Annotated in this window: 52 protein-coding genes and 1 tRNA gene; 18 read left to right on the forward strand and 35 right to left on the reverse strand. The window is 64.2% G+C overall.

Annotated elements, in window-relative coordinates:
• Nucleotides 1–247: 247 nt before the first annotated feature.
• From Q368_RS0120715 to Q368_RS0120765, 11 genes are all read right to left on the reverse strand, one after another.
• A complete protein-coding gene (locus tag Q368_RS0120715) occupies nt 248–1,315 on the reverse strand; it encodes an NAD-dependent epimerase/dehydratase family protein (RefSeq protein WP_029460951.1) in 1,068 nt (355 codons plus the stop codon).
• A gap of 46 nt (nt 1,316–1,361) precedes the next feature.
• Nucleotides 1,362–2,306: a glycosyltransferase family 2 protein gene (locus Q368_RS0120720; protein ID WP_029460952.1), complete on the reverse strand. Its 945-nt coding sequence runs from the start codon at nt 2,304–2,306 to the stop codon at nt 1,362–1,364.
• Nucleotides 2,307–2,395: 89 nt separating this feature from the next.
• On the reverse strand, nt 2,396–3,871 hold the full coding sequence (locus Q368_RS0120725; protein ID WP_029460953.1) for a B12-binding domain-containing radical SAM protein: 1,476 nt from the start codon (nt 3,869–3,871) through the stop codon (nt 2,396–2,398).
• 1 nt (nt 3,872) lies between these two features.
• Nucleotides 3,873–4,892, reverse strand: a complete 1,020-nt coding sequence (locus Q368_RS0120730) for a glycosyltransferase family 2 protein (protein ID WP_029460954.1) — start codon at nt 4,890–4,892, stop codon at nt 3,873–3,875.
• Nucleotides 4,892–5,881 (reverse strand): glycosyltransferase family 2 protein, encoded by a 990-nt coding sequence (locus Q368_RS0120735; protein ID WP_245611423.1) that lies wholly within the window; start codon nt 5,879–5,881, stop codon nt 4,892–4,894. The genes Q368_RS0120730 and Q368_RS0120735 overlap by 1 nt, the downstream gene beginning before the upstream one ends.
• Nucleotides 5,882–5,899: 18 nt before the next feature.
• Nucleotides 5,900–6,853 carry a UDP-glucuronic acid decarboxylase family protein gene (locus Q368_RS0120740; protein WP_029460956.1) on the reverse strand — a complete coding sequence of 318 codons (954 nt, stop codon included), beginning with the start codon at nt 6,851–6,853 and terminating at the stop codon, nt 5,900–5,902.
• Nucleotides 6,854–6,937: 84 nt separating this feature from the next.
• Nucleotides 6,938–7,816: a 50S ribosomal protein L11 methyltransferase gene (locus Q368_RS0120745; RefSeq protein WP_029460957.1), complete on the reverse strand. Its 879-nt coding sequence runs from the start codon at nt 7,814–7,816 to the stop codon at nt 6,938–6,940.
• A 188-nt stretch (nt 7,817–8,004) separates the two neighbouring features.
• Entirely contained in the window at nt 8,005–8,310 is a 306-nt protein-coding gene (locus Q368_RS0120750; RefSeq protein ID WP_029460958.1) for a hypothetical protein, read from the reverse strand.
• 166 nt (nt 8,311–8,476) lie between these two features.
• The gene (locus Q368_RS0120755; RefSeq protein WP_029460959.1) at nt 8,477–8,689 is read right to left on the reverse strand and encodes a hypothetical protein; all 213 of its coding nucleotides are present in this window, start codon (nt 8,687–8,689) and stop codon (nt 8,477–8,479) included.
• 109 nt (nt 8,690–8,798) lie between these two features.
• Complete coding sequence (locus Q368_RS0120760; protein ID WP_029460960.1) at nt 8,799–11,078, reverse strand: DUF459 domain-containing protein; 2,280 nt, start codon at nt 11,076–11,078, stop codon at nt 8,799–8,801.
• A gap of 319 nt (nt 11,079–11,397) precedes the next feature.
• Entirely contained in the window at nt 11,398–12,852 is a 1,455-nt protein-coding gene (locus tag Q368_RS0120765; protein ID WP_029460961.1) for an MBOAT family O-acyltransferase, read from the reverse strand.
• A 231-nt stretch (nt 12,853–13,083) separates the two neighbouring features.
• Between Q368_RS0120765 and Q368_RS0120770 the strand changes: the two genes are divergently transcribed.
• Nucleotides 13,084–14,259 carry an SGNH/GDSL hydrolase family protein gene (locus Q368_RS0120770; RefSeq protein ID WP_029460962.1) on the forward strand — a complete coding sequence of 392 codons (1,176 nt, stop codon included), beginning with the start codon at nt 13,084–13,086 and terminating at the stop codon, nt 14,257–14,259.
• A 38-nt stretch (nt 14,260–14,297) separates the two neighbouring features.
• Complete coding sequence (locus Q368_RS0120775; RefSeq protein ID WP_029460963.1) at nt 14,298–14,747, forward strand: hypothetical protein; 450 nt, start codon at nt 14,298–14,300, stop codon at nt 14,745–14,747.
• 506 nt (nt 14,748–15,253) lie between these two features.
• Here the strand turns inward: Q368_RS0120775 and Q368_RS0120780 are convergent.
• Together Q368_RS0120780 and Q368_RS0120785 are read right to left on the reverse strand one after the other, a co-directional pair.
• On the reverse strand, nt 15,254–16,432 hold the full coding sequence (locus tag Q368_RS0120780) for a DNA polymerase IV (protein WP_029460964.1): 1,179 nt from the start codon (nt 16,430–16,432) through the stop codon (nt 15,254–15,256).
• A 98-nt stretch (nt 16,433–16,530) separates the two neighbouring features.
• Nucleotides 16,531–16,734, reverse strand: a complete 204-nt coding sequence (locus Q368_RS0120785; RefSeq protein ID WP_029460965.1) for a hypothetical protein — start codon at nt 16,732–16,734, stop codon at nt 16,531–16,533.
• 149 nt (nt 16,735–16,883) lie between these two features.
• On the opposite strand from Q368_RS0120785, the gene Q368_RS0120790 reads away from it, so the two are divergent.
• Nucleotides 16,884–19,349, forward strand: a complete 2,466-nt coding sequence (locus tag Q368_RS0120790) for a glycogen/starch/alpha-glucan phosphorylase (protein WP_029460966.1) — start codon at nt 16,884–16,886, stop codon at nt 19,347–19,349.
• A gap of 432 nt (nt 19,350–19,781) precedes the next feature.
• Here Q368_RS0120790 and Q368_RS0120795 read toward each other — a convergent pair whose 3' ends face one another.
• A complete protein-coding gene (locus tag Q368_RS0120795; RefSeq protein WP_029460967.1) occupies nt 19,782–20,618 on the reverse strand; it encodes a ribonuclease H-like domain-containing protein in 837 nt (278 codons plus the stop codon).
• 141 nt (nt 20,619–20,759) lie between these two features.
• Here Q368_RS0120795 and Q368_RS0120800 point away from each other — a divergent pair, with 141 nt between their 5' ends.
• Nucleotides 20,760–21,746 (forward strand): hypothetical protein, encoded by a 987-nt coding sequence (locus Q368_RS0120800; protein WP_029460968.1) that lies wholly within the window; start codon nt 20,760–20,762, stop codon nt 21,744–21,746.
• Between the two features lie 97 nt (nt 21,747–21,843).
• Here Q368_RS0120800 and argB read toward each other — a convergent pair whose 3' ends face one another.
• From argB to Q368_RS0120835, 7 genes are all read right to left on the reverse strand, one after another.
• Nucleotides 21,844–22,737, reverse strand: coding sequence for an acetylglutamate kinase (gene argB, locus Q368_RS0120805; RefSeq protein ID WP_029460969.1), 894 nt, complete (start codon nt 22,735–22,737; stop codon nt 21,844–21,846).
• A 23-nt stretch (nt 22,738–22,760) separates the two neighbouring features.
• Nucleotides 22,761–24,137: an ATP-dependent protease ATPase subunit HslU gene (gene hslU, locus Q368_RS0120810; protein ID WP_029460970.1), complete on the reverse strand. Its 1,377-nt coding sequence runs from the start codon at nt 24,135–24,137 to the stop codon at nt 22,761–22,763.
• Between the two features lie 31 nt (nt 24,138–24,168).
• The gene (gene hslV, locus Q368_RS0120815; RefSeq protein ID WP_029460971.1) at nt 24,169–24,711 is read right to left on the reverse strand and encodes an ATP-dependent protease subunit HslV; all 543 of its coding nucleotides are present in this window, start codon (nt 24,709–24,711) and stop codon (nt 24,169–24,171) included.
• A 174-nt stretch (nt 24,712–24,885) separates the two neighbouring features.
• Complete coding sequence (locus Q368_RS0120820) at nt 24,886–25,662, reverse strand: methyltransferase domain-containing protein (RefSeq protein ID WP_029460972.1); 777 nt, start codon at nt 25,660–25,662, stop codon at nt 24,886–24,888.
• Nucleotides 25,663–25,785: 123 nt separating this feature from the next.
• Nucleotides 25,786–26,352 carry a macro domain-containing protein gene (locus Q368_RS0120825; protein WP_029460973.1) on the reverse strand — a complete coding sequence of 189 codons (567 nt, stop codon included), beginning with the start codon at nt 26,350–26,352 and terminating at the stop codon, nt 25,786–25,788.
• 35 nt (nt 26,353–26,387) lie between these two features.
• The gene (locus tag Q368_RS0120830; protein WP_029460974.1) at nt 26,388–27,644 is read right to left on the reverse strand and encodes a M16 family metallopeptidase; all 1,257 of its coding nucleotides are present in this window, start codon (nt 27,642–27,644) and stop codon (nt 26,388–26,390) included.
• A gap of 9 nt (nt 27,645–27,653) precedes the next feature.
• Entirely contained in the window at nt 27,654–28,712 is a 1,059-nt protein-coding gene (locus Q368_RS0120835; RefSeq protein WP_029460975.1) for a sigma-54-dependent Fis family transcriptional regulator, read from the reverse strand.
• A 169-nt stretch (nt 28,713–28,881) separates the two neighbouring features.
• Here Q368_RS0120835 and pspA point away from each other — a divergent pair, with 169 nt between their 5' ends.
• The 5 genes from pspA to pspC all read left to right on the forward strand — a co-directional run bounded on the left by pspA (nt 28,882) and on the right by pspC (nt 31,047).
• Nucleotides 28,882–29,565, forward strand: a complete 684-nt coding sequence (gene pspA / locus Q368_RS0120840) for a phage shock protein PspA (protein WP_029460976.1) — start codon at nt 28,882–28,884, stop codon at nt 29,563–29,565.
• Nucleotides 29,566–29,721: 156 nt separating this feature from the next.
• Nucleotides 29,722–29,976, forward strand: coding sequence for a hypothetical protein (locus Q368_RS0120845; RefSeq protein ID WP_245611425.1), 255 nt, complete (start codon nt 29,722–29,724; stop codon nt 29,974–29,976).
• The gene (locus Q368_RS0120850; protein ID WP_029460978.1) at nt 29,973–30,401 is read left to right on the forward strand and encodes a hypothetical protein; all 429 of its coding nucleotides are present in this window, start codon (nt 29,973–29,975) and stop codon (nt 30,399–30,401) included. Before Q368_RS0120845 ends, Q368_RS0120850 begins: the two co-directional genes overlap by 4 nt.
• On the forward strand, nt 30,398–30,664 hold the full coding sequence (locus tag Q368_RS0120855) for a hypothetical protein (protein ID WP_029460979.1): 267 nt from the start codon (nt 30,398–30,400) through the stop codon (nt 30,662–30,664). Before Q368_RS0120850 ends, Q368_RS0120855 begins: the two co-directional genes overlap by 4 nt.
• Entirely contained in the window at nt 30,661–31,047 is a 387-nt protein-coding gene (gene pspC, locus Q368_RS0120860) for an envelope stress response membrane protein PspC (RefSeq protein WP_029460980.1), read from the forward strand. Before Q368_RS0120855 ends, pspC begins: the two co-directional genes overlap by 4 nt.
• 46 nt (nt 31,048–31,093) lie before the next feature.
• Here the strand turns inward: pspC and Q368_RS0120865 are convergent, their stop codons facing one another.
• Both Q368_RS0120865 and pyrR read right to left on the reverse strand, forming a co-directional pair.
• The gene (locus Q368_RS0120865; protein WP_029460981.1) at nt 31,094–31,750 is read right to left on the reverse strand and encodes a flavodoxin family protein; all 657 of its coding nucleotides are present in this window, start codon (nt 31,748–31,750) and stop codon (nt 31,094–31,096) included.
• A gap of 191 nt (nt 31,751–31,941) precedes the next feature.
• A complete protein-coding gene (gene pyrR / locus Q368_RS0120870) occupies nt 31,942–32,484 on the reverse strand; it encodes a bifunctional pyr operon transcriptional regulator/uracil phosphoribosyltransferase PyrR (protein ID WP_029460982.1) in 543 nt (180 codons plus the stop codon).
• A gap of 136 nt (nt 32,485–32,620) precedes the next feature.
• On the opposite strand from pyrR, the gene Q368_RS27150 reads away from it, so the two are divergent.
• The 5 genes from Q368_RS27150 (at nt 32,621) to Q368_RS0120895 (ending at nt 36,272) form a co-directional block, all read left to right on the forward strand.
• Nucleotides 32,621–32,947, forward strand: a complete 327-nt coding sequence (locus Q368_RS27150) for an IscA/HesB family protein (RefSeq protein WP_245611426.1) — start codon at nt 32,621–32,623, stop codon at nt 32,945–32,947.
• A gap of 118 nt (nt 32,948–33,065) precedes the next feature.
• Entirely contained in the window at nt 33,066–33,395 is a 330-nt protein-coding gene (locus Q368_RS0120880) for an IscA/HesB family protein (protein WP_029460983.1), read from the forward strand.
• 92 nt (nt 33,396–33,487) lie between these two features.
• A complete protein-coding gene (locus Q368_RS0120885; RefSeq protein ID WP_029460984.1) occupies nt 33,488–33,817 on the forward strand; it encodes a hypothetical protein in 330 nt (109 codons plus the stop codon).
• A gap of 344 nt (nt 33,818–34,161) precedes the next feature.
• Nucleotides 34,162–34,548, forward strand: coding sequence for a response regulator transcription factor (locus Q368_RS0120890; protein WP_029460985.1), 387 nt, complete (start codon nt 34,162–34,164; stop codon nt 34,546–34,548).
• A 20-nt stretch (nt 34,549–34,568) separates the two neighbouring features.
• Nucleotides 34,569–36,272: an HD domain-containing phosphohydrolase gene (locus Q368_RS0120895; RefSeq protein WP_029460986.1), complete on the forward strand. Its 1,704-nt coding sequence runs from the start codon at nt 34,569–34,571 to the stop codon at nt 36,270–36,272.
• Nucleotides 36,273–36,301: 29 nt separating this feature from the next.
• On the opposite strand, the gene fabZ is transcribed toward Q368_RS0120895, so the two are convergent.
• The 6 genes from fabZ to lysS all read right to left on the reverse strand — a co-directional run bounded on the left by fabZ (nt 36,302) and on the right by lysS (nt 43,704).
• The gene (fabZ, locus tag Q368_RS0120900) at nt 36,302–36,775 is read right to left on the reverse strand and encodes a 3-hydroxyacyl-ACP dehydratase FabZ (RefSeq protein WP_029460987.1); all 474 of its coding nucleotides are present in this window, start codon (nt 36,773–36,775) and stop codon (nt 36,302–36,304) included.
• 128 nt (nt 36,776–36,903) lie between these two features.
• Nucleotides 36,904–37,410, reverse strand: coding sequence for an OmpH/Skp family outer membrane protein (locus tag Q368_RS0120905; protein WP_029460988.1), 507 nt, complete (start codon nt 37,408–37,410; stop codon nt 36,904–36,906).
• A gap of 164 nt (nt 37,411–37,574) precedes the next feature.
• Entirely contained in the window at nt 37,575–40,223 is a 2,649-nt protein-coding gene (gene bamA / locus Q368_RS0120910) for an outer membrane protein assembly factor BamA (RefSeq protein WP_029460989.1), read from the reverse strand.
• On the reverse strand, nt 40,195–40,893 hold the full coding sequence (locus Q368_RS0120915; protein WP_029460990.1) for an ABC transporter ATP-binding protein: 699 nt from the start codon (nt 40,891–40,893) through the stop codon (nt 40,195–40,197). Before Q368_RS0120915 ends, bamA begins: the two co-directional genes overlap by 29 nt.
• Nucleotides 40,886–42,115 (reverse strand): lipoprotein-releasing ABC transporter permease subunit, encoded by a 1,230-nt coding sequence (locus Q368_RS0120920; RefSeq protein WP_029460991.1) that lies wholly within the window; start codon nt 42,113–42,115, stop codon nt 40,886–40,888. The genes Q368_RS0120915 and Q368_RS0120920 overlap by 8 nt, the downstream gene beginning before the upstream one ends.
• The gene (gene lysS, locus Q368_RS0120925; RefSeq protein ID WP_029460992.1) at nt 42,112–43,704 is read right to left on the reverse strand and encodes a lysine--tRNA ligase; all 1,593 of its coding nucleotides are present in this window, start codon (nt 43,702–43,704) and stop codon (nt 42,112–42,114) included. Before lysS ends, Q368_RS0120920 begins: the two co-directional genes overlap by 4 nt.
• Nucleotides 43,705–43,888: 184 nt before the next feature.
• Here lysS and Q368_RS0120930 point away from each other — a divergent pair.
• Nucleotides 43,889–43,964, forward strand: a tRNA-Asn gene (locus Q368_RS0120930).
• A 415-nt stretch (nt 43,965–44,379) separates the two neighbouring features.
• Here Q368_RS0120930 and Q368_RS25955 read toward each other — a convergent pair.
• From Q368_RS25955 to Q368_RS0120945, 5 genes are all read right to left on the reverse strand, one after another.
• The gene (locus tag Q368_RS25955; protein ID WP_156955801.1) at nt 44,380–44,841 is read right to left on the reverse strand and encodes a hypothetical protein; all 462 of its coding nucleotides are present in this window, start codon (nt 44,839–44,841) and stop codon (nt 44,380–44,382) included.
• 6 nt (nt 44,842–44,847) lie between these two features.
• Nucleotides 44,848–45,279, reverse strand: a complete 432-nt coding sequence (locus Q368_RS24990) for a Panacea domain-containing protein (RefSeq protein WP_084158919.1) — start codon at nt 45,277–45,279, stop codon at nt 44,848–44,850.
• 227 nt (nt 45,280–45,506) lie between these two features.
• Nucleotides 45,507–45,914, reverse strand: coding sequence for a hypothetical protein (locus Q368_RS0120935; RefSeq protein ID WP_029460993.1), 408 nt, complete (start codon nt 45,912–45,914; stop codon nt 45,507–45,509).
• Nucleotides 45,907–46,239 carry a hypothetical protein gene (locus Q368_RS0120940; RefSeq protein WP_029460994.1) on the reverse strand — a complete coding sequence of 111 codons (333 nt, stop codon included), beginning with the start codon at nt 46,237–46,239 and terminating at the stop codon, nt 45,907–45,909. The genes Q368_RS0120935 and Q368_RS0120940 overlap by 8 nt, the downstream gene beginning before the upstream one ends.
• Nucleotides 46,232–46,438 (reverse strand): hypothetical protein, encoded by a 207-nt coding sequence (locus tag Q368_RS0120945; protein WP_029460995.1) that lies wholly within the window; start codon nt 46,436–46,438, stop codon nt 46,232–46,234. Before Q368_RS0120945 ends, Q368_RS0120940 begins: the two co-directional genes overlap by 8 nt.
• A gap of 162 nt (nt 46,439–46,600) precedes the next feature.
• On the opposite strand from Q368_RS0120945, the gene Q368_RS0120950 reads away from it, so the two are divergent.
• The 3 genes from Q368_RS0120950 (at nt 46,601) to Q368_RS25965 (ending at nt 48,104) form a co-directional block, all read left to right on the forward strand.
• Nucleotides 46,601–46,792 (forward strand): helix-turn-helix domain-containing protein, encoded by a 192-nt coding sequence (locus Q368_RS0120950; protein ID WP_281174652.1) that lies wholly within the window; start codon nt 46,601–46,603, stop codon nt 46,790–46,792.
• Nucleotides 46,793–47,022: 230 nt separating this feature from the next.
• Nucleotides 47,023–47,586 (forward strand): hypothetical protein, encoded by a 564-nt coding sequence (locus tag Q368_RS25960; protein ID WP_156955802.1) that lies wholly within the window; start codon nt 47,023–47,025, stop codon nt 47,584–47,586.
• Nucleotides 47,587–47,609: 23 nt separating this feature from the next.
• Nucleotides 47,610–48,104 carry a hypothetical protein gene (locus Q368_RS25965; RefSeq protein ID WP_156955803.1) on the forward strand — a complete coding sequence of 165 codons (495 nt, stop codon included), beginning with the start codon at nt 47,610–47,612 and terminating at the stop codon, nt 48,102–48,104.
• 109 nt (nt 48,105–48,213) lie between these two features.
• Here Q368_RS25965 and Q368_RS0120965 read toward each other — a convergent pair.
• Nucleotides 48,214–48,641 (reverse strand): hypothetical protein (locus Q368_RS0120965; protein ID WP_211249797.1); only part of this gene is annotated, 428 nt, incomplete at its 5' end.

Genomic DNA, 48,641 nt, shown 5'->3' on the forward strand with positions numbered 1-48,641 from the left:
CCCCGGACCCCCACCCTCCCCAAAAACTTTTAATGGGGGGATAAGGTGGCTCATTTCACCTTGATCGCCGCGAGCCGATGGCGAGTGTGCGTGATTTGCCCAAGCCCCGTCAACCGACTGTGGGGGTGCGGCCCGGGTTTGCGCGTGCGTCGCATAGCGGCGTGCGTGCAAACCCGGGCCGCACCCCCACCATCGGGGGGGACCGGGGGGCGTTACGCCCCCCGGCCGCCGGAGGCATCTTTAATTACTACGCCGTCTCGACGACGTCTTTCTGCGTCTCGTAGATTTCCTTGAGGATGGTGGGCACGTTGTACTCCATCTTCCAGTCCGGGTAGTGCTGCTCGAACTTCTTGAGCCCGCTGATCCACCAGATGTGGTCGCCGATGCGGTTGGTGTCCTGGTACTCGTAGTTGAGCTTCTTGCCCGAAATTTCCTCGCACATGGTGATGGCTTCCAGCATGGAGCAATTGGAGTAGCGGCCGCCGCCCATGTTGTAGACCTCGCCGACGCGGGGTTTCTCGAAGAAGTGCCACAGGCTGTTGACCAGGTCGTGGGAGTGGATGTTGTCGCGGACCTGTTTGCCCTTGTAGCCGTAGATGAAGTACTTTTTGCCGGAGATGCAGCAGCGCATGAGGTAGGACAGAAAGCCGTGCAGGCGCGTGCCGGAGTGGGCCGGGCCGGTAAGGCAGCCGCCGCGGAACACGCCGGTGTGGAAGCCGAAATAGCGGCCGTATTCCTGCACCAGCACATCGGCCGCCACCTTGGACGCGCCGAAAAGGCTGTGCTTGGTGTGGTCGATGGACATGGTTTCGTCGATGCCGTCGTTGTAGGGGTGGGACGGATCGATTTCCCAGCGCGTTTCCTTTTCGATCAGCGGCAGGGAGTTGGGCGTGTCGCCGTAGACCTTGTTGGTGGAGGTGAAGATGAACACGCTTTCCGGGCAATGCTTGCGGAAGTTTTCGAGCATGACCAGCGTGCCGTTGGCGTTGACGGTGAAGTCCATGTAGGGATCGGAGGCGGCCCAGTCGTGGGAGGGCTGGGCGGCGCAGTGGATGACGGCCTTCACGTCCTTGCCGTAGCGGCCGTAGATCTTGGAGACGGCCTCATGGTCGCGGATGTCGGCGTCGTAGTGGGTGTAGTTCTTGAGGGTCTCTTCCAGGCGCTTGCGGTTCCACGAGGTGTCGGCATCCTCGCCGAAAAAGGTCTTGCGCAGGTTGTTGTCGATGCCGACGACGTCGAAGCCCTTGGCGCTGAAAAACTTCACGGTTTCGGAACCGATGAGGCCGGCCGAGCCGGTAACGATGGCGACTGCCACGAGGTTGTCTCCTTTTGGCGGATTGGCGGGTTTCCCGGGGGGGCGTTTACGACGCCCCGGCCTGGCGTGTCCTTTTTGCCAGGTACGTCACGCCCACGAGAAAGCGCAGGAAATACATGCCGCAGGCCTTGGCGGGGTGGGCCAGGAGCCTGCGGTAGCGGCCTTGTTCGACGAAGACGCCAAAAAACCGGTAGAACGCGCCGTACTGGCGGCGGATATCCGGATCGTCCGGATTCTTCCGGGTCCATTTGGCGATGTAGGCCTCGGCGCTGCCCGTGTAATACGTCTTCTTCTTCAGGTAGCGGCCAAGGTCGAAAGCGGCTTCGTTGTGGAAAAGAAGCGGCGTGTCAAGGCCCGAACGCTCCTCGAAGGCAATCAGCGCCTCGGGGATGGCGTCGTGCGCAAGGCGCGACACGTAGGCGTCCACCGCGTCGAAATCGTAGCGCGACAGGAGGCCTATGGAGCCTATGCACTTGAGTTTCTTGTCCAGGTCCCAGTCCTCGGGGCCGGTCAGGGAGGCGTCGAAGCCGCCGACGGCGGCGAAAACGTCCTTTTTGATGCAGCGGGCGCCGTCGATGACGGTGCCGTCGTAGAAGCTGCGCTCGAAACGGCGCACGGAGGGAAAATAGTCCGCGCCGAGCACGATTTCCGGGATGTGCAGGGCGACGTGCTCGCCCGCGGCCATGGTCTCCACGCAACGGCGCACCACGGTGCGCGAGAGGATCATGTCCGCGTCGAGAAACATGACGTACGCGCCCGTGGCGACTTCGAGCATGCCGAAATTGCGCTGGGCCGAGCGTTCCGGCCCCTTGTCGCAGACGTGGTCGGCATAGGCGCGCGCGATGGCCTTGGTGTCGTCGCTGCTGCCGTTGTCCACGACAATGATCTCGAGCGCCTCCCGGGGATAGTCCTGGGCGGCGACGGAGGCCAGGCAAGCGCCGATGTTTTTGGCTTCGTTTTTGGTGGTGACCACCACCGAGACTCGGTCCAAGCCTAGCGCTCCCTGGTCTTCGATCCCGCCGGACGCAGATTCCCGGCGTGCGGCATGTTGCGCGGCATCATGACGCCGCCCTCCGCCCGCTACTTGCAGCCGCAGTTCTTGCCGCGGCTCTTGTTGAGCAGATGCCCGAAGAGCTTGCCGGCGGCGCGAAACAGGAACTTCACGTCGTCCACGTCGCGGATGCCCATGATTTTGCGCGCGATGAAAGCCGGCGTCAAGGCGGCCTTATACAACTCGTCCTTGAATTGCAACACGTCCTCGTTGGAGATCGGGCTTTTCCAGACCGAGGCGCGCATGTCGTAGTCGTCCCAGTTCTCCGTGGTCAGCCAGCCGTTGGCTTTGGCCTCGTCGAAAAGCGGCGTGCCGGGATAGGGCACGACGATGGTCGCCTGGAGCGTGTTGAGCAGGCCGCGCGAAAAGAGCGACTTGGCGAAGTCGATGGTGCGCCGGGCGTCCTCGCGCGTTTCCCAGGGATAGCCGACCATGGTGGTGATGTGCGGCTCGAGCCCGGCCTTCTTGGCCATGGCCACGGTCTGCTCGATCTGGGAGACCTGGATGCCCTTTTTAAGCCTGTTGAGCGTGGCCTGGGACATGGATTCGAGCCCGATGAGGATGAAGCGGAAATTGGCTTTTTTGAGCAGATGCCACTGGTCCTGGGTCAGTTCGCCCACGCGCATGTTGCAGCCCATGACGACCTTCTTGTGCAGGCCCTTGTCGATGAGCCGGCCGCAGAATTCCTCGAGCCACGCACCGCGCGGGAAGCAGCCCGAATCGTCGAAGATCTCGCGCACGCCGCGTTCGGCGACGAGCCGCTCGATCTCGGCCACGTGGCGCTCGGGCGAAACCGTGCGGTAGGTCGCGCCGGGAAAGAGCGTGGTCCAGGAGCAGAACGTGCAGCGGCCCCACCAGCAGTCGCGCCCGGCCATGACGTAGGTGCCGGGGGTGTACTTGAAGTTTCCGTTTTTGTAGGCGTAGCGCTGCCATTTGGTCAGGTCGCGGTCGATGTAGGGCAGTTCGTCCAGGTTGTGCGCAAGGCTGCCCATGCCGCCGTCCACGATTTCCCCGTTCTCTCGCCGCCACACGCCTTCGGGCATGGCCACGGGCTTGCCCGCGAGGTGGTCGGCCAGGTCGGCCAGGATGAAGTCGAAATCCCCGCCGGCGATGACATAGTCGGCCGGGGAGTTTGCCATGGATTCGCGCGGCAGCGCCGTGACGTGGTCGCCCATGAGCACCACGGCCGTGTGCGGCAGTTTCGCCTTGATGTCCGCCGCGATCTTCCAGTGCCGGCTCACGACCGGAGTTTTGGTCTCCATGGCCACGAGTTCCGGCGCCCGCCGGACCAGATCGGCCATGAACGCGTCGTAGGTCATCTCGTCGGCGATGCCGTCGTCGAAGGAAACGTCGTGGCCGCGGGAGGCTAAAAGGCTCGCGGCGTAGGACGGCACCATGGGATAGATGTAGGTGGGGTTGGTGAACCACTGGAACTGCCGGTTCTGGGACAGAAGCGGCGTCCCCTTCTCCGAGGAAAGCGGCGGATAGGCCACGGAAATCTTCATGTTACCTGCCGAGGCTGCTGATCAGTTTCTTTTTGGTCAGGCCCAGCAAAAAGCGCAGGCCGTACCAGGCATGGGTAAGCGCGACGAACGGCATGGCGGCCAGGGCCACGGGCAAGGGTTCGAAGCGCAGGAGGTCGCACAGGATGAGGACCAGGAAAAGGGCGTACGCGCCGAAGCCCAGGCCGATCAGCGCCCCGCCGCAGCTCCAGACCGGCAGGCCCGCCAGCGTGGCCAGACCGTGGAGCACGGCGGCGACGAGGAAGACCACCCAGGCCGCGGGCAGAAAGTAGCGCACGCGCCGCGACGTCTCGGGATGCACCCGCACGAAATGGCCGCGGTGCAGGCCGTAGTTGCCCACCTGGCGCAGGTGCTTTTTGAGACCCGGCCGGCGGTGGTGCCAGACGAAGAGTTCGGGCAGGTAGCGGATGACGCCGCCCATTTTATAAACGAGGTCCAGGCAGAACTTGGTGTCCTCGCCGGGCCAGCAGGCGGTGTCGAAGCCGCCCACGGCGAAAAAGGCGTCGCGCCGCACGATCAGATTGACCGTGGGCCAGTCGTCCACGTCGCGGCTGGGCGGGGTCGGCCGGTAGCGCTCGGGAAAGCCGGTGAGACGGCTTAAAAAGACCGCGCCCGACGCCCGGGCCCAGAAAGGGTCGTCGGCGGGCGTCACGGCCGGGCCGCCCACGGCGGCGAGCTGCGGCTGGTCCTCGAAGGCGATGCGCGCCACGGTGAGCCAGGCCGGGTCGGGATAGGCGTCGTCGTCGATAAAGGCCAGGTATTCCCCGAGCGACAACTCGGCCCCGCGGTCGCGCTTGAGCGCGGGCGAGACCGCGCCCGTGGCCACGGCGCGCACGCGCGGGTCGTCCGTCCAGGCGGCCACGTCCATGGGCGCGTCGGGCAAAAGGATGACCTCGAAGCGCGGTTCGAGCAGGGCGAGCAGGTGCGGCAGGCTCTCGGCGAGGTAGGGACCGGGAGCCTTGAAGGGAATGATGATGGAAAAAAGCGGCGCGTCAGGCAGCATCAGGCGTTGCCGTCCCAGGTTCCGGCGCGGCAGCGCACGATGTAAAGCGGCCTGTTGACGACCTCGGTGTGGATGTGGCCGATGTAGAGCGACATCATGCCCAGGGCGCACAGGACGATGCCGATTAAAAGCGTATTGAAGACCGTGAAAAAGGCGATGGCCGTGATGTTGGCCCCGATGAACCAGTTGGCCAGGACCATGACGCACAGCAGCGGCAGGGTCACGGCCATGATGCCGAGCCCGAGGTAGCCGGCCAGGCGCAGCGGCACCAGCGAGAAGGAGGTGAAGCTGTTGATGGCCAGGTTGAAGAGCTTCTTGACGGAATAGGCAGGCTCGCCCTGGCTGCGGGCCGGGGCGCAGAAAGAGATGTAGGTCTTCTTGTAGCCCATCCAGTCGATGATGCCGCGGAACATGCGCGAGCCTTCGGTGAACTGCGCGAGCGTCTCCACGACCTTGCTGTCGAGCAGGCGGAAGTCCGTGGAATTGGGCGGCAGGTCGAGGTCGGTGAAGCGGCGCATGAACCAGTAGAAGGCTTTGGAGCCGATCTTCTTGACCAGGGAGTAGTCCGCAACCTTTTCGCGGATGGTGGCCACGATGTCGTAGCCCTCCTCCCACTTGGCCACGAGGTCGGGAATGATCTCGGGCGGGTGCTGGAGATCGGCGTCGAGGCAGATCACGGCGCCCGCGCCCACGGCGGCTTCGACGCCGGCGGTGAGCGCCATCTCCTTGCCGAAGTTGCGCGAGAACATGAGGCCCTTGAAGCGCGGATCAACGGCGGAAATGGACTCGATGACGGCCCAGGAGTCGTCGCGGCTGCCGTCGTCGACCAGGATGCAGTCCCACTCGTAGGGGAGCGCGTCCATCACGGCGACAAGGGCGTCGCGCAGGGCGGCAAGTCCCTTGCTCTCGTTGTAGACGGGCACCACAAGGGAAATTTTGCCGCCCCGCCGGCAGGCGGGGCGGCTTACGGCGTCGTGCGTCATCGGCATGGGGGACAACGCGCTCCGCTAGGCCTGCTTGCGCAGGAATGCGTCAAAGTACGCGATGGTTTTCTTGAGGCCCTCGGTGAGCGGAACCTTGGGCTCCCAACCGAGTTTGGCCTTGGCCAGGGTGATGTCGGGACGGCGCTGCTTGGGATCGTCCTGGGGCAGGGGCCGGTAGTCGATGACCGACTTGGAGCCGGTGTACTCGATGACGAGCTTGGCGAGCTCAAGGATGGTGAATTCGCCCGGGTTGCCGGTGTTGACCGGGCCGGTGAAGTCGTCGGGCGTCTCCATGAGGCGCAGGAAGGCCTCGATGAGGTCGTCGACGTAGCAAAAGGAACGGGTCTGCTGGCCCTGGCCGTAGACGGTGAGCGGTTCGCCGCGCAGGGCCTGGATGATGAAGTTGGAGACCACGCGGCCGTCGTTGGGGTGCATGCGCGGGCCGTAGGTGTTGAAGATGCGGGCCACCTTGATGCGCAGGTTGTGCTGGCGGCGGTAGTCGAAAAAGAGGGTCTCGGCGCAGCGCTTGCCTTCGTCGTAGCAGGAGCGGAAGCCGATGGGGTTGACGTTGCCCCAGTAGGACTCGGGCTGGGGATGCACGGACGGGTCGCCGTAGACCTCGGAGGTGGAGGCCTGCATGATCTTGGCCCGCAGGCGCTTGGCCAGGCCCAGCATGTTGATGGCCCCGTGCACGCTCGTCTTGGTGGTCTGCACCGGGTCGTGCTGGTAGTGGATGGGCGAGGCCGGGCAGGCCAAGTTGTAGATCTCGTCGACTTCCACGTAGAGCGGGAAGGTCACGTCGTGGCGCAAGAGCTCGAAATGCGGGTTGTCGAGCAGATGCATGACATTTTGTTTGGCCCCGGTAAAATAGTTGTCCAGGCAGATAACGTCGCAGCCCCGTTCAATGAGGCGTTCGCACAGATGCGAGCCGAGAAAGCCGGCGCCGCCGGTGACGAGAACACGTTTTTTCAGGTGCATGGCTGAAGCCTTAGCGCGGTTTGGATTATTATGGGTTCAAGAGGAGCAAAACGAAGCCTTAATCCCGTTTTTCGGGAAAGTAAATCACTCCCAGACAAGCCCGGCCCATTCGCCGGATTCCCGGACCACGGGCGCGGGCAGGCCGGCGGTCTGGTAGGCGGCGGCCACGTCCGCGGCCTGGGTCGTCAGCACCCCGGAGAGCGCGAGCAGCCCGCCCGGGGCCACGTGGCGCACGAGGCGACGCGCCATGGCAATGAGCGGCGCGGCCAGGATATTGGCCACGACCACGTCGAACGTCGCGTCCGGGGCGAGGCTTCCCACGCCCCCCACGGCCAGGGACATGGCGTCCGCCACGCCGTTTTGGCGCACGTTTTCCGCGGCGCACCACACGGCCTGCGGGTCGATGTCCAGACCCGCTCCCGTCAGCCCCAGCCGGCACAGGCCGATGCCGAGGATGCCCGAGCCCGTGCCGAGGTCGAGAAAGCGCATGCCCGGCCGGATGCGTCCAGCGTGCAAGGCGTCGGCGAAAATTTCCAGGCACAACGCCGTGGTGGGGTGGTGCCCGGTGCCGAAGGCCATCTTGGGCTCGATGCAGATGGGTTTGAGGTTCCCGGTGTCCTTGTCGGCGAGCCACGGCGGCACGATCTCGTAGACACCGCCGACCTCGATGGGCGTAAAAAAGGCCATCCAGGCCGCGCCCCAGTCCTCTTCCTCGATGCACTCGGTCGCCACGGCAAGCCCGGGCCAGTCGCGGCGCAGCTCCTCGACGAAATCCCGGGCCGGCGGCCCGTCTTCCAGGTGCACCCGGAAGCGCACGGCGGTCCCGTCCGGGGCGGGCGTCTCTTCCCAGCCCTGGGCGGCACGCCCGGCGAGCCAGCCCGCGAAGATTTCGGCGGGGACATCCCCTCCCCCGTCCGCGGCAACGGCGGACGCCTCGATATCGACGCGCAAGAGTGAGCGCACGTTTCCTCCCCGGCATGAAAAAACCCGCGACGCCGTCCACGAAGGCCGCCGGATCGCGGGGAACAAGACGGAACATGCCACATGGGGCATGTTCGTTCACAAGACAAAACTGCGAACGCCCAACCGCGCGCACCCGCAGACACGCCCCGACGCCTGTCGCGCCGGCCGCGCAAGACGAAGGCCGAGCCTCAGGCGTCGGCGTCGGCGATGGAGCCGATGCCCGAAGTATAGGCCCCGAGCACGTCCTTGGACAACTGGTAGGTCTGGCTCATGTCGTTCGACGCCGACGCATGGGAGCCGCTGTTCATGAAGTCCAGCGTCTTGGACACCACAGCCGCGCCGAAAGTCTGCTTGTCGGTGGGCGCAAAGCCGTCCGTGGAAGAGGTCCCGCCCGTGCCGGACGACGACGTGTTGTTGAAGGTGTCCAGCGTCTTGGTCACGATGCTGCCCGCCGTCTCCGCTCCCATGGCGCTCGAAAAGGTGATGGCGCTCATCGCTTTCCCCCTTGCCGGCGGCCGCGCGACCATTCGCGTATCTTGCCGGCGCTGTGCACTGTCCGGTTTCCTGCCGCGTCCTCGGAAAACGCGACTGCGTTTCGAGGACGGCAGACTCGAGAGAGCATTCCTTGAAAACCCGGCCGGCCCCTCAAGGGCCCAAACGCTAGGCCTTGGCGTCCGTCAGCGAACCGACACCCGAGGCGAACGCCCCTGCGGTGCCGGAACCGGCCGAGGCGCTGCCGGTGTACACGAGATCGATGGGCGCGCCGCGTTCGAACGCCGTGCTCGGCGCGACGTCCCGAATGTTGTCGAGGGTGTTCATGAGGAGGGAGTAGCCCGCCGAGCTCCCCATGACGTCCCACCATGCAGCGTTCATAGCCGTCCCCTTGCACCGGACTCCATGCGACATTTGTACCCGGGTCCGCGCCGCCGGTCAAACCCTCCGACGCGGAAACCGTTCGCCGCAAAGGCCGCCCGGGCGGGGCTCAGCGCGCGGCCATGGCCACCGCGCCGCCGGGCACGCGCACCAGCTGGCCCACGTGCAAGCGCACCGGATTGAGCCCGGCGTTTTCCGCCAGGATGCCGGCGACGCTCACGCCGTAACGCCGGGCGAGATCCCACACGGTGTCGCCTTCGGAGACGGTATGCATGCGAGCCGCGGCGTCAAGGGCGGTCGGCGCGGCAACCGGGGCCTCGGCCGGCCGGGCTGCGATCGGCGCGGCGGCCGGGGCCTTGCCCGGCTCGTCCTCGGGCGCGGCCGAGGCGGCCACGGCCGCCAGGGACGACGGCACGCGCAGCGTCTGCCCTTCGCGCAGCCGCAACGGATCGACGCCCGGATTGGCCGCGGCCAGGGCCTCGACGGAGATGTCGAAACGCCTGGCAATGCTCCACAGCGTGTCGCCCGCGCCGACCGGGAAGACCAGTGCCTCGGCCGAGGCCGTGGGTCCGCCGCCCGGAATGGTCACGAGTTGCCCCACATGCATATGGGAGGGATCGACCTCGCCGTTGACGGAAAGCAGCGTATCCAGGTCCACGCCGAAGCGGCGGGAAAGCGCCCACAGGGTGTCTCCCTTGGCCACGGGGTAGAGCCCCGCGTCGCCGAGGACGGCCCCCTCCTCGGCCTTGCGGGCCGGGGCCGGGCGTTCCCGGTCGGCCCGGGCGACGCCGGGGAGAGAGAGCACCTGGCCCGGGCGCAGCCGCAGGGGATCGACCGTCCTGTTGGCCTGGCTCAGGCGGTCCACGTCGATGCCCAGGCGGCGGGCGATGGACCAGAGGTTGTCGCCGTCGGCCACGACGTAGCGCTGTCCGGAGGCCTCCACCGCCGTGGCGGCGGCCGTGACGGACGCCTGGGCGGCGGCCGCGTCCGGCACGGCCAGCTCCTGGCCGATGCGCAGCCGGGTCGGGTCGGCGTCCGGGTTGGCGGCAGTCAGGGCGGCCACGGTCACGTCGTAGCGCCGGGCCACGCTCCAGAAATTGTCACCCTCTGCCACGACATGCACGCCTGCGGCACGGCCGGCCTGTCCGGGATGCGCGGGGCGTTCGGGCTGCTCGGCGCGGGCGGCCGGGGCCTTGTCCGCATCGGCAAGCGTCGCGCCGGCCGGCAGGGCCAGGGACTGGCCGATGGACATGCGGCGCGCGTCGATGCCGGGATTGGCCGCGGCCAGGGCGTCGGCGGAAACGCCCACGCGCTTGGCCACGGACCAGAGCGTATCGCCGTCGGCCACCTGATAGGTGCCGGCGGACGGGGCCGCGACGGGCGCGGCCTTGGCGACTTCGGGAGCGGCCGGGGTTCTGGCGATCACGGGCGCGGCCGGAGCGGCCGGGCTCTTGGCGGCGACCACGGCGGCGGGCGCGGCCTTGGCGGGCGCGGCCTTTACGGCGTCGTTCTTGGCGATTTCCGCCTTGGCCGGCGCGACCTTGGCAGCCGGGGCCTTGGCTTCGGCCAAGCGCACCGGGGCGGAGGCGGAGGCCAGGGGCACGGCGTCACGGCCATCCACGGCGGCGAGCAATTCGCGCTGCGGCAGGCCGGCGGCGTCGGCAACGGCCTCCAGGCAGCGGGCGGCCAGCAGGCGCGAACCCGTGCCGGAGATGTGCACGCCGTCCTCGGCGCGCAGCTTCACCACATTGCCGTCGGCCGTGCGGGCCACGGGCGCATACGCGCCGGAGGCGTCGGCCAGGGTGTGCTCGACGTCGATATAAGACGCGTCGGGCAGCGAGCGCGCGGTCTTTTCGATCACGCCGTTGACGTGGAGCATGAGCGCGTTGAAGGCCGGGTCGCCCATGACGGGCACGCCGATGTAGGCCACGGCGGCCTGCGGGTTCTCGGCCCGGACGATGGCGTGAAGCTTGGCCAAACGCGCGGCGTAAGCGGCGTCCCAGGCCTTGGTGCCGAAAGCGGCCTGCCCGCCGCCGAGCGCCGGCAGGGGCTTGTCGTCGTTGGCCCCGACCATGATGAGCACGAGGTCGGGATGATGCGCCTTGACCTGGGCGGTGAGCTGCTCGTCCCAGTTGAAGAAGGCCGGATTGGCCAGCCCACTCGAGACTTTGCCCAGATGGGCGAAGCGCACGCCGGGACGACCGGCGAACACGGCGTCGAGCTGTTTGCCAAGGCCGATGGACAGGGAATCGCCCACGAGCAGGACGGACCGGGATTTGGCCGGACTCGCCGGGCCCGACACGGTCGCGCCGGCCACGGGCAGGCCCGGGGGCAGGATCAGGGACGCCATCAATACGGCCAGGAGGAGGGCCTGACTCGGGTTTCGCATGCAACACCTCGACGCTCTGTCGGTGCGTGCGCCCGGCGACCCCCATCGCCTGCGCCGCGCCCCGGACGGAGCATGATAATGTAAGAAACGCGACCCGGGATGAGAAAGAAATGCAAACAGTCGGCGTCCCTGTCGCCGCGCCAAACAAGCGCTCCGGCCTCCTACAGCGAGTCGTTTCCCCAACGATTCGAGGCGCTTGCTCTTAGGCGCAGCCGCCATGACTGCTTTCCCATCCTGGTCTTGCACCATACCAGAACCGGAAGTCGCTTACAAGAAAAATACCAGAATCGCCGAAAAGGCGGAAAAGAAAGGAAAAAAACTAGAATTGGAAATAAATGAACGGCAACACGCCATCGGGGCCGAGCTTCAGGATGCAGGCCGCAACCAGCCCAAGGGCCGCACCCTGAAGCGGAAAAGGCAGCCATTCGAAGCCCTTGCGAAATGTGTCCTTGCCCGTGAGGTTGGCCAGCTGCATGGCCACGACCACGACCACCAGGATCAGGCAGGTCGGACGAAACCCGGCCCCGGTCGGGTCCAGGGCGACCACGCGCGACAGCACGTCCACGGCCTTGCCCGCGTCCTCGGCCCCGAAAAAGACCCAGGCCACGCAGACATAGCTGAAGGTCGTCAGCCAGCACGCGCCCGACCACACCGCCGCGCCGAAGCCGCCCGTGGCCGGGGCCAGCCCCTTGGCCTCGCGGACCGCGGCCCGCGCGGCGCGAAATTCCACCACCAGATGGTTGGCCACGAGGCCGAAGCCGTGGATGAAACCCCAGATCAGGAAATTGTAGGCCGCGCCGTGCCACAGCCCGCCGAGCGCCATGGTGGCCACCAGGTTCAAGTACTTGCGTACCCTGCCCTTCCGGTTGCCGCCAAGGGAAATGTAAAGGTAGTCGCGCAGCCACAGGGAAAAGGTGATGTGCCAGCGCCGCCAGAAGTCGCGCAGCGAGCGCGAGGAATACGGCGAATTGAAGTTGTCCGGCACGTCGAAGCCCATAAGCAGCGCCACACCCTGGGCGAGGTCGGAATAGCCCGAAAAATCGCAATAAATCTGCGCCGCGTAGGATAACACGCCCACAAGCACCGCGGCCGAGGAAAAACCTTCCGGCGCGCCGAAGGTGGTGCGCACGATATGTTCGGACAAGTAGCTAGAAATAATAATCTTTTTAAGCAGGCCACGCGTGAGCAGGTAGAACGCCCTGGTGAAATCCACGCGTTCGATGCGCGCCTTTTTGAGCTGCGGCAGAAAATTGCCGGCCCGCAGGATGGGGCCGGACAGGATTGTCGGGAAAAAAGATATGAAACAAAAGACTTCGACGAGGCTGCGTTCGACTTTTGTCGGGTCGCGGTAGACGTCGATGGCGTAGCTCATGCCCTGGAAGGTGAAAAAGGAAATGCCGATGGGCATGATCACGTCGAGCAGCGGCACCGGGTTTCCCGCCGAAAAGACGCGGAATACCCAGTCGGCGGAGATATAGAGCATCTCGTAATACTTGAAGAAAACGAGCATGCCCAGGGAGAAGGCCACATAGAGGATCAGGCAGAAACGTCTGAACCGGATGTCGGAAGTCTCAGCGAAGACCACGGCGAAAAACCAGGTCAGAAAACTGAAGACCAAAAGGATCAACAGAAATTTGGCATTGAACGAGGCATAGAATACATAGGAAGCCACCAGCAAAAACAGCCGGTACGGCCCGGCGAACCGGCGGAGGATCCAGTTAAGCGGCAGTATCACTGCAAAAAATAACGCGAATTCAAAACTTGTGATATTCATCAATGGGCTCGCTGGTCCTTCCTGAATTGCGGCGCACGCTAGCGTCGCCGCCGCCAAAAGGCAACCGGCTTGGCAACGGCGGGCACGGCCCCGTCAGGGAGCCGACACCCCTTCCGGCGGCAAATACACCACGATAACGGCATGATGCCGAAATATCGCTTCGGCCCGCCCCTTGCAAACTCCAGGCAGGCCCCGACCGGACGCTCCGGCGGCGGCAAACCCGGAATCGCCATGCCAAACGCTACGCCCACCTCCCGCGCACACCGGCTGCCGGCCGCCCTGCTCCTCGCGGCAGCGCTTCTCGCCTCGCCGCGCACGACGCACCCCGGCCTGGCCCTGGCCGCCGTGCCCGACCCCGGCACCGCCGGCGACGACACCCTGCGCGCCCTGGTCTCCGGTTTCGACCTGCGCGACACGCCGTCAGACGACGCAGGAAACCCCGACAGCCACGCCGTGCGCCTGGCCGTCGCGCCCTACACCGTGCGCCTGGCCGTGGACAAGGCCGCCGTCCATCCCCTGAGCGGCCCCGTGGCCGTGCGCCAGGACGACCGCCTGGGCTCCCTGGGCCTGCCCCTGCGCCTCGTCTCCCTGGTCCCGGCCCAACCGCCCGAAAAGGCAGAGGAATCCACGCCACAACCCCGGGAAACGGCCGACGCCGCCCCCCCGGCCACCAGGGAAGTCGCCGTCAAGAAACCGACGACGCCCCCGGCCGCGCCCCAGCCCCGCGCGCCAGGACACACGCCCGCGCCCGCCGTGACGACAAACGGCCACCGCATCCTCGTGGCCGGCGATTCCCTGTCCATCTACCTGGCAGACGCCCTGCGCCCCCTGCTTGCCGACCGGCCCGGCACGACATTTTCCGCCAAGGGCAAGATCTCGAGCGGCCTCGCCCGGCCCGACTTCTACGACTGGGAACGCGAGATGACCGCCGCCGCCACGGCCGCAAAGCCGGATACCGTAGTCATCATGATCGCCACCAACGACAACCAGACCCTCACCCGGCCCGGCGGCTCCAAAGTGGCCTTCGGTCGCCCCGGCTGGGACGCCGAATACGCCCGGCGCGTGCGCAGACTCGTGGAACTCGCGCGCCTGGGCAATCCCCACGCCCGCATCTTCTGGGTCGGCGCGCCCGTCATGGCCAACCCCAGGCTCAACGCCGACGTGGCCGCCATCAACGCCGTCATCGCCCGACAGCTCGACGCCCTGCCCGGCTGCCGCTTCGTGGACGTGCGCCGCACCCTGGCCGACGCCAGCGGCAACTACGCCAAGGCTCTGCCCGCCCCCGGCGGCCCGCGCACGGCACGCACTCCCGACGGCGTGCACCTGACCGCCTACGGCGCGAAACTGCTTGCCAACGCGACGCTGACCTCCATGAGCCCGACCCTGGCCGCCCTCGAAAGCCGCTGATTCTTTACCCGACCCGCCCCGCGTGGTAGTGCCGGCCCATGGAAACCACCCTGCAACAAATCCTCAAGGTGCAGCTCGCCATCCTGGCCGAATTGCGCCAGTTGCGGCAGGCCCTGGCCCCCCAGGCCGCAGCCGCCGCACCCCAAAAGTCCACGCCGACGCTCGAAACCGCACCCGCGCCGGAACCCGCGCCCGTCGCCGCGCCCGAACTCCACGAACCGCCCGCCGCCGCGCCGCAAGCGTCCAGCACCCCGGAACCGCTCCTTCCCCTCGCCCCGCCGCTGACCGCCGCCGGCACCATGCTCACCCCGGACGAACTGGCGGACCTCGGCGGTCAATTCTTCGATCCCGGGCAAAAGCCGCGCACCCGCACCAAACCCGTGGTCGCCTCGGACCTCAGCGAATCCATCCTCAGCGACATCAAAGCCAAAAACAAAGCCAAACGCAGCGCCTTTTCCGAGTTCGAAAAATTCGGCCGCGACCGGTAACGGCTGGGGCGCAAACGAACTGGGGCGCTGCCCCAGGCCCCGCCGGGACGCTGTCCCGGACCCTGCCAGGGCTCTGCCCTGGACCCGCTGGGGCGCTGCCCCAGACCCCGCCGGGGGGAGTCACTCCCCCCGGTCCCCCCGTCCGGCGTGGTGGCGCGGGGGAAACTGCGGGCACCGGGAGAGCTGGCGTTGGCGGTACGAAGATGGGGCCGGGATTTCCCCTGCCGCTGCCGCCGCTGTCGCGGCAGGCTCGGCAGGGGAAATCCCGGCCCCAGGCCGTCGCCCTTTCAGGGCGAGTTTGAAGGAATTTTGCTTTGAAAGCCTTCTTAAAGGCAAAAGACGTTGTAGAATTTTACTTCCATAACCTCTTAAAATGCGGCGCTTCGCCGCTGGCGCCCGCCTCTCCACCCGCTTGCCGCTCCCCCGTCGGGGAGGTCCAGGAGGGGATCATCCCCTCCTGGCCGCCGGAGGCATCTTCACTCTCTCCTCTCCCTCTCCCCCGACCTCTACCCTTCATCCTTCTTCCGCCTGAAATCGAACAACCGGCCGCGCACGATGGCTTCGCGACCGAATTTATCGCGAATGGCGTCCAGGGCGGCGTTGATTTTGCCGTCGCGGATGTTTTGGGTTTGCGTGGCGGATTCGAACAGGCCGAGTTGCCGTTCCAGGCGGCCGAAGTTGGAGACGCCGACGCCGATGAGGCGCACGGAGTTGGGCAGCGGTTCGGCGTCGAGGAGGGTTCTGGCGGCGTTGAAGATGGTGGTGTCGCTGTCGGTGGGTTCGGGGAGGGTGCGGCTGCGGGTGATCTGGCGGAAGTCATTGAATTTGAGTTTGAGGGTGATGGTGCGGCCGCGGAGGTTTTCCTGGCGCAGTTCGCGGCCGATGCGTTCGGCTTGGCGCAGGAGCCAGGCGGCGAGGCGGTTGCGGTCGGCGGTATCGGTGTCGAAGGTATTTTCGGCGGAAACGGATTTGGCTTCGCGACTGGGGCTGACGACGTCGCTGCCCTGGCCGTTGGCGCGGGCGTAGAGGTCGAGGCCCCATTTGCCGCAGTGGCGTTTCCAGAAGTCGGGCGGATAGTTGAGGACATCGCGCACGAGGCGCACGCCGAGGCGGGCGAGGGTATCCTGCGCGCGTTTGCCGACGCCGGGGATTTTGCCCACGGGCAGGTCGGCGAGGAACGCGGCGACCTGGTCGGGAGGAACCACGGTGAGGCCGTCGGGCTTGTCGTAGTCCGAGGCGATCTTGGCGATGAATTTGACCGGCGCGATACCGACGGAGCAGGCGAGGCCGGTTTCCTCGCGGATCATGGCCTTGATGGCGCGGCCCAGAGTTTCGGGCGGTCCGAAGAGGGTTTCGGTGCCGGTGACGTCCACGTAGGCCTCGTCGATGGAGGCGGGTTCGACGAGGGGGGAGATGCGGCCGAGGGCGGCCATGACGATGCGGGAGACTTCGCTGTAGCGGCGGCGGTTGCCGGGCAGGAAGACGCCGTGGGGGCAGCGGCGCTTGGCTTCGACCACGGGCATGGCCGAGCGCACGCCGAAGACGCGCGCTTCGTAGGAGGCGGCGGAGACCACGCCGCGCAGGTGGTTGCCGATGATGACGGGTTTTCCGGCCAGCGTCGGGTCGTCGTGTTGCTCGACGGAGGCAAAAAACGCGTCCATGTCGAGATGGAGGATGGTCGCCATGACCGAACATGCGTTGAATTTATGCCGAAGGCAAGGCGTCCGGACGCCGCCTGGGAGCCGCCGGATCACCTGCGGCGATCCGGCGGCGTGGGGAAGTTTTACGCCTTGACGTTCACGTTGCCGCCGAGGCCTTTGGCCGCGGAAAGCACTTTCGTCTGAAAATCGAAATCCTGGTCCACCTTACCGGTCGTCTGGTCGGTGTTGAGCCGGGTCAGGGTGTCCGAAACCACCTGCGCGCCGAGTTTCTGTTGCGCGAACGCCCCCTTGAGCGTGCCGCTTCCGGTTCCGTCTATGGCGTCCATGGTTGGCCTCCTTGGATAAAATGTCGCTGTCTCGTCTCTTATCGGCCGCAGGAGAAGGCTCCTTTAGGCCAGCCCGTTGGACAACGCCGTCTCCCTTTTGCTATGAGGCAGCATACCCTTGCCCCGATTGCCCTTGAGGAGGTCCCCCCATGCCCGTTGCGCACTGTCCGCTCGAAACCCTCGACGCCGACTCCCTTTCCTGTTCCATCCGCCACCACATCACGCACTCCCTGGGCAAGCCCTGCGCCGAGGCCGGCAACCGTGACGTGGCCATGGCCCTGTCCAGGACCCTGCGCGACCGCCTCGTGGACAGGATGCTCGAAACCCGGCAGCGCTACCGCGACGCCCGGGCCAAGCGCATGTATTATCTCTCCATCGAATATCTGCTGGGGCGTTGCCTGGGGAACAACATCGACAACATGCGCATCGAGGACACGTGCATCGAACTGCTGCGGCAATGGGGCTTCGAACTGGAGGAAATCCGGGAGTTCGAACGCGACCCGGCGCTCGGCAACGGCGGCCTCGGACGCCTGGCCGCCTGCTTCCTCGACTCCCTGGCCACCCTTGACCTGCCCGGCTGCGGCTACGGCATCCACTACGAATACGGCCTGTTCAAGCAAACCATCGAGAACGACCGCCAGGTCGAACGGCCCGACTACTGGATGGCCGAAGGCATGCCCCTGCAGATCGAACGCCGCGACCAGTCCGTCATCGTGCCCATCTACGGCCGCATCGAAGACCACCAGGGTCCGGACGGCGGTTACCTCCCCCTGTGGGTGGACTGGCAGGACCTGCTCGGCGTGCCCTACGACATCCCCATCGTCGGCTACGGCGACAAGACAGTCAATTACCTGCGTCTTTTCGCAGCCCGCTCCACCGACAACTTCGATATGAAGATCTTCGACCAGGGCGACTACATCAAGGCCATCCACCAGAAGGTCTATTCGGAACTGGTGTCCAAGATCCTCTACCCGAGCGAATCCATCGCCTTCGGCCGCGAACTGCGCCTGATCCAGGAGTACTTCCTCGTCTTCTGCTCGCTGCGCGACATCACCCGGCGTTTCCTCAAGCAGAACCGCAACATCGAGGAACTGCCCGAATTCACGGCCATCCAGCTCAACGACACCCACCCGGCCCTGGCCGTGGTCGAACTCATGCGCATCCTCGTGGACGAACGCCGCGTGCCCTGGGACCGGGCCTGGAACATCACCACGCGCACCCTGGCCTTCACCAACCACACGCTCATGCCCGAATCCCTGGAAATGTGGCCCGTGGAACTCCTGGGCAAGGTCCTGCCGCGCCACCTCCAGCTCATCTACGAAATCAACCAGCGCTTCCTCGACCACATCCGCGTGACCACCAACCCTGGTGACGCCACCCTGCGCCGGCTGTCGCTGATCGATGAAGGAAACGGCAAACAGGTGCGCATGGCCAACCTCGCCGTGGTCGGCTCCCATTCCGTCAACGGCGTCTCGCGGCTGCACTCCGAACTGGTCAAGAAAGTGCTCTTCCCGGACTACGCCGCCCTGTGGCCCGGAAAATTCAACAACAAGACCAACGGAATCACCCCGCGCCGCTGGCTGCACAAGGCCAACCCGGGCCTTTCCGCGCTCATCACCGAGGCTATCGGCGACGCCTGGGTCAAGGACCTCGACCGGCTTGAGGAGCTCGTCCCCCTGGCCGAAGACGCCGCGTTCCGCCAGAAATTCATGGCCGTCAAACGCGCCAACAAGGAATACCTCGCCGGATTCGTCACCCGGGCCTCGGGCGTCGTCCTCTCCCCGAACGCCGTCTTCGACATCCAGGCCAAGCGCATCCACGAATACAAGCGGCAACTCTTAAACGTCATGCACATCATCCATGACTACCTCCGCCTGACCGAGGACGGCTATATCCCGGCCGTGCCGCGCGTGTACCTGTTCGCCGGAAAGGCCGCGCCCGGCTATTTCGAAGCCAAGGAAATCATCCACCTCATCTGCTGCCTCGCCCGCGTCATCAACGGCGACAAACGCGTGGGCGACCACATCAAGGTCGTCTTCGCCCCCGATTACCGGGTCTCCCTGGCCGAAAAGCTCATCCCCGCCGCCGACGTCAGCGAGCAGATCTCCACCGCCGGCACCGAAGCCTCCGGCACCGGCAACATGAAGTTCTCCCTCAATGGCGCGCTCACCATCGGCACCCTCGACGGCGCGAACATCGAAATCCGCGAATGCGTGGGCGACGAGAACTTCTACCTCTTCGGCCTGTCCACCCCCGAAGTGGAGCGCACCCTCGGCGAAGGCAGCTACGACCCCTGGGAATATTACAGCAAACACCCGGAAATCCGTCGCGTCCTCGACGCCATCTCGGCCGGCCGCTTCAGCCCGGAATCCGCCTCCAGTTTCCACTGGATCTTCGAAAAACTCCTCGCCCGCAACGAACGCTACATGCATCTCGCCGACTTCATGTCCTACATCGAAACCCACGAACGCCTGGGCATGGACTACGCCCGCCCCGACGTCTGGGCACGCAAAGCCATCCTCAATACCGCCCGCATGGGCTACTTCTCCTCCGACCGCACCATCCGCGAATACGCGCGCGATATCTGGGGCATCAAACCCGTACCGCCGAAATGAGGAAGTGAGGGAGGAAAGAGAGGACAAAGGCGAAGAGGCCTCCGGCGGCCAGGAGGGGATGATCCCCTCCTGGACCTCCCCGACGGGGGATGGGTAAGCGGGTGGAGAGGCGGGCGCCAGCGGCGGAGCGCCGCATTTTAAGAAATTGGGTCAGTAAATTCCTTCAAACTCGCTCCGAAGGAGCGACGGCCTGGGGCCGGAATTTCCCCTGCCGAGCCTGCCGCGAAAGCGGCGGCAGCGGCAGGGGAAATTCCGGCCCCATCTTCGTACCGCCAACGCCAAGCCTCCCGGTGCCCGCAGCCCTCCCCGCGCCACGACGCCGGACGGGGGGACCGGGGGGAGTGACTCCCCCCGGCGGGGTCTGGGGCAGCGCCCCAGCGGGTCCAGGGCAGAGCCCTGACGGGGTCCGGGACAGTGCCCCAGTCATCCCGGCTACTTGCGCGAAAACGCCCAGTGCAGGCGGCGCAGGACGCCGGGGTCGGGCGCGTGGGGATTGTCGCCGGGCTTGGGGATGGGCAGCCGGTAACGGTCGGCGAAGGGGGTGCGTTCGAGCAGGTCGTTTATCGCGTGGGCGAGCAGCACGGGCAGTGCCAGCACGTCTGCGGCGTTGTAGGCGAGCAGTGTTTCCATGAGCGCGGGGTCGGCGGTCTTGACGTATTCGCGCCAGAGCACCACGGCGAAGTAGCCGTCCGCGCCGGCGAGGTCGCCGCGGTCCACGCCGTAGTGGACCTCGCATTTCTTGAGGCCGCCTTTGATGCCGATGCCCGTGAGGACGTTGCGCAGGTCGATATGGGCCTTGGGCAGGGTCGCGCCCAGGTGGGACTTGAGGACCGGGGCGTCGAAGCAGCGGCCGTTGAAGGTGACGAGGACTTTTTTCTCCAGGATATCCGCGACGAAGTCGTGCAGATTTTTCCCGTGGGCGTAGGTGCGCACGGTGTCGATGCCGTCGTAGAGGGAAACGGCGGTGACCTCGTTTTGCGGCGTGCCGTCGGTTTCGATGTCCACGCAGGCGAGGTGTTCGCGGAAGTCGAAGAAGAGTCGCCAGTTTTCGGCCGGCGGCAGGCGCGAGCCGAAGTAGTCGGCATCGCCGGCGGCCAGGCGTTCCTTGGAAGCGGCGAGTTCGTCGCGCCACATGGGAACCTTGACGGACCCGAGCGGCGGGGTTTTGGCGTCGAGGAAGTCGTCCCAGGTCAGTATGCCGGCGGCCCAGAGGCGTTTTTCCGTGGAGGGACCGAGGCCGGGCAGGTGTACGAAGGTGTGTTGCAGCACGCGTCGTGCCTTACGCCTTTTGTCGACGGGCCTCAACCGTGGCCGGCAAACGAGGCGGACGGCATCAAACCTGCATGGGTTACAGCGATCTGGAGCTTTTTGCCGCCGGGTCCGGTTCGTGATTCCAAGGAAGGAGTGCCCATGCCTCAGCTTACCGACGCAGCCCCCACCTCGCCTTCCAGACGGTTCGACGCCAGGATTGGCCGGGAACCCGTCATCGCCCGCGAAATATTCCGTCCCGGCCCCTTGCGGGACGACTTCGAGCGTCTGTCCCATCCCGCCGTGCCCATGACCGATGCGGATATCCTAAGTTTATTGTTGAAATTCTTCTACGCGTCCCTTTTCCCCGGATCGGAATCCCATGCCGTGCCCCTGCCGGAAATCTGCACGCAGTTGGGGCGTTTCTACGACCTCTGGTCCGAGGAAGGACCGGACGAGGGCCTGCCGTTGCCCGGGGAATACAGCGCGTTTTCCCTGCGCATGCTGACGGACCTGCCGCGCACGGCGCACATCTTCCGTTCCGTGGCCAACCGCCCGTTGCCGCCGGCCCTGGTCCAGGACCCGTTTCTCGGCATCGACTGCGGCACGGGCACGGGCGTGCTGCTGGCCGCGGCCTGGTTCCAGGCCAAGCGCAACGGCGTGGCCGAGACGCGGCTTTTCGGCCTGGACATCGACGCGGCCATCGCCGCGCGTACGCGGCTGCTCTTCGATTCCCTGGGCCTTGGCGCGGTGATCGTGGCCGACGCCCGGCTCGAGGCGTCCTATGCCGCCCTGCCGGACGGGCCGATCGCGTTTATCGCCAACGAGAACGTGGCCGCGCCTACGGCGCGCCTTTCCGCGGAGCCCTTTTCCGCCATCCACGCCGCGCTGTTCAACGTCTTTTCCAAGCGTCTGAAAAATGCCGTTTTCTTTCCGGAAGCCCTGGTCGTGCGCGACCGGGAGCGGGAAATGGACGTGGTGCTGTCAAAAAACAATCGCTTCCAGCTGCCGCGCCACTACCGCCATCTGCGGCCGCGCCCGCGCGCCATCGTCATTGAGGGCCGGCTGACGCGCCTGTGGCAGGTGGGCCGGGATTTCCGCAAATACGTGTCCGAATCCTGGCAGCCGGCCATGCCCGGCCGCTGGTAAGGCAGGAGAGGGAAGAAAGAAACGCCTCCGGCGGCCAGGAGGGGATCATCCCCTCCTGGCCGCCGGAGGCGTCCCCCCAGCTCCCATCACAAGCCGTCTACAGCATGCACCGCTTGCAGACGATCTCCGTACCGATGCCGGAATTGGTGAAGAACTCCAGGATGATGCAGTTCTCCACCCGCCCGTCCAGGATGTGGGCCTTTTCCACGCCCGCGTCCACGGCTTCCATGCAGCAGGTGACCTTGGGGATCATGCCGCCGGTCAGCACGCCCGAGGCCATGGCTTCCGAAGCTTCGATGATGTCGAGGGACGAGATGAGGTTCTTGTCCTTGTCGAGCACCCCGGCCACGTCGGTCAGGAGCACGAGGCGCTTGGCCCCGAGCGCGGCGGCCACGGCCCCGGCCACGGTGTCGGCGTTGATGTTGTAGGTCTCGCCCGCGTCGTCCACGCCGACCGGCGCGATGACCGGGATGAAACCCTGGCCGAGCAGCGTGGTGATGAGCCCGGTGTTGATGCCCGTGACCTCGCCCACCTTGCCGAGGTCGATGATCTCGGGCGGGGCGTCGCCCTTTTCCAGCACCATTTCCAGCTTGCGCGCGCTGATGAGCTTGCCGTCCTTGCCGGAAAGCCCCACGGCCATGCCGCCGTTGAGGTTGATCAGGTTGACGATGTTCTTGTTGACCTTGCCCACGAGCACCATCTCCACCACGTCCATGGTGGCGTCGTCGGTGACGCGAAGGCCCTGGCGGAACTCACTCGTAATGTTGAGCTGCTTGAGCATGTTGCCGATCTGCGGCCCGCCGCCGTGTACGATGACCGGATTGATGCCGATGTACTTGAGCAGGATGATGTTGAGGGCGAAGCTTTTTTGCAAGGCCTCGTCCACCATGGCGTGTCCGCCGTACTTGATCACGACCGTCTTGCCGAAGAACTTGCGGATGTACGGCAGGGCTTCCAGCAGAAGCCTGGCCTTGGCGTGCTCGCGTTCCATGGGCCGTCCTCCAACGGATGGGATTACAGGATGTAGCGGGAAAGGTCGCGGTCTTCGGCCACGTCGGTGAGCTTGTCCCGCACGTAGGCCGGGTCCACGACCACGCTCTGGCCGCCCTGGTCCGAGGCCGAAAAGGACAGGTCGGAGAGAATTCTTTCCATGATGGTGTACAGCCGCCGCGCCCCGATGTTCTCGGTTTCCTCGTTGACCTTGCGCGCGAACTCCGCCACCTCGCGCAGCGCCTCGTCGGTGAACGTGAGCGTCACGCCCTCGGTGCCGATCAGCGCCGTGTACTGCACGGTGAGCGCGTTTTGCGGCTCGGTCAGGATGCGGTAGAAATCCTCGGCCGTCAGCGCCCGCAGCTCCACACGCAGGGGGAAGCGGCCCTGGAGCTCCGGCACGAGGTCCGAGGGCTTGGAGAAGTGGAACGCGCCCGCGGCGATGAACAGAATATGGTCGGTTTTCACCATGCCGTACTTGGTGTTGACCACGCAGCCCTCGACCACGGGCAGCAAATCGCGCTGCACGCCCTCGCGCGAGACGTCCGGGCCGCTGCCGCCGCCCTGCTTGCCGCAGATCTTGTCGATCTCGTCGATGAAGATGATGCCCGTCTGCTCCACGCGCTCCTTGGCCGTCTCGGACACCTTGTCCATGTCCACGAGCCGGTCGGTCTCCTCCTGCAAAAGCACCTCGTAGGCGTCGCGCACGCGCATGTTGCGGGTCTTCTTGCGCTGGGGAAACACCTTGGAAAACATGTCCTTGAACTGCGAGCCCATGTCTTCCATGCCCGGCATGGACATGATCTCCACCTGCGGCGCGGGCACGGACACTTCCACGGGCACGATGCGGTCGTCGAGCTTGCCCTCGCGCCAGAGCTTGCGCAGCTTCTCGCGGGTGCTCACGGGGCCGTCCGCGGCCGGCGTCGGCGTCGGGGCCTCCAGGGCCGCGGGCATGGGGATGGGGCTCTCCCCGCCGCGCTGGGACTCGGGCAAAAGCACGTCGAGCAGGCGCTCCTCGGCCGCCTTCTCGGCCTTGGCCGCCACCCTGTCCTGCTCCTCCTTGCGCACGAGGTTGACGCCAATCTCCATGAGGTCGCGCACCATGGATTCCACGTCGCGGCCCACATAGCCCACCTCGGTGAACTTCGTGGCCTCGACCTTGAAAAACGGCGACCCGGAGAGCTTTGCCAGCCGCCGCGCGATCTCGGTCTTGCCCACGCCCGTGGGGCCGATCATGATGATGTTTTTCGGCGCGATCTCGTCGCGCAGCTCGGGATCGATCTGCTGGCGCCGCCAGCGGTTGCGCATGGCGATGGCCACCATGCGTTTGGCGTCCTTCTGGCCGATGATGTATTTGTCGAGCTCGGAAACGATCTCCCGAGGCGTCAGACTGGCGTGCATTTCCACTCCTTACGGCAATAAAACCGCGCGCCTAGGCGCGGTCGATAGTCTCCACCACGATGCGGTCGTTGGTGTAGACGCAGATTTCCGCGGCAATGCCCATGGCCTTCTCCACGATCTCGCGCGGGGGCATGCTCGTGTAGCGCAAAAGCGCCCGCGCGGCGGCCAGGGCGTACGGCCCGCCCGAACCGATGGCGGCCACGCCGTCGTCCGGCTCGATCACGTCGCCGTTGCCGGAAAGTAGCAGCACGTTCGTTGCGTCGGCCACGATGAGCATGGCCTCCAGGCGGCGCAGATATTTGTCCTTGCGCCAGTCCTTGGCCAGCTCCACGCTCGCGCGCACGAGGTTGCCGCCGAATTCCTCCAGCTTGGCCTCGAAGCGCTCGAAGAGGGTGAACGCGTCGGCCGTGGAGCCGGCAAAACCGATCACGACCTTGTCCTTGTAGATGCGGCGCACCTTGCGCGCGCCATGCTTCATGGCCACGGCCTGCCCGAGCGTCACCTGCCCGTCGCCGGCCACGGCCACGCCGGCGTCCGTACGCACGGCCAATATCGTCGTCCCACGTAATTCCATGCGGATACTCCATAATCGGGGGGAGGAAGCCCCTTTTTGAAAAAAGGGGCTTCCTCCCCCCGATCCCCCTCCTCCCCGAAAAACTTTCAAGGGGGGATGGGGCAATGTGATTGCCAGGGCAAGGCAGCAGTGCGTTCGCCCTGATTTGTCGCCGGCAAGGCCGGCCAACGCGCGTTACACGGCCGTAGCCGTGAAAAAGAACCGGGGAAACCGGAAGATGATCCGGCCGTCCTGCTGTTTCGGATACTGCGCGACGACCTGGGCGAAGACGTCAGCCTCGAAGACGGCCTTGTCGCTTTCGGACAGGGCGCTCAGGTACGGCCGCAACCCGGTGCCGCGATACCATTCCATGATGGCGGCATGGGACGCGAGCACATGGTAGTAGGTGGTCTGCCAGAGCGTAAAATCCGCCGCCGCGTCGGCAAGCAGGTCGAAATACCGCCCGGGCCGCAAATTGTGGAAAATGCGCGGCTTGGCGAACGCGCCTTTCCACTTCTCCCCGGCGACCAGTGCGCCGATGATCTTGTGGATCGGTTCGTCGTCATTCATGGGCGTCTGCACGGCAAGCACGCCGCCGGGGCGCAGCAGCGAAAGCATTGCGCGCACGAGCTTCGGGTGGTCGGGAATCCACTGGATGCAGGCGTTGGAAAAGACGACGTCATACGCGCCCTTGCCGAGGCTCGCCAGCTCCGTTGCCGCATCGCACAGCGTAAACCGCCCTTCGGGGCAATTGCCCCTGGCCGCGTCGATCATGTCCGGGGAGCTGTCGATACCGTGCACGCGTGCGCCGGGGAAGCGTTCGGCCAGCACGCGGCTGCTGTTGCCCGGCCCGCAGCCGACATCCAGCACCTCGCGCACGTTGTCCAGCGCGATCCGCGCCGCCAGGTCCCTGGCCGGCTGCGTCCGTTCCCCCGCGAACTTCAAATACTGTCCGCTGTCCCACTCAACCATGCGCTACCCTTCTCCCGGCCCCGCCGACGGACACCCGTCCGCCGACCACGCCGCCACCCGTTTCCCGCTCCCCCGCCCAGGGGGGCCGGGGGGGATGATCCCCCCCGGCCGCCGGAGGCATTCCTAACGCGTAATCCCACCAAATAAGTCGTCCGCCACGGAACGCCAGAGGCCGAAGGCATGTTTTCCGTGCAGGTAGAGGCGGATTTCCCGCAGGCGGCCGCTCGTAAGCGCCTCGGCCATGACGGTAAGCGCAATGGGCGCGGCCAGTTCCACGGGGTAGCCGTAGACGCCCGTGGACACGGCGGGAAAGGAGAGAGTTCCCAGGCCGTTTTCCACGGCCCGGGTGATGGACTCGGCGTAGGCGGAACGCAGTTTTTCCGGTTCGCCTTCGTTGCCGCCACGCCAGATGGGGCCGACGGTATGGATGATGTGGCGGGCGGGCAGGTCGAAGCCCGGGGTGATGACCGCGCCCCCGGCGGGCAGCCGGCCAATCTTGGCGATGATTTCGCGGCAGGCCGGCGGAAGCTGCGGCCCGGCGGCGCGGTGGATGGCCCCGTCCACGCCGCCGCCGCCGGCAAGGGCGGAGTTGGCGGCGTTGACGATGGCGTCGGCGTCATCCTTGGTGATGTCGCCTTCGAGGAGCTTCAGGACGCCTTGGCCAAGGGAATAGAGAACGGTGTCGGACATGGCGCTCGCCTCCGGAGCTTTGGCCGCGACCGGATTCAGGGGATCGCGGCCGTTGGTCCCAGGATGCACAGGCCGGTGTTGGCCTCGGTGAACGCCCGGCCGGCGATGGCGGCCAGGTCGTCCAGGGTGACATTGTCCAGGGCGGCGGCGGTTTCCTCAAGGGGAATCTCGCGGCCGAAGAGCAAAATGTTGCGCGCCAGACGCATCATGCGGTTCTCCGTGGATTCCGCGCCAAGGTAGAGCAGCCCCTTGAGGTGCTCGCGGGTGTGGTCGAGTTCCTCGGCCGTGACCGCGCCGCCGGCCACGGCAGCGAGCTCGGCGCGGACGACGGACAGCAGTTCGCGCGTGCGCTCGGGCTCCACGGCGGCCTGGATCTCGAAAATGCCGGCGTCGGCAAGGCCGCTCACGCTGGCGTAGATGGAATAGGCCAGGCCGCGCTTTTCGCGCACTTCCTGGAAAAGCCGCGAAGACATGTTGCCGCCAAGCAGCGTCGCCAGGAGCGTGTGGGCGAAGCGCTCCGGGCTTTTGTTGCCCACGGACGGATAGGCCAAAATGACGTGGTTCTGTTCGCTTTCCCGGCGCACGGCGAGCCTTGGCGGCGTGAACGCGCCGGCCGGGCGCACGTCCGGCCCCTGCGCGACGGGCAGGCTGCCGAAGGTCGCGGCGGCCATGTCCACGACGACTTCGTGGGAAACGGCGCCGGTCGCCACCACGGCGATGGCGTCGGGGCGGTAATGCGCGCGCCGCCAGACCTGCATGGTCTTGGGCGTGGCCGCGTTCACGGACCCGGGCGTGCCGGTGATGGCATGGGCGATGGCCGGCTCGGCCCAGGCCGCGCCCCAGAAATCCTCGTGCACCTTTTCCTCGGGCGTCTCCTCCACCATGGAGATTTCCTGGAGGATGACCGCCTGTTCCCGGGCCAGCTCCTCGGGATCGAGCCTGGGGTTGAGCGCGATGTCCGCCAGCACGTCGAAGGCGCGGCGGAAATGGGCGTCCATGACCCGGATGTGGAAGCAGGTGGCCTCGCGGGAGGTGAAAGCGTTGGCGAGCCCGCCCAGAATGTCGAGCTCCTTGGCGATGGCCAGGGCGTCGCGGCTGGCGGTGCCCTTGAAGGCCATGTGCTCCCAGAGATGGGCGAGCCCTTCCTGGCCCTTGGCCTCGTGGCGCGAACCGGCCTCGATCCACACGCCGAGGCTTGCGGTCTTGACCTGCGGCATGGACTCGGTCACCACGCGCACGCCGTTTGGCAGGCGGGTGACGCGGCAGGGGATGTCGTCGGTTGTTTGCGGCATCGCCAGGGGCTACGGGGCTTTGGAGCCGGCGTCAAGGGCGGCGGCGTGCTTGCGGTAGTGCCCCCGGAACTGGTCATAGGTCAGCCCCAGCATCGCGGCCGCCCGCCGCTGGTTCCCCCCCGCCGCCGCCAGCGCCTGGCGCAGGAGGGAGCGCTCGAAAGAGGCGAGGGAGGAGGACCAGGTGGGGGGGGAAGATGGGGAGGGAGAGAGGGGGGGGAGATGGGGGAGAGAAGAGGAAGAGGCCTCCGGCGGCCAGGAGGGGATGATCCCCTCCTGGACCTCCACGGCGGGGGGATCGTAGGGCGAGGCGAAAGGGTCGAGGGCGATCGCGTCGATGCGGGAGGTCGGGGCGTCGAACACGGCCCGCTCCACGGTGTTTTTGAGCTCCCGGATGTTGCCCGGCCAGGAGTGGGATTCAAGGATACGGAGGGCGGACGGGGAAAAGGACGGCGGGTCGGGGCGGCCGAGCTCGGCGGCGAAACGGGCGGCGAAACGCCCGGCCAGGTAGGCGATGTCACCCAGGCGGGCGCGCAGCGGCGGCACGTGCAGCACGGCGAAGGCCAGCCGGTCGAGCAGGTCGGGCAGCAGCTTGCCGCGCGAAACGAGCCTGCGCGGATCGACGTTGGTCGCGGCCACGATGCGGGCATCGACGGCAACGGATTCGGATGCCCCCAGGCGCTCGATCACGCCGTATTCCACGGCGCGCAGGAGCTTTTCCTGCACGGGCCTGGGCGTGGCCTGCAACTCGTCCAGAAAGAGCGTGCCGCCGGACGCGGCCTCGAACCGGCCGGCGCGGCGCTTGACCGCCCCGGTGAACGCCCCGGCCTCGTGGCCGAAGAGTTCCGCCTCGACGAGCGAGCGCGGCAGCGCGGCGAGGTTGGTGGCGACAAACGGCCCTTCCCAGCGCGGGGAATGGAAATGCAGGCGCGCGGCGGCCAGCTCCTTGCCCGTGCCGCGCTCACCGACGAGAAGCACGGGCCGGTCCACGGCGGCCACGGCGGCCACGCGCTCCATGAAGGCGAGAAAGGCGTCGGACTGTCCCAGGGCTTCACTGACGGCGGCGTTCATGGCGAATCCTACCTCATTTATGGCATTATAAACCATACTTTGGCGAAAACCGCAATATCCCCCGCCTCGACATCATGCAACCAGCCGGAATCACAGGATTCTAATTCTGGCACAAACCCTGCTCTCCTCCAGACACGACGCGCCCCGCGGCGCGCACCGGAGGTATGCCATGGGTATTTTCAGCCGCTTCAGGGACATCATCCATTCCAACATCAACGCCATGCTCGACAAGGCCGAGGACCCGGAAAAGCTCATCCGGCTCATGATCCAGGAAATGGAGGAGACGCTGGTCGAGCTCAAGGCCGACTGCGCCCGCACCATGGCGCAGGCGGCCAAGTCCGGCCGGGAGCTGGCCGCCGTGCGCGACCGCGCCGAGCGCTGGGGCGAAAAGGCGGAACTCGCCGTGGACAAGGGCCGCGAGGACCTGGCCCGCGAGGCGCTGCTCGAAAAGCGCGGCCTGGAATCCCGCGCCGATGCCCTGGCCGGGGAGCAGGCAGCCATCGAAGGCATGGTCGCGGCCTACCGCGAGGACATCGCGCGGCTCGAGGAAAAGCTCGCCTCCGCCAAGGAGCGCCAGCGCACCCTGCTCCACCGCCACATGCGCGCCACGGGCAAGAAGCGCGTGCGCGAGGACCTCTCCCGCGTCGACTCCACCGAGGCGCTGTTGCGCTTCGAGGAATTCGAAAGCCGCATCGAACGCCTGGAAGCCGAGGCCGAACTGGCCGGCCCCGCCACCGTGCGCCGCCCGGCCGAAGGCGAATCCCTGGAAGCCCGCTTCGACCGCCTGGCCGCCGACGAGGACGTCGAGCGCGAACTGGCGCGCATCAAGGCGAGGAAGGGTGGCGGGGAGTAGGAGAGAAAGAGGAAGAGCGGAAGATGCAGAATGCCTCCGGCGGCCGGAGGGGATAATCCCCCCCGGACCCCCTTGACGGGGGGAAAGGGGCGAGGGAAGACGAAGTTGGGAAGCGAAATCGGGAAATGGTCGGTCGGCGTCCAGTAAGGAGAAGACGTGTTTCCACATCATCAGATGTTTTATGCCGGCGGCTGGCCTTTGCCGCAGATCCTGCTCGTCCTGGTCGTGATCGCGGCCATCGTGCTGCTGCGCCGCCGCAGCGAACGCACCGACCGGGCCGGCCGCGACGCCGACGCCCAGGCCATGGCCCTGCTTGCCGAAGTGACAACGACGCTTGCGCGCCTGGAAGACCGGGTGCGCAACCTGGAAACCCTGCTTGGCCGCGATGCGGACAAGGGAGGCGGATCATGAGGCACCACGCGTTTCGCGGCCGGTGCGGACCCGGCTGCTCGAGCGGTTACAACGACCGCGGCCCCGGGCTGCTTTCCGGCGGCTGCCGCTTTACGGCCGGCTGGCTCGGCCTGCCGACGTGGGTCGTGCTGGCCTTCTTCATCATTCTGTTTCTCACCATCGGCTGGCCGGCCCTGCTCATCTACCTGGCCTGCGCCGTGCTGTTACGCCCCGCGCCCGGGTATGACGCGCCGTCCGGACCGTCCAGCTATGCCGCTCCCGGTGCGGCCCCGGGCATGGACTTCGACCGCGCCGCGCGGGACGTCCGCGACCAAGCGCAGGATCTCGAAGCGCGCATCGCGCGCATGGAATCCCACGTAACCTCGCGTGAATTCGACTTCGACCGCCGCCTCGCCGCTTCGAAGCGGCGAAAGGACGACGCATGATGGGACTGCTCACCGCACTGGTCATGGCCGGGGCCACCATCGTCGGCCTGGTCGTCCTCGGCGTCATTTTCCTCCTCGGCATCCGCCTGCTGCGCCCGGGCACGGCCAAGCCGCGCGGCGGTGACGCCGAAGAGGCGCAGCTGCTCCAGGAAATCCACCGCAGCCTCACCCACCTGGAGGAGCGCGTCGAAGCCCTGGAAACCCTCGTGCTCGACGCCCGGCCCGGCAGGCACGGCACGCCCTCCATGGAGGACGACCGATGAAACACTACAGCGAACTGCGCCTGCGCGAACTCTACCGTTCCCGCTCCGGCATGCTCCTTGGCGTGTGCAAGGGGCTGGCGAAATTCCTGGATGTCCCGGTCTTCTGGATGCGGGCCTTCATTCTCGTGCTCACGCCCTTCACCGGCGTCTGGCCCATGGTCGCGGCCTACCTGATCGCCGGTTTCGTCATCAAGCCCGAGCCTGTCCTGCCCCCGGACAACGACGAGGAGCGGGTGTTCTACGACGAATACGTCGCCTCGCGTGGAAATGCCCTCTCCCGGGTCAAGCGCCGCTTCGACCGCCTGGACAAGCGCATCCGCCGCCTGGAGGACCACGTCACCTCGCGCGAATTCGACTTCGAGCGCCGCCTGCGCGATCCCTGACCTCCGGCGTGCGCACGCCGTCGCGCACGCACGCCGGAAGGCCGTCTCAGCCCGCCGCCAACGGCGCGGCCAGCCGCTCGCCCAGGGCGAAAGCCTTGGCGCAATCCCCGGGGAAAATCTCCTCGTGGCGCTGACGCTTGGCCGCCGCGTCCCAGACCGTGGACAGGTATTTGCCGTAATCGTCGAATTGCATGGTGTCCGTGGCGAGGAGCATCTCGCAGGCCCCGAAGGTGCGCTCCATGACCCCGCGCGCCCGCTCCATGAACACGGCGTAGCCCAGGTCGGCGATTTTCGCCTCCGGGACGTTCATGGTGTAGACCAGGGCCGTCTTGATCTTGCGCGGAAAAAGCGAGGCGTAGCCCGGGGTGTAGGTCAGGAAGGGGAAGCACAGGCGCTCGAAAAAGGAGCGCATTTCCCCCGTTTCCGCGCCGAAGTAAATCGGCGTGCCGAGGATGAGGGCATCGGCCGTGGCGGCGCGTTCGAGCACCGCAGCGAGCGCGTCTTTGACGGCGCAGCGACCGTAGTTCCTGCCGCCGATGCGCTTGCACTCGAAGCAACTGATGCAGCCTTTGAAGTCCAGGCCGTAGAGATGGACGAGTTCCGTTTCCGCGCCCTTGCCGGCCGCCCCTTCCAGGGCCTTGCCGAGCAACGTGGCGGTGTTCCATTTCTTCCGGGGACTGCCGTTTATGGCCATGATCCGCATGGGTATCCTCCTTTGCGAAGGCTTCCCCATACGTCCATCCCACGTCCCGGACAATCAGGCACAAAAAGGAAACACAGTCACCGAACCGTGCCCCCTTCGGGGAGGTCCAGGAGGGGATCATCCCCTCCTGGCCGCCGGAGGCATCTTCTCTCCCAATCCTCTCCCCCGGCTCTCCCAATCCTCTCCCCCGGCTACCCGACGAGCAACACCCCATCCTCGCCGTCGAGTTCGGACACGGCCACGTCCACGTGTTCGCCGGGTTCGGTGTGCACGCGTTTGCCGACGTAATCGGCCTGGATGGGCAGTTCGCGGTGGCCGCGGCGGTCGATGAGCACGAGCAGCTCCACGCGCTTGGGCCGGCCGTAATCGAGCAACGCTTCCAGGGCGGCGCGGATGGTGCGCCCGGAAAAGAGCACGTCGTCCACGAGCACGACGTTTTTCTCGGCCAGGGGAAAAGGAATGTGCGACGGTCCCACCTGCGGCTGGACCTCGCGGTTGGTCCAGTCGTCGCGGTAGAGGTTGATGTCGAGCTTGCCGAGCGGCACGTCGCAGCCGGCGCGGGCGTCGATGATGGATTTGAGCCGCGTGGCCAGCTCCGCCCCGCGCCGCTGGATGCCGACCAGCGCCAGGCCGCAGCCGGGGTCGTGGTGTTCGATGATTTCGAAGGCCAGCCGCTCCAGGGTGCGGCGCACTTCGCCGGCGGTCATGATTTTTTTCTGTTTTGTCACGGCAATCCTCACGGCGCTTTTCCCGCGCATACCGCAAAGGGCCCCGGCCTGGCAATCTCCGGCGTTCGTGCGCACCCTGTCATTTGACTTTCCGATCGGTCGTGCTTAGTTGCATCGAACGAGCTTGCCCCAGGAGGTTTCCATGGTTGAATTGACGGAAAGCGCAAAGACCCAGCTTGACGGGTATTTTGCGGAAAAAGAAAAAAGCCCTATCCGGATTTATCTCTCGTCCGGCGGCTGAGCTGGCCCAAGGCTGGCGCTGGCTCTGGATGAGCCGCGCGATTCGGACGAGGTGCTCGATGTCTCCGGTTACACCTTTGTCGTAGAAAAAGAACTGCTTGAAAAGGCCGCCCCCATGAAGGTCGACATGACGTACATGGGCTTTGCAGTCACGTCGAACCTGGAACTCGGTGGCGCCGGCGGGTCCTGCGGCGGCTCCTGCTCCGGCGGTTCCTGCTCAACATCCTAGCCGCCATCGATACCATAGGGAATCACCGAAGGTTCGCCATCCGTCCATCGGGCGGGCTTATTTGACAAGGCAATCTTCGGTGATTACCCCTTGGGCAACTCTCGCCTGGAGGATTGCTATGGTTTCCATGACGGACACGGCTCGCGCCGAACTCGACAACTATTTTGCCGACAAGCAAAAAGCGCCCATTCGCGTCTACCTCAACAAGGGCGGCTGTTGCGGCCCGTCCCTGACGTTGGCTCTGGATGAACCCCGCGAAAACGACGATGTTTTCGACGTGAACGGCTACACGTTCGTGGTGGAGAAGGAACTCATGGCCATGGCCAGTCCCATCACGGTGGACATGACCGACTATGGCTTCAGCGTGGGCTCGAGCCTCCAGCTCGGCGGCGGCTCCTGCGGGAGCGGTTCCTGCGGCGGCGGCTCTTGCGGCGGCTCCTGCTCCTAGCCCCGATGCTTTCGTCTTTTCCCGGACCGGCCTCGGCCGGTCCTTTTTTTTGCCTGATTGACAGCCCCTTCGGCCGTCCGTAAAAAGCCTCCATGGATATTCGCGAAGACGATCTTTTCAGCCTGTCCCCGGCGGCAAGCGCCGCCCTTGCGGCCCATTTCGCCGGAGCGGCCCGACCGTGCCTGCGCGTGTTCCTGTCATTTTTAAGCGACGATGGACCGCGTCTGGAACTCGCCGCAGCCGAACCCGAAGCCGACGACGTCTCCTTTTCCAGGGACGGCTGGCGTATCGTCGTCAATCGCCAGCTTTTCCAGCAGGCCGCGCCGTTGGCTGTGGATTGCGGCGCGCAGGGGTTCGTCATCGCCTCGAGCCTCGACTTCTCCGAAGCCGGCGGCAACTGCGGCGGGACATGTTCCCACTGACCCTGTAGCCGCTTTCTTCCCCAATGCCCCTCACCATTCCGTGACGCGCACGACCGCGCGGCAGGACTTTTCGCGTGGCGAGGGTTTGTTTTTTATGCGCGACCGTCTCCCCGGCTGTCAGAATTTTTTGGTATCTTATTAATTAGCATACCCTTTCCGGCCGGCAATTTACCACTTCATTTATTTGGTATTTTTGCCATACAACCGTCTTTTTCGGCGCACGCGACCGGTTTTATCCTGTCAAATCGGCTGGTTTTCATCATCGAATCACGTCCTACGCCTTGCCAAGGACGGCGCGTTTACCTACTATCGCGTCCGGTTGGCGCTACCCCAAGGAGACTCGCATGCCCGGCAAGATTCTCATCGTCGATGATGAGGTGCATATCCGCATGCTCCTGGAGCAGACGCTCGAGGAACTGGAAGAGGATTGTGGCGTGACCATTCTTTCCGCCCAAAACGGCGAGGAGGGGTTGGCGCTCATCCGCTCCGAAAAGCCCGACGTTGTGTTCCTGGACATCATGATGCCCAAGCTCAATGGCTACGAGGTCTGCCAGCACGTCAAGGAAGACCCGGCCATCACCGGCATAGGCATCGTGCTCCTGACCGCCAAGGGACAGGAGGTGGACCGCCGCCAGGGCCTCGACTTGGGAGCAGCCAGGTACATGACCAAACCCTTCGATCCCGACGAAGTCCTGCGTGTGGCCAGGGAACTGCTGGGCATCGCCGACTGACCGGCGAGGCGCCGACGTCCATGGTTCCGTTGCGCCGCCACCTGAAAAACAAGGTTCTCGCCCCGCTGCTGGAACGCGCCAGAGGCTTCCTCGGCCCTGGTTGGCGTGTGCATATCCGTGAAGCCGGCGCGCCACCGTCCGACAATTGTCATAGCGAAGAACTCCGCCTCGATGGCGATCTTGTCGGCTATCTCGATTGCGTATTCGAGGCAAGCGCAGGCGACGCACGCCCCGTACACGACATCGCGCCCGTGGCGCGATTCACGGCCGACATGATCGAGCACGCCATCGCGGGCGAAGCGGCCCGGCGCAGTCTGGCCGCGGAAGTGCTCGCCAAGTATCGCGAGGTTTCCCTGCTCCACCGGGCAACGCTCGGCCTCAACGCCTCCTTGCGTCCTCGAGACGTGGCCCAGGCCCTGCTCGCTGAATGCCATCGCGGGGATCTCTCCGCCGAAGTCGGCATGGTCTTCCTGCGGCCGCCGGGCGCAGAAGAATTCATACCGTTTTTCTCTGCCGGGGATGAATCCGGCCTGGACCTGACCGCTACGGCCCAATCCGCACTCTTTGCGGATGTGGTCCGCAGGCACAAGGGCGAAATCGTCAACGACCTGCAGCGAGACCGACGCTGGCGCGGCGAAGCGAACGTGCGCGCCCTGCTGTTGCATCCCCTGTGCGCGGCCAACCGCTGCGTCGGTATGCTGGTTCTCGGCGCGGCGTCCACCGTGCGGTTCGAGGCCAACCACCTGCAATACGTCGGCACCCTGGCCGCCGTGGCCGGCACGGCCCTGGGCAATGCCCTGCATTTCGAAGCCGTGCAGACGCTGATCAATTCGCTGATGCAGGCTTTGGCAACGGCCATCGACGCCCGAGACCCTTACACCGCCGGCCACTCCAAGCGGGTGGCCCAACTCGGCGTGGCTCTTGCCACGGTCGTGCATCAGGACACCAGCGCCTTCCCGGACGTGCATTTCTCCCCCCACGACATCGAGGAACTCCTGTTCGCAGGACTGCTGCACGACGTGGGAAAGATCGGCATCCGCGAGGAAGTGCTGACCAAGGCCACGCGCCTGCCGCATGGCGTCATGCAGGTCATCGCGCAACGGCTGGCCCTGGAGGCCCTGGTGTCGGGAAAATACGATGCCGGAGAATTCGAGCGCCTGTCGCGCATCAACGCCGGGGACTCGGTGGGGCGCGAAGACGCGGCTTTCGTGACCGGGCTCGGCGCGCGCACGATCCGCGTGGGGAACAGGACCATGCCGCTCTTGAGCGAGGAGGAAATCGCCTGCCTGCTCATCGTGCGCGGCAACCTTACCCCGGAGGAACGCCGGGAGATCGAGCGGCATCCGGCGGAGTCCTACCGCATCCTGCGCCATATCCCCTTTCCGGAAAACATGTCGCGCCTGCTCGACATCATCTCCCAGCACCACGAGCGCCTGGACGGCTCGGGCTATCCCGCCGGGCTCAAGGGCGACGCCATCCTGCTGCAAAGCCGCATCATCGCCATCGTGGACATCTACGACGCCATCACCATGGCCCGCCACTACAAGCCCGCCCTGCCACGCGAAAAAGCCCTCGGCATCCTTTGGCAGGAAGCCGGGGCCGGCCGTATCGACGCCAAGCTCGTGGAACTGCTCGAAGCCAACATCGACCGCGTGGAAGCGGACTGCCGGCTCCTCGGCGACCGCCTGGACCTGCCGGCCTTTCTGGCGAGCCGGCAAGCCTGAGGCGCGCCCTCAGGCGACGCGCCGCGGCATCAGCCGAGTCCGGCGGCCTTCTTGTCCACCACGGCGGCCGAGAGCTCGGCTTCCGCGACGAGCACGCCGTCCACGCTTGCTTCGGCGCGCATGCGGCACAGGGTCATCCGGCGCTTGAGGTCGAAGCAGCGCAGGGTCAGCTGGTCGCCCGGCACCACCGGCCGGCGGAACTTGGCCTTTTCCACCCCCGTGAACATGAAGATACGGTCGCCGAGGGGCCCTTCGAGACTCTTGGAAACGAGCACGCCCCCGGCCTGCGCCAGGGCTTCGAGGATCAGCATGCCGGGCATCACGGGCGCACCCGGGAAATGGCCCTGGAAAAAGGGCTCGTTGATGGTCACGTTCTTGATGGCGGTGATCGACTCGCCAGGAACGAACGCCGTGACGCGGTCCACCAGCAGGAAGGGGTAGCGGTGGGGCAGCAGCGCGAAAATTTCCGTAATGGCGATGACGTCACCAGGATTTGCCGGCATGGCGTTCTCCCTTTTGCGTGGAAAAAGGGCCGAAGCGCCAACCGCTCCGGCCCATCGATTCTGGACTGCAATGTCACCGCCCGACTCCGGCAGGCGTGACGCGCACCGGAGGAACGGCCCGGAAAGCCTTACTTGCTCGAATCGAACTGTGCCCGCACGGCGGCGGTCACGTCCATCTTGGGATCATAATAGGGAACGCTGCGGGCTTCGAGGATCACGGTGAAGCCGTTTTTGGCCGCGTACTCGGTCACGACCTTCTGCAGACGCGACAGCAAGGGCTGCAGCACGGTCTGCTGGGCCTGCTGTTCTTCCTGCTGGAGCTTGTTGCGGTCATCGAGGTACTTGCGGGCCTTGGCCTCGAAATCGGCGGCTTTGGACTTCATGGCGTCCTGGGACAGGGCCACGCTCTTTTTCTGCAACTCATCCTGCATTTTCTTGAGGTCGTCGCCCTGGGCGGCAATGGCCTTTTCCCGGGATTCGAACCGGCTTTTGAGCCCGGAGAGAGCCGACTTGCCGGCACTGGAGTTGGACAGGGCTTCATCGAGGTTGATGATGCCGATCTTGCCCTGGGCAAACGCCGCCACCGGCATGACCAAAACGGCCAAAACAATAAACGTCCGCATCAAAACGCCCATGACTCGACTCCTTGCTCGTTCCGTGTTTCGAACGGTCTTGCCGTCCGGTTGTTTAGCTTCGTGACCAGCCGGCCGCGGCGCATCGGCAAAACCGATGCGCCGCGGCCAACCTTGCGACACGCGCCCGGGCCGCCTGGCCGCGGGCCGGTCCGTTCCGTCCCGTTCTAGAAGGTCTGCCCCATGGAGAAGCCGATCTGCGACGGCTGCATATTGTGATCTTCCGCGTCGAGGCCGTAGCCGTACTCCACGCGAATGAGGCCCATCGGCGAGTACCAGCGCAGGCCCGCGCCGACGCTCTTGTAGATGGTCGAGTTGATGAGGTTGTAATCACCCCAGGAATTACCGGCGTCGAAGAAGACGACGCCGAGCAGGCCGACGGACTTGCTGATGGGGAAGATGGTTTCGAAGTTGGTGAAGGCTTCGGCCTTGCCGCCGATGCGTTCGTGGGTCCAGGGGTCCTTCGGCGAAATCTTGTCCACTTCGTAGCCGCGGACGTTGTTGATGCCGCCGAGGTAGAAGCGCTCGTAGACCGGGATGTCGCCGCCGGCATTGGGGAAGATCACGCCGGCCTGGCCGCGCCAGTGGAAGACCAGGTCAAGCGGCAGCGGGTAGAAGAAGTTCGAGGTGAACATCGGCTTGACGAAGGCGTCGTCGCCGCCCACCACGCCGCCGGCGTATTCCAGGGACAGGGTGTTCTTGGTGCCCTTGGTGGGCTTGGTCGCGCTGTCGATGGTGTCGCGGTCGACCTGGACGAACACCGAGCTCGCCCAGTGCCAGCCGGCCGACTGCTGGATGACGCTCGAAGCGTTCCAGTTGGTGTGATAGATATGATAGTGATCCAGGCGGTAATCCCAGGACAGCACCGTGTATTCGCCGAGCGGATACGCGAAGCGGAGCTTGCCGCCGGAGGTCGACTTCTTGAAGTCGTCGTAGGCCTTGTAGACCTGGTAGACATCCGCGCCCACGGCCAGATTGGAGTCGTAGACGCGCGGGTTGGTGAACGACAGGACACCGCGGCTGGACTTGCCGCTGAACATGCCCTGGAACTTGGCGTGGTAGCCCTTGCCGAAGAGGTTTTTCTCCTCGACGGAGCCGCCGAAGAACACGCTGTCGGAGGTCGAGTAGCCCGCGCCCAGGCTGATGGCGCCGGTGTTCTTGTCCTTGACCTTGACCTTGATGTCCACTTCGCCCGGGTTGTCCGTGGGCACGGTCTCGATATCGACCTTCTCGAAGTACTCGAGCTTGTCCAGGCGCTCGTTGGAACGGCGCAACTTGGAGCCCGAGAAGAGGTCGCCGTCGGCCAGCTTGACTTCGCGGCGCACGACGTTGTCGCGGGTCTTTTCGTTGCCCTCGATGGACACGCGGCGCACGTAGACCTTGCGGCCCTTATTGATGATGTAGGTCAGGTCGATGACCTTGGTGTCGGGATGCTTCTGCATGTCCACGTCGGCTTCGGCGAAGGCGTAGCCGTCGTCGGCGTAGAGTTCGGCCAGGGCGTTGAGGTCGTCGCGCACCACGGAGCGGTTGAAGTAGCTGCCCTTGGCCGCCAGCTCGTCGAGCTTGATGCGGTCCATGAGCTTGGGCTCGTCGTAGAGCAGGTCGCCGGAGAAGGACACGGAGCCGACCTTGTAGCGTTCGCCCTCTTCCACGCGGAAGATGACGGTGATGCCGTCGTCGCCGTAGACGACCTCGGGTTGGCCGACCTTGGCGTCCACGAAGCCGCGGTTGGCGTAGTAGGCCTCGATGGCCGCGGCGTCGCGCTCGAGCATCTCGTCCTTGAGCACGCCGGAACCGGTGACCCAGGACCAGAAGTGGCGGGTGGAGGTGGCGAGCTCGGATTCGATGTCGCTGGCCGGGATCTGCTTGGCCCCCTCGATCTTGACTTCCTTGATGTAGAGCTTCTTGGGCTCTTTGATGATGATGTTGAGCCGGGCCACGCGCGGGTCGGTCTGCTCGAGCTCGTAGGTGACCTCGGTCTTGTAGTAGCCCTTCTTGCTGTAGAGTTCGCGGATCTTGCCCAGGTCGTCGGCCAGGACCTTGAGGTTCAGGACGCCGCCGGCCTTGGTGCTCATGGCCTCGAGAATGTCGTCCTTTTTCACGTCGCCGTTGCCGGTGACGCCGATGGCCTGGATACGCGGCTTCTCCTTGACCACGAAGGTCAGGCGCTTGCCGCCGGGGACGTTGTCCAGGCGCACCTGGACGTCGTCGAAATAGCCCATGTCGAAGAGCTTCTTGATGTCTTCGTTGACGGTCTTGGGGTCGTAGGGCTGGTTGACCTGGCTTTTGATCTTAAGCAGCACCACTTCCTTGTCGAGGATGGAGTTGCCCTCCACGTCGACTTCGGCGATGCGGTCCGAGGAGCCCACGGCCGCAACGAGCGGCGCGATCTTCTGGGCCAGCTCGCCCGCTGCCGCGTCCATGGCCATGGCGCTTTTCGCCGTGGCGAAAACCGTCTGGGGCGTACCGCCCGAGACCTTGGCCACACGGGCGTCGAGGCTCAGGCCCTCGCCGACCTTGGAAATGGAGCCGAACACGACGTAATCGGCCCGCGCCCCCGCGCCCAGCTTGCGGGCGGCGGACACGTCCGTCACGGCCTTGCCGCCTTCGGCCGAGGCGGCCACGCCGCCGGCCTTGAGCTTGTCGGCCAGCATGTGCGGAAGGCTTCCCTGGACGGACTGCAAAGCGTCGGCCGCGTTGATCTCAAAGGGCAGCACCAGCACCTTGCCGGACTGGGCCAGGGCTTGGCCTGCCGCCAGGACCAGGCAGGCGGCCAGAAAAAGCCCCCTAAGACCTCGACGTTTCATTGCGCGCATAGAGTTCTCCACCCTGCAGCTCCAGTCTCCGGCCCATCACAGCGGCCAGGTTATGGTTGTGGGTGACCACAACCAAGGTCATGCCAAGCTCGGCGTTGAGTCGGGCGAGCACATCGCCCACTTTCGCGCCAGTGGCTTCGTCCAGATTGCCGGTGGGTTCGTCGGCCAGCAGCACCACTGGCCGTAATAGGACAGCGCGGGCGATGGCCGCCCTCTGTCTCTCTCCCCCGGAAAGCGTTGTTACCCTGTGTTCGGCCCTTTCATCAAGTCCCACAAGCGACAAAGATTCCTTTGCCCGCGCAAAGGCCTCCCGACGGCTCATTTTGGCGATCAGCGCCGGCATGGCCACGTTTTCCAGCGTGGTGAACTCCGGCAGAAGATGATGAAATTGAAAGACGAACCCGATTTCCCGGTTGCGCACGCGGGCCGCCTCGGCCGGGGCGAGGGAGGCAAGGTCCCGTCCCCGGAAGCGGATTTCCCCTGCCGTGGGCCGGTCCAGAGCGCCAAGCAAATGCAAAAGCGACGATTTTCCCGAGCCCGAGGCCCCGAGGATGGCCATGGAGTCCCCGGTCGGAATCTCGAAGTCGAGGCCCCGAAGCACCACCACTTCCTCGGCAGGCCCCTGGTAGACCTTGCGCAGGCCGTGCAGCACGTAAAGCGGCTCAGTCATGGCGCAGCGCCTCCGTGGGCTCCAGTCGCGCGGCCTGGCGGGCCGGGTACAGCGTGGCCAGAAAACACAGCGCCAGGGCCGTCGCTCCGATGACGACGAGGTCCGGCCAGTCCAGGCGCACGGGCAGGTGGTCCATGGGATAGACGTCGCCAGGAATCTTGATGAACTGGTATTTTTCCAGGGCCAGGGCCACGCCAAGGCCCAGGGCGTAGCCGAGCGCCGTGCCCACCACGCCGATGATAGCGCCCTGGAGCATGAAGATGTTGCGGATGTTTTTCGCGGTCGCGCCCATGGACATGAGGATGGCGATGTCGCGGGTCTTTTCCATGACCAGCATGACCAGCGTCGTGATGATGGAAAAGGAACCCACGAGCACGATCATGACGAGGATGACGAACATGGCCGTCTTTTCCAGGTGCAACGCCTTGAAAAGGTTGCCGTTCATGTCGATCCAGGTGCGCACGTAGACCGGCGGCCCGCCCAGGGCCTGGCGCACCTTGCCCGCCAGGGCGTCCACGGCGTCCACGTCCGCGACCTTGAGCTCGATGCCCGTGACGATGTCGCGCTTAAATCCCAGCAGTTCCTGGGCCGCGGGAATGGTGACGTAGGCAAGGGTGGAATCGTATTCGTACATGCCGGTCTTGAAAAACCCGCGCACGGCGAAGGTCTTGACCTTGGGCGAGAATCCGGCGGCGCTTTCCTTGCCCGCGGGCGACATGAGGTTGAGCGTGTCACCGAGCGAAAGCCCCAGGCGGTCGGCCAGTTCCCGGCCGACGATGATGCCCGGGAAGATGCCGGGCGCGGAGAGGTCGTCGAGGCTGCCCGCGGTCATTTCGCCGGGCAGCGCCAGCACCTTGCCCGCCGAGGCCGGGTCGACGCCGCGCAACACCACGCCCTTGACCCCGCGGGGGCTCGACAGCATGACTTCCGTATAGACGAAGGGCGTGGCCCCGAGCACGCCGGGCACGGCTTCGGCCTTGGCCATGTCGCCCCGGTAGTCGTGGATCGCCCCGCCGGCCACGGCCGCCACCATGTGGGCGTTGATGCCGAGGATCTTGTCGCGAAGTTCGGTGGAAAAGCCCTGCATGACCCCCACCACCACGATCAACGACGCGACGCCAAGGCCCACCCCGAGCACGGAGATGAGCGAAATGACCGAGATGAAGGCCTGCTTCTGGCGGGCCAGGAGGTAGCGTTTGGCGATGAAGTATTCGAAACTCATGAACCCGGCGCGCCCTCGGGGCGCAACAGCGGAAACAGGATCACTTCGCGGATGGAGGCCTGGTCGGTGAGCAGCATGACGAGCCTGTCGATGCCGATGCCCTCCCCCGCCGCCGGCGGCATGCCGTATTCCAGGGCGCGGACGTAATCGTCGTCCATTTGGTGGGCCTCGTCGTCGCCGGCTTCCTTCTCGCGGACCTGCTCCTCGAAGCGCAGGCGCTGGTCCACGGGATCGTTGAGCTCGGAAAAGGCGTTGGCCATCTCGCGGCCGGCGATGAAGAGCTCGAAGCGGTCGGTGATGTCCGGGTCCTCGGTGTTCTTGCGCGACAACGGCGAAATTTCCGTGGGATAATGGTAGATGAAGTGCGGTTGGATGAGCTTGGGCTCGACGAAGATGTCGAAGAGCTTGGCCTGGACCTTGCCGAGCTTTTCGCCCTTGAGCACCTTTTCGCCGCTTTTTTCCACAAGGGCCTTGGCCGTGTCGAAGTTGCTGTAGACCTCGGGCGCGATGCCTCCGATGGTCTCCAGGGAGTCGTGGAAGCGCACGCGCGCCCAGCTTCCCTCGGCCAGACAGATCTCCTGGCCCTGGTAGCTCACGGTGTCCGAACCGGTCACGGTGCGGGCGATGTGGCTGAAAAGCCGCTCGGTCAGGTCCATGAGGTCGGTGTACCGGGCAAAGGCCCAGTAGAACTCGCACATGGTGAATTCGGGGTTGTGCCGCGTGGAGATGCCTTCGTTGCGGAAGTTGCGCCCCACCTCGTAGACCTTCTCGAAGCCGCCCACGAGCAGGCGCTTGAGGTAGAGCTCCGGGGCGATGCGCATGTAAAGGCCCATGTCCAGGGCGTTGTGGTGCGTGACGAAGGGCTTGGCCGTGGCGCCGCCGGGGATGGCCTGCATCATGGGGGTCTCGACCTCCATGAAGCCGGCGTTGTCGAGGCAGGCGCGCAGCTCGCGCACGATGGCCGTGCGGGCCTTGAAGATCTCCACGGAGCGCGGCGTGACGATGAGGTCCACGTAGCGCTGGCGGTAGCGCGTCTCCACGTCCTTGAGGCCGTGGTACTTCTCGGGCAGGGGCCGCATGGACTTGGTCAGGAGCTTGACCGTGGCGGCGTGCAGGGTGAGTTCGCCGGTCTTGGTGCGGAAGAGCTTGCCCGTGACGCCGACGATGTCGCCGATGTCGAACTTCTTGAAGACGGCGTAGACTTCCTGGCCGAGGGATTCGCGCTCGGCAAAGACCTGCACCCGGCCCGAGGCGTCCTGGATGGTGAAGAAGGCCACCTTGCCGAAGGAGCGCAACGACACGATGCGCCCGGCCAGGCAGAAGCCCTCGTCCAGTTTGGCCAGGGCCTCTTCGTCCAGGGGCTCGTGGCTGGCGACGACGCGGCCGATGTCGTCGACCTTCTTGAAATCGTTCGGGTAAAGCGGAACGCCCTCGTCAAGGAGTTGGACAGCCTTGGCGATGCGGTTCTTGAAGACTTCGTTGAGCTCATCCCGGGCGTCGAGGCTTTCGAGCAGGGGGCGGAAGTCCTCCACCCGCTTGGACTTGACCGGGAGCTTGTATTCTTTTTTGCGTGGTGCGTCGGTGCCCACGGGAATTCTCCGTTGCTTGAGGCGTGGTTGCTTTGCGGAAAGGGCAAGCGCATCTGGGTACGAGAAATGCGTGACGCCGTCAAGAATGGCCCGTGACACGGCGGCAGACAAAAATTCCTTCCCGGGCAAAAAAAACCTTGACGCAGCGGCCCGGGCGGGATAGATGGCTACCTCGCTTCGACATTCCCCGGTAGCTCAATTGGCAGAGCGGGTGGCTGTTAACCACTAGGTTGGCGGTTCGAGTCCGTCCCGGGGAGCCAGCAGATTCAGGGAGTTAGGCTAAACACCTAGCTCCCTTTTTCTTTTGCAGGCAACTTTGTCCCCCACCTGTCCCCCAATTTGAGATTGTACGCGAGTGAAAGTTGGTGAAAGTCGCCCCTACGCCAAAGGGGAAAGCGGCCCATGGGGGACTGTCCCCCGGCAGCCTACCCGTCACCCCGCTCTCTCCCCTCCTCTTGAACCCTCCCGGCAGGGAATGCTATCCACCGCCATGAATGGATCATCGCCGCAGCCCTTGCCATGCTGCCGGTAGTGTGCCTGGGCGTTTCGGCTTTGACCGACACAAGGTTGCGGAGATTCCCAAACACGTGGTCCGGGATAAACGAAAGAAAGGCGATTGAGGAACGTGATTTTTTGCCGTTTAAGGCCGGCATAGAGCCAATAAGGCATGAATTGCTAGCGCTTCATGGGGTACACTGTATGATTGGGATCAAGCCAAAGAAGATGGAATATATTGTGCTCTACCAAGCCCCATAAGCGTCCAGGTGCATCACCTACGTCAAGTTGATGTAGTAAAACCGTCTTGTCGAGACCAATGGTTTCAAGTCTTTTTTGTGCCGCCTTGCACAGCATATCTCCTGGCATAGTGTGCGAGTGTCCACGCCTCTTGAAAATTTGATTATATTGTTGATTTTCGTATGAAATCAATTGCTGTCTGTGTTTTGTGAGCTTCCTAAAGGTACATGGCCATGGCCCTGACTGGTCCATGAGTCTAAAGTTCCATCCAATAGGTTTGTTGAGTGAGTCGTCTGGATTTTCAGAGCGTCCCGTTTCTTGTTTTAACTTTCGTGGGATTTCCTTCTGTGCGGTATTTTTTGCGCCTGAAGGTTGTTCACTCATGGATGTTTTCTTGCTCATAAGCAACTACTTCAGGCCGCTATAGTATTCTGCCATGGAAGCATGCGTTATAATTTCAGAGCAAGGGGCACCATCAGGGCATCCCCTTCTGGCCATTTTCCAGGGGTCTTCAAGGTGACTCAATTCAACAAGCCACTGGGAATTTTTGTTTCCATAATCACGGATTACAACATCAATGGTCTCTTTGTGGTAATCCTTAAGGCGCGATGAATCTCCTTCTGGGATAGAATCGATCCTGTACTGTCCCTGGTGTTTGAAAAACAATCTTGGAGCTACTGGGCCATTCGCCCAAGCTTGAATTTCATCGTCAAAAATCGGTTCATCGTCCCAAACCAAAGCCCATGCTTGAGAATAATACACCAGCTTTTGCAGCTTAATGGTGGTCAAGGGCCCCATTTTCTCTAGGATATATTGTGCAACATCCAGGCTAGAGGCCATAACAGAAACCTCCTCTTTGTGGTGCTAGGCACTTTTTCAAGACATCCTTAAGCATTTTTCGCGCCAAAGCAATGCATAATTTAACCAGACATTTTATTTCAGTGGGTTAGATGTTTCAAACTAGACACGAGTTCGCCCCCGAACGATGGCTCGCCATGACCGCACCGGCAACGAAAAGCGGCCCACCTCCGAAGAAGCAGGCCGCCCATGATCCGGTTGCCGGGGTCCTAGTCCTGGGGTGCTTCGACCGGAACCTTCTCCACAATCTTCTTGAGCGCATCGGCCACTTCCCCGGCAAGGTCGGGATGCTGATGGATGACGCGCATTCCGTCGCTCCACACCCGGGACGCTTCGTCCTGTTGCTCCCGCACTGCGCGTTCCTCTGCCGTGGGCTCGGGGCTCCGGGCCGTTGACTCGGTGTCCAGGTATTCGCCTAAGTCGCGGGACCGCTTTTCCAGGGCGCGAAGCAACAAGGTCAGCCCGCCCACACTCCACTCACGGTCATTGTGGGTCATGTCGTCCACCGCCTGGGCCAGGAAGCCGAGCGCGTCACCGATCTCGTGCCCTTCGTTCATGGCGTGGTTCACGAGCTCCTTGTAGCCGTCGAAGGCTTGGGCCAGCTTTGTGCTATCCATTAACCACCTCCCGAATCACGGCTGTCTCAGAAGAAAGGGGCTCCACCACAACGCCAACGATTGCGCCACATTCTGCGGTCGGATGGTGAACGGTCGCGTGCTGGAAACAAACCCGTCCCACCTCAGCGGTTAGGGCGGCTTCCATCGAATTGAGTTTCTGTTCGGAGACTTCCAGAAGCGTTTCCAGGACCACGGCAACATGATTGGGGTTTACGGTCATCCCCAGTTCGTCCATTTCGATGAGAATTTCCTTGAACGCACGAATGGGCCGCAGGGCAACCTCGACAACACCGATCAGGCTCATGGAATACGTCATGTTATCCATGACACACCTCCACGGAACCCGGCAGGATGGGGAGAATCGGCGCACAGGGCTCCACGGGCAGCGCGGCGGGGCCATCGCCAAAGAATGGGCGGGAATGGCCGCACAGGGCCTTGAGGAGCGTCCAGGCGTGGACGGCGGCGAGGATGCAGGGTTGGGATTGAACGCGGACGTGGGACAGGATAAGCGGATGCTCAGCCATGCTCGAAACCTCCATGAAAGGTTGCGGGTTGGTCAGGCCCGGCCGGGTGTTCGCGCACCTTGTCGGGCTGATTTTTTGGACAACTGATAATTGACAGGTGTTGTATTTTAGTACAACGGACAGGTCAAGGAGAATGTGGTTATAAACTACCACATGAAGATAATGAGCAACCTCAAAGAAATAATGGAATCAAGGGGTGTTAGCGTTCGAGGTCTCGCGGACCTGACCAAGCTGTCCACAAGGACAGTAATGTGCGCACGCGGGCCAGAAATCCGCCAATGCCGCCTGGAGACCCTGGCCACAATCGCCGGGGCGCTCGGGGTCAGGACGAAGGACTTGTATGAGGAGGAGTGATCCGCCTATATTAGGTTGCACTTTCTATAGACCACCGGACCGGAAGGCTGTATGCGCGATCCAACTCTCTAAAAAAACTACCAAATTATGAGAACATTATGAAAACAATTTGCCTTCTCATGGCCCTATCTTTGATACTACCTTGGCAAGCAATCGGATGTCAATTTGACACAGACTGCAATGTCGGCAGCACATGCATAAAACAAGGAACAAGTCTATATGGTGTTTGCATGGGCGGTCTTTACCCTGGGAATCGCCACGACAGACAGCCTGTGTATTCCCCAACGGATATCAATCATACTTATGGGAATACTTGTGAATTTAATACTGACTGTGGCCCTGGTAGCGTTTGTGCCAAAGGTCAAAGTCTTTATGGCGTATGCTTAATGGATTCGACGTATGGATATGCCAATATGGGAAAAAAAAATGACTCGACACCAATTATCGTTGGCGGGGTTGTCGCGGGGTTGTTATTGGCGGCCATCATATACAAGGCATTTAACTCTTCATCCCCTGGCGATCCACAAACGATGAAATCCCTTGAAAAATATCGAGAAACCCCTTCTCGCCATACTAGCAAAGAACTTGAACAAATGCGCCGCCAGGAGCTTATTACCCAACTTGCCAATGTGGGTGTCGAGCCTTCAGCAGGGGCGACCGTGGCCGACATGCAGGATATGGTCGCTAGAATTAAATGGTCGCAGCAGATAAAATCAGACTGTGGAAAAGTCATTGATTGGCGAGCGCACACAATTATGGAGCTCCAAACTATGAGTATTAACGGCTGCAATTAACAATTACTCCCACAAGGACAGACATGATAGATATAAACGAAAAATTAAATGAGGCTAATTTCTTTTTAGAAAAACTCAACCAGTCGATTACACGCGATTCCATGCGAGAGGTTAGATACTATTTGAGTGCCTTTCTATCTGCATCACGATCTATACTGCAATATTCTCTAAGCAAGGCAAAATCAAGAAACCCAAGCCAGCAAAAATGGTATGAAAACAGAGTCCGCAATGATATGTTTTTATTTTTCAAAAATCTTAGAGATAGTAATATACATAGGCAACCCGTTTCATATTCTAAGGATTGCACTGTATGCGTTGGCACAACCCTGATCGACAGAGAGACATTGGGCGAAACGTATATTCCATCTCTGAACAAAGACTATTATAGATACTATTTCAAAGACTGGCCAAAAAATGATGACCTGGGATCATTGTCCAGTAACTACCTCAAAGAGATAAAGCAACTTGTCGATGAAGGCATCGCTAAGGGCTATATCTCGGCACAGCAAGACGGTTGAGCGAGTGTTTGAGGCAAATGGGTTGGTCAAAAATGACCAACCAGCAGAAAACCAAGCCACCACGCCACTTCATGCCGGAGACAGTGGGGACAAAATCACGCCAGACCACCTACCCCCCTGACGTGATCCGATACCGCCCTTCCACGATCTTGAGCCGCCCGCTCGCTATCAACTGATATACCGACCTCGGCCGTGTCCCTGGCTCAACGTCCAGTTGCAGCCGCAGCACGGGCAGATACCAACGCTCGATGACCCGGCGGATGCGCTGTTTCTCCTCCTGGCGCACGAACCGGCCGAAGCGGAGACGCACTTGCCCGGCAGGATCGAGGAACGCCTCGGTGTCCTTGGTGGCCAGCCACGTCAGCGGATCAAATGGAGTCGGCATGATCGGCAGGATGTCATGGGCGGGAATGATCGCCAAGGTGGGAGGACATAAAAAAAGCCCCGGGGGGAGGCCCGAGGCTTCGAGGGAGGGGGAACCTACATTCTGTCTTTCGCCGAACACGTTGTCGCCAGGTGGGGGCGGGCAGTTACACG

It is taken from the genome of Solidesulfovibrio alcoholivorans DSM 5433 (assembly GCF_000702665.1).
GTDB lineage: Bacteria > Desulfobacterota > Desulfovibrionia > Desulfovibrionales > Desulfovibrionaceae > Solidesulfovibrio > Solidesulfovibrio alcoholivorans.

What these genes read in the sequence shown, in the direction of transcription:
- Q368_RS0120725 (WP_029460953.1), bottom strand. Translation starts at nt 3,871, where the DNA reads ATGAAGATTTCCGTGGCCTATCCGCCGCTTTCCTCGGAGAAGGGGACG.
- Q368_RS0120730 (WP_029460954.1), bottom strand. Translation starts at nt 4,892, where the DNA reads ATGCTGCCTGACGCGCCGCTTTTTTCCATCATCATTCCCTTCAAGGCT.
- Q368_RS0120735 (WP_245611423.1), bottom strand. Translation starts at nt 5,881, where the DNA reads ATGCCGATGACGCACGACGCCGTAAGCCGCCCCGCCTGCCGGCGGGGC.
- Q368_RS0120740 (WP_029460956.1), bottom strand. Translation starts at nt 6,853, where the DNA reads ATGCACCTGAAAAAACGTGTTCTCGTCACCGGCGGCGCCGGCTTTCTC.
- Q368_RS0120750 (WP_029460958.1), bottom strand. Translation starts at nt 8,310, where the DNA reads ATGAGCGCCATCACCTTTTCGAGCGCCATGGGAGCGGAGACGGCGGGC.
- Q368_RS0120755 (WP_029460959.1), bottom strand. Translation starts at nt 8,689, where the DNA reads ATGAACGCTGCATGGTGGGACGTCATGGGGAGCTCGGCGGGCTACTCC.
- Q368_RS0120760 (WP_029460960.1), bottom strand. Translation starts at nt 11,078, where the DNA reads ATGCGAAACCCGAGTCAGGCCCTCCTCCTGGCCGTATTGATGGCGTCC.
- Q368_RS0120765 (WP_029460961.1), bottom strand. Translation starts at nt 12,852, where the DNA reads ATGAATATCACAAGTTTTGAATTCGCGTTATTTTTTGCAGTGATACTG.
- Q368_RS0120770 (WP_029460962.1), top strand. Translation starts at nt 13,084, where the DNA reads ATGCCAAACGCTACGCCCACCTCCCGCGCACACCGGCTGCCGGCCGCC.
- Q368_RS0120775 (WP_029460963.1), top strand. Translation starts at nt 14,298, where the DNA reads ATGGAAACCACCCTGCAACAAATCCTCAAGGTGCAGCTCGCCATCCTG.
- Q368_RS0120780 (WP_029460964.1), bottom strand. Translation starts at nt 16,432, where the DNA reads ATGGCGACCATCCTCCATCTCGACATGGACGCGTTTTTTGCCTCCGTC.
- Q368_RS0120785 (WP_029460965.1), bottom strand. Translation starts at nt 16,734, where the DNA reads ATGGACGCCATAGACGGAACCGGAAGCGGCACGCTCAAGGGGGCGTTC.
- Q368_RS0120790 (WP_029460966.1), top strand. Translation starts at nt 16,884, where the DNA reads ATGCCCGTTGCGCACTGTCCGCTCGAAACCCTCGACGCCGACTCCCTT.
- Q368_RS0120800 (WP_029460968.1), top strand. Translation starts at nt 20,760, where the DNA reads ATGCCTCAGCTTACCGACGCAGCCCCCACCTCGCCTTCCAGACGGTTC.
- argB (WP_029460969.1), bottom strand. Translation starts at nt 22,737, where the DNA reads ATGGAACGCGAGCACGCCAAGGCCAGGCTTCTGCTGGAAGCCCTGCCG.
- hslU (WP_029460970.1), bottom strand. Translation starts at nt 24,137, where the DNA reads ATGCACGCCAGTCTGACGCCTCGGGAGATCGTTTCCGAGCTCGACAAA.
- hslV (WP_029460971.1), bottom strand. Translation starts at nt 24,711, where the DNA reads ATGGAATTACGTGGGACGACGATATTGGCCGTGCGTACGGACGCCGGC.
- Q368_RS0120820 (WP_029460972.1), bottom strand. Translation starts at nt 25,662, where the DNA reads ATGGTTGAGTGGGACAGCGGACAGTATTTGAAGTTCGCGGGGGAACGG.
- Q368_RS0120825 (WP_029460973.1), bottom strand. Translation starts at nt 26,352, where the DNA reads ATGTCCGACACCGTTCTCTATTCCCTTGGCCAAGGCGTCCTGAAGCTC.
- Q368_RS0120830 (WP_029460974.1), bottom strand. Translation starts at nt 27,644, where the DNA reads ATGCCGCAAACAACCGACGACATCCCCTGCCGCGTCACCCGCCTGCCA.
- Q368_RS0120835 (WP_029460975.1), bottom strand. Translation starts at nt 28,712, where the DNA reads ATGAACGCCGCCGTCAGTGAAGCCCTGGGACAGTCCGACGCCTTTCTC.
- pspA (WP_029460976.1), top strand. Translation starts at nt 28,882, where the DNA reads ATGGGTATTTTCAGCCGCTTCAGGGACATCATCCATTCCAACATCAAC.
- Q368_RS0120850 (WP_029460978.1), top strand. Translation starts at nt 29,973, where the DNA reads ATGAGGCACCACGCGTTTCGCGGCCGGTGCGGACCCGGCTGCTCGAGC.
- Q368_RS0120855 (WP_029460979.1), top strand. Translation starts at nt 30,398, where the DNA reads ATGATGGGACTGCTCACCGCACTGGTCATGGCCGGGGCCACCATCGTC.
- pspC (WP_029460980.1), top strand. Translation starts at nt 30,661, where the DNA reads ATGAAACACTACAGCGAACTGCGCCTGCGCGAACTCTACCGTTCCCGC.
- Q368_RS0120865 (WP_029460981.1), bottom strand. Translation starts at nt 31,750, where the DNA reads ATGCGGATCATGGCCATAAACGGCAGTCCCCGGAAGAAATGGAACACC.
- Q368_RS0120880 (WP_029460983.1), top strand. Translation starts at nt 33,066, where the DNA reads ATGGTTTCCATGACGGACACGGCTCGCGCCGAACTCGACAACTATTTT.
- Q368_RS0120885 (WP_029460984.1), top strand. Translation starts at nt 33,488, where the DNA reads ATGGATATTCGCGAAGACGATCTTTTCAGCCTGTCCCCGGCGGCAAGC.
- Q368_RS0120890 (WP_029460985.1), top strand. Translation starts at nt 34,162, where the DNA reads ATGCCCGGCAAGATTCTCATCGTCGATGATGAGGTGCATATCCGCATG.
- Q368_RS0120895 (WP_029460986.1), top strand. Translation starts at nt 34,569, where the DNA reads ATGGTTCCGTTGCGCCGCCACCTGAAAAACAAGGTTCTCGCCCCGCTG.
- fabZ (WP_029460987.1), bottom strand. Translation starts at nt 36,775, where the DNA reads ATGCCGGCAAATCCTGGTGACGTCATCGCCATTACGGAAATTTTCGCG.
- Q368_RS0120905 (WP_029460988.1), bottom strand. Translation starts at nt 37,410, where the DNA reads ATGGGCGTTTTGATGCGGACGTTTATTGTTTTGGCCGTTTTGGTCATG.
- bamA (WP_029460989.1), bottom strand. Translation starts at nt 40,223, where the DNA reads ATGCGCGCAATGAAACGTCGAGGTCTTAGGGGGCTTTTTCTGGCCGCC.
- Q368_RS0120915 (WP_029460990.1), bottom strand. Translation starts at nt 40,893, where the DNA reads ATGACTGAGCCGCTTTACGTGCTGCACGGCCTGCGCAAGGTCTACCAG.
- Q368_RS0120920 (WP_029460991.1), bottom strand. Translation starts at nt 42,115, where the DNA reads ATGAGTTTCGAATACTTCATCGCCAAACGCTACCTCCTGGCCCGCCAG.
- Q368_RS25955 (WP_156955801.1), bottom strand. Translation starts at nt 44,841, where the DNA reads ATGAGCAAGAAAACATCCATGAGTGAACAACCTTCAGGCGCAAAAAAT.
- Q368_RS24990 (WP_084158919.1), bottom strand. Translation starts at nt 45,279, where the DNA reads ATGGCCTCTAGCCTGGATGTTGCACAATATATCCTAGAGAAAATGGGG.
- Q368_RS0120935 (WP_029460993.1), bottom strand. Translation starts at nt 45,914, where the DNA reads ATGGATAGCACAAAGCTGGCCCAAGCCTTCGACGGCTACAAGGAGCTC.
- Q368_RS0120940 (WP_029460994.1), bottom strand. Translation starts at nt 46,239, where the DNA reads ATGGATAACATGACGTATTCCATGAGCCTGATCGGTGTTGTCGAGGTT.
- Q368_RS0120945 (WP_029460995.1), bottom strand. Translation starts at nt 46,438, where the DNA reads ATGGCTGAGCATCCGCTTATCCTGTCCCACGTCCGCGTTCAATCCCAA.
- Q368_RS0120950 (WP_281174652.1), top strand. Translation starts at nt 46,601, where the DNA reads ATGAGCAACCTCAAAGAAATAATGGAATCAAGGGGTGTTAGCGTTCGA.
- Q368_RS25960 (WP_156955802.1), top strand. Translation starts at nt 47,023, where the DNA reads ATGGGCGGTCTTTACCCTGGGAATCGCCACGACAGACAGCCTGTGTAT.
- Q368_RS25965 (WP_156955803.1), top strand. Translation starts at nt 47,610, where the DNA reads ATGATAGATATAAACGAAAAATTAAATGAGGCTAATTTCTTTTTAGAA.